This window comes from Streptomyces niphimycinicus, assembly GCF_018883605.1.
GTDB lineage: Bacteria > Actinomycetota > Actinomycetes > Streptomycetales > Streptomycetaceae > Streptomyces > Streptomyces niphimycinicus.
In genome coordinates this window covers 1-56,189 of the sequence record NZ_JAHLEM010000038.1, presented here as the reverse complement: position 1 = coordinate 56,189, position 56,189 = coordinate 1, and the positions used below count along the sequence as shown (strand labels likewise).

The window sequence follows — 56,189 nt, the reverse complement described above, 5'->3', positions numbered from 1 at the left end:
GGTGGCGGCGGCGGCCGGGCGGTCGATGCCGACCCGGGTCAGCTCCCGCTGTGCGTCGGCGATCCGCGCCGGGGTGTCGGCGAGCAGGGTGACCGGCTTGCCCCACGGGATCAGCCAGGCCAGATAGGTGGCCGGCTTGCCGGTGCCCTCGAAGTTGAACGATCCGGCCACATGGCCTTCGGCGAAGGCGACCCGGCTGCGCAGGTCCACGACCCACTCACCCGCCGCCAGCCGTTCGGCGATCTGTACGGCGTCGGCGGGCTCGGGCGGACTCAGGTCGACGGGCGCGGGGCCGGCGGCGTTGGCCGGGCCCATGTGCGTGTAGTAGGCGGGCACGTCTTCCAGCCCGGCCAGGACCCGCTTCACGAAGGTGTCCACATCCAGGGTGAAAGCGTCGTTGCCGGTACGTTCTTTGCCGATCGTGCTCGCATCGCCCTCGGCTTGGGAGGAGGAGCAGAAGCTGCCGAAGCCGTGCGTGGGCAGCACCGGCACCTCGTTGTCCAGCGATGCCGCCAGCCGGTGGACGGAGGCGTGCTGCGCGCGGGCCAGGTGCTCGGTCAGCCGAGGGTCCACCAGGTCCGGACGCCCCACGGTGCCGATCAGCAGCGAGCCGCCGGTGAAGACGGCCACCGCGCGTCCGTCCTCCTCCAGCGCGTAGGAGGTGTGGTGCGGGGTGTGGCCCGGGGTGGCTATGGCACGCAGCACCAGGTGCTCGTCCACCTCGGACGTGTCGCCGTCCGTGACGGGAGTGCGGGGGAAGGAGACGTTGGCGTCGGCCGGGACCAGGTAGCGGGCGCCGGTGAGGCGGGCCAGTTCCAGCCCGCCGGAGACGTAGTCGTTGTGCACGTGTGTCTCCGCCACGTAGGCGATGCGCACCCCTCGCCGGGCGGCGGTGGCGATCATCTGGTCGACGTCCCGCGGCGGATCGATCACGACCGCCGCTCTCGGACCGCCGGCCAGGTAACTACGGTTGCCCAGCCCCTCGAACTCCAGGGTGTCGACAAAAAACACGGTGTGACTCCTTTCCCGGTAGGGAATTTCCCGAAGGGTGCGAGGCGGGACGGGCTACCCGGCCGGCCTCATGCTGGGTGATGTGTGCGGCGGTTATCCGCCGGTTCTGCTTTCGTCAGTCCTCACGTACCGCGGCTTTGGCGCGATCGCCGTTGTTCGCCGCGTCCTCGCGGTCAGGGAGGGTGACCGGCAGCCCTGCCGCTTCCCATGCCTCAAGACCGCCCGCCACGCTGTAGACGGAGGACCGGCCTGCGCGGATCGCCTGCGCGCCACCTTGCACGCTGCGTGTGCCCGTGCGGCAGACGAAGGCGAGTGGGCCGGCAGGCAGATCTGACAGCGAGGCCGGCAATGTGCTCAGCGCGACATGGACGGCGCCGGCCGGATGACGCGCCGCCCATTCATCGTCTTCGCGGACATCGACCAGCGTGAGTTCCCCGTCCACGGCGCGGTGACGCGCCTCGACAGGAGACAGGTCAGCGGGCGTGTGTCCGTGTCCGGAGCTCAGGCCCTGCGTGGGCAGGACCGTCCGGATCGCCTCGTAGTTCGAGGCATGGACGACGGCTAGCTGCTGTCCCATCATCGGGCAGACGCTCATCGCCTCTTCCCAGTGAGCGGTGGATTCCCATTCCGCCACGTTGACGAGAGAGAATGTGCTCCCCGGAACGATCGTGCGGAACATGTACGTCCGAATGAAACCGGGCTGAGCGGCCATCACTTCCGCGGCGTCCTGCCATGCGGCGAGATAAGAGATCTCCTTCTCCTCTTCGATCTCGATCGGAATGATCACGACATGGCGATTTTCCATCTGCTGCTTCCTCGGGTATTTCGACTACCGGCGTGCTGCTGGAGCCAGAGGTGTTCCCGGCGAATGCGGGAACACGACCGAGTCCGAGCGGCACCGGCTATCGGTTGTGAGCCAGAACCTTCTGGACGCAGCCTGCGCGCATGTTTCCGGAGGCGGCGAATATCCTTGCTGAACTGGCAAACCAGGGCGCGTGCGCGGTCTACGAGGCCGGGCAGGTATGCAGTGTCTCCCGCGCCCGGGATGGTCGCCCCCGCGGTCTCGGGCCGCGCCAGACCGGCGTGCTCGAGGGAGGCGAACGCGTCATGGGAGCCGCCCGCCACCGGCTCCTGGTCGGTGGCGGGCGGCTCCCACGACGCTGCCCAGCTATCCCCCTGTTCCCCCTATCCCGCTACCCCGCGGCGCCGAGGCGCACCCGCACCGCGGTGGTGCCCAGGCGGGGGATGTCCACGAGGATGCCGTCGCCGTCGAGCGTGGCGGGGCCGTCGGGGTCGCCGAGATAGGTGGCGCGCTCGGCGCCCGCGACCGGGAAGCCGCACCTGAGGCGGACCGTGCGCGGCTCCGTGACGAAGGACTGGAGCCTCACCAGCAGGTCGACGCCGTCGTCACCCGGCACCGGGGCCACGTCGCGGACCGCGACGCGCGTGTCGTCCACGGAGAGCAGCGCGCGTTCGGCCGGGCGGTCCGTGTCGGGGGCACCATGCGCCGCCACGCCGATCAGCGGGTGGTCGACCTCGTAGGCGGTGCGCAGCGCCAGGGCGTCGGCGTCGATGCTCTCGCCGTCGCGGCGCACGCCCACCGCGTAGCGGAAGGTGGTGTGGAACGCCTGCTGGGACGGGAAGTTGGTGTCCCAGAGGTTGTTGTGCACCCAGGAGTAGACCGTGCCGGGCCGGCGCGGTGCGGTCGAGTCGGGGAAGGGCGCGTAGGGCAGGGCGATGGTCTCCGGCTCGACCAGCGGCGCGTCCCGGGTGATCCAGGCGACGGGGCCGCCGTCGTCCGCCAGGGAGACGAACGACCGCACGGCACGCATGTGCTGGGGCGCGCCGGGCACATGGGCGAGGCCGGTGCCGGTCAGGGCCCCGGTGATCTCGTAGTGCACCGTGGGCCGCGTCAGCGCGAAGGGGAACGCGAGGTAGGCGCTCTCCTTCGTCATGGTGGCGGGTTTGTCGAAGCGGTTGTCGATCACCAGGTGGGCGTCGTCACGGCCGAGGCTGAGCGTGGTGCGGGCCCGGCGGACGCCGTCGGCCGCGTACTCGTAGGTGAGGCGCCGGCCGAGGGCGTCGTCGACGCGTTCGAGAAGTACGGCGGGGCGGGCCAGGGTCCGGGAGCCGAGGAGTTCCAGCTCCTCGCTCACGGTGGTCTTGTTGGCCTGGTGGTTGTAGCCGCCCGCGGTGGTGTAGGTGTCGTAGGTGTAGCCGTTGAAGCCGACGACGGCGTCCTGGTCGACGAGTTCGCGGCCGGTGGCCTTTTCGACGAGGCTCGCCACACAGGCCGTGGTCAGGTCGACGCGGACGCGCAGATGGTCGTTCTCCAGGATCAGGTCGTCGGCGGTGGGCAGCGGGACGGCGCGGTTCCCGCGCTTCTCGCCCTCCTCGCCCTCCTCGCCCCCGTCCAGGCGCAGCGCGGCGGGGGAGGCCACCGCCTTGCCGCCGTCCGTGCCGGTCACCGTCACATCCAGCCGTACGAGGCCGAACGGCGGCACATCGGGCACCTGGATGTGCAGCCACCGCCCGGCGTCCCGGTGGACCGGGTTGGTCTGCGCCTCCTGGACCAGCGGCAGTTCCGCACCGGTGCGGCCGTCGGCCACCGACACCGTGCTGCTGAGCGGGACCCGGCTCTCGCGCAGGAACACCGTCACGACCGAGGTGCGGGCCGCCGCCGTGGTGTTGACGGCCCAGTACGTCACATCGGCGCCGGCCGCGGTGGGCAGCAGGGCGCCGAGTGCGGCCGAGGCGTGGTCGAGGAAGGTGTCTGCGTCGTTGTCGCCGTGCAGCGCGTACCCGTACTTCCAGTGCCACTGCTGCTCGCCCGACTCGCCGCCCGCGTCACCGTGGGTCCACGGGTCGGAGGCGCCCCAGGTGTGCTCGTTGAACAGGGACACCGACCGGTACACCTGGTCGGCGCCGCCGCGGGCGGCCGCGGCCAGGTCGGCGGTGGGCGCCGTGGGGGAGGCCAGGGCGGCCATGCCGTAGAGGGTGGTGGCGTCGGTGACGGTGGACTGGGCGCGGCGCACCATGGCCTGGGGCCGGGCGCCCGAGCCGACGCCCTCGACCCACCAGTCGCCCCAGTCGCCCTCGAAGGCGGGGATGGCGTCGCCGAGCCGGGCCTCGGCGTCGGTGAAGAAGTCGGTGTTGGTGGACAGCCGCAGCCTGGGGCTGTCCCATGTCTCGTTCCAGCGGCGCACGGTCTCGGCGAGGATCAGCCGCGGCGGCGCGTTGTCCCCGAAGTGGCCCTGCACCCTCAGATGCAGCACATCCCACGGATAGGGCTCGCGCTCGCCCGGCGCGGGGGACGGTGAGCCGAGGAGCTCGGGCGGTATCGGGTAGGGGTTGGTCGCCAGCGACGTCAGATAGGCGGGCAGCAGGTCGTCCACCATGGCGTAGGAGGTGTCGAAGCCCAGCACCGGCCCTTCCATATAGGCCAGGCCGTGGGGGCTGTCGGTCATCCACACCAGCACCTCCTTGCCGGACGGGGCGCGCCACCGGAACAGGCGCGGCAGCCGTGCCCCGCCGTTGGTGGTGGGCACCGAGCGCCCGGCCCAGTTGTGCGCCACCGACAGATAGCGCACACCCAGCGGGGACAGGGCGTCCGGCAGCCCGGCGACGGAGCCGGGCACATCGGTCTGCATGGCCGAGTGGAAATCGATCCCGTAGGTGTCCCTCACCCGGTGGGCCAGCCGCAGCAGCTCGTGCAGTTCGTCGGTGGAGCAGGTGTCGCTGTGGAGGTTGTACGGCATGGCGGTCAGCTCGATCTGGCCGGCCCGGACCCGCTCGACGAACTCCGCGACCCGCTCCGGCGGCCGGACGGCGGCCCACTGCTCGAACGACCACAGCGACTCCACGGCCCACCGGAACCTGGCGTCATCCGGCCAGCCGTCGGTGGTACGGGTCAGATCGAGGCAGGAGTCGAGGAAGGCGACGTGTTCGCCGAGGACGGTGCCCTGGGGATCGGTGTAGCCGATGTCCAGATGCGAGTGGTGGACCAGGTGGATCGTCCAGTCCCGCGGCGGTTCCAGCGCGAAGGCGAGCACCGCCGACACGTCGCCGTTGCGGGCCTGGATCCGTACGTCGCGGCGGTCGGTCTCCAGCGGGAGCATCAGGCGTGGCCCGCCGGGCGCGGGCAGCACCTCGACGGGCACCCGGCCACGGCCGGCGACCTCCACCTCGAAGGTCCAGTCGCCGGTGTCGGGCGTGTCACCGGAGACGAGGATGCGCACGCCGCGCCGGGCGCCGGTGTCATCGCGGCGTACGAGGTGTTCCGGCAGGGCCCGCAGTTCCATGCCGCCGGCCCGCGCGGTGGCGGCGACGGCCAGGCCGATCATGCTCGTCCGGGCCTTGTCGGTGGACCAGCGGCGGTCGCGTACGAGGGCGCGCGTCGTCATATGTCTTCTCTCCCAGGGTGGTTCGGTTCAGGCCGTGAGCCGCAGGCTGTTGACGAAGAAGCGCTGGAACACGAAGAAGAGGATCACGGTCGGCAGCGACGCCAGGAGCGCGCCGGCGAGCACGACGGGCGGCCCCACCGTGGAGTAGTTGCCGCCGAGGTCGGCCAGTGTGGCCGTCACCGGCCGCACATTCGGGCTGAGCGACAGGGTGATGCCGAACAGCAGATCGTTCCAGATCCAGGTGAACTGGAAGATGAACGCGGCCAGCAGCGCGTTCCTGGCCAGCGGCAGATGGATCCGCAGGAACATCGACGGCCAGTTCACGCCGTCGAGCTGGGCCGCCTCGGAGATCTCCCTTGGCACGGTGAGCATGAAGTTGCGGTTGATGAAGAACGCGAAGGGGATGGTCAGCGCCACGTAGATCAGCAGCATGCCGTACTGGGTGTCGTAGAGGCCGGTGGCGGCGTACCCGGTGAACAGCGGGGACAGAAACGTCTGGAGGGGCAGCACGGTGCCGGTGAAGATGAACCAGAACCAGAATCCGGGCCGCCGCACCGGCATCACGGTGACGGCGAACGAGGCGAGTGCCGCGATCAGCACCGCCACCGCCGCGCCGATCACCGCGTACAGCAGCGTGTTGAGCAGCCCCCGCCCGACGTCGGCGCTCTCGAACGCGGCCCGGATGTTGGCGAACAGCCCCGGGGAGGCGAACCACCACCGTGGCGATCCGGTGTACTGCTCGGCCGGGGTGAAGGCGTTGACGACGACCAGCCAGGTCGGCACCAGCCACAGCACGGAGACCAGGGTGACCAGGACGCCGCGCGCCGTTTTGCCGGTCATACGCCCTCCCCGGACCGCTGCCGCACCTGTTGCCGCAGGTAGAGCCAGGAGGCGGCGATGACGACGACGGTAAGGACGACGGAGACGGCCGCCCCGTAGCCGTACCGGTTGAGGGTGAAGGTCTGCCGGTACATCGTCAGCGCGAGCGTTTCGGAGGTCGTTCCGGGGCCGCCCTGGGTGAGCAGCCACACGATGTCGAAGGTCTTGAGGCTGTTGACGATGGACATGCCCACCACCACGACGGTCATCGGCCGCAGTTGCGGCACGATCACGCGCAGGAAGAGCTGGAGGCCCTGCGCGCCGTCGAGCCGGGCTGCCTCGATGGTCTCCGTGGGAATGGTCTGGAGCCCGATCAGGAACAGGATCAGCGAGGCCCCGGTCGCCTGCCACGTCGTCGCCAGGATCATGACGAAGGTGTTCATCGGCCAGTGCAGCAGCCACTCCTGCTGCCAGCCGCCGAGCCCCACCGCGGCCAGCGTCTGGTTGACCGCTCCGTCGCTCCTCAGCAGGAACGTCCACAGCAGCGCCGTGGCCGAGCCGGAGAGCGCGTACGGGATGATCACGGCGGTGCGGGCCACCGCGCCCCAGCGCATCGAGTGGGTCAGTACCGCGAGAAGCAGCCCCAGCAGCACGGGAAGGACCAGCGTGCCCACCACCCAGAGCAGGGTGTTCAGCAGTGACTGGCCGAAGTCGGGGTCGGTGAACAGCGCGGTGTAGTTGGACAGGCCGACGAAGCGGGCGGTGATGCCGTTGTCGTCGAAGAGGCTGCGCCATGCGGTGACCAGGAAGGGCACGACCAGGAGCAGCAGGACCGCGCCACGGCGGGGGCGAGGAACGCGCCCACCCAGGCGGTGGCGCGGAAGCGGGCGGAGGGCGGATCGGGCACAAGTGGCTTGGGCCGGTGTGGCCCCGTTCGGCTGGCTGCCTCGTCGGCAGTGGTCAGGACGTCCACACCTTCCACTCCTTGTCGGCTCGGTGCTGCATGTTCGTCAGGGTCCGCGTCGCCTTCGCGGGGGTGGGGTCGGTCATGAAGGCGCTCAGGTCCTGGACGTTCCCTTCGATCAGTACCGGGGGCGATGCCTCCCAGTAGCGGTTGGCCTGCGTCGGCCGCTCCCGCCGCACCTGGGCGGCGACCTGGCGCACCGTGCCCACGTCCGGCACCACGCGCGGGTCGGCGGAGGTGTCCCGGAGGAATCCCGTCCACGCCCTCTGGACCGCCGGGTCGAGCCAGGCGCGGGCCACGGCGCGGGCGGCGTCGCGCTTGTGAGCGTTGGCCGACACCGCCAGCACACCGCTCTCCACGAGCACCGAGCGGTTGCCGCCGGGCGGCGGAGGCAGCAGGAACGCGCCGAGGTCGGCGTCCTTGACCCCGGCGTCTCGGAACGCCCCGGTGTTCCAGGTGCCGTGGAGGCACATGGCGGTGCGGCCCTGCGCGAACTGGCCCGGCACGTCCTCGGGCAAGACGTCGGGCGAGGAGAACGCGCCCCGCCGGTACAGATCGCTCCACACGGCCATCGCGCGCCGGCACACCTCGTCGGTGTACGAGGCTTTGCCTGCCGTGAGGTCGAGGTAGAAGCGGTGGTCCAGCCCGTTGACGAGCTGCTGGAACCAGATCGACGACTCCCAGGTGGTCGCCCCACCGGAGGCGATCGGCGTGATGCCCTTGGCGTGGGCGGCGTCCACCACGTCGAGGAACTGCTGCCATGTCGTCGGCACCTCCACACCGAGCCGCTTGAATACGGACCGGCTGTGGAAGACCACGTAGTACGACTTGTAGAGCGGGACGCCGTACTGCCGTCCTTCGTGGCTGAAGGTCTCGCGCAACGCGGTGTCGTCGCTCCAGCCGCGCCGGGCCGCCTCGTCCCAGGCGTCGGTGACATCGGCGAGGATCCCGGCACGGACGACGTCACGCAGCCGGTAGCCGTTCCACCACTTGATGAGATCGGCCGTGGAGTCGGTCTGCGCCGACATCCGCACGATCTGCTGGTAGTTGCTGACGTTGGGAACCGCCCGCGGCGCGAGCCGGAAGCCGGACAGCGGCCGCAATTGGCTGCCCGCCGCCCGGAAACCCGGCGCCCAGGTGGGGTTGTCGTTGAACACCGAGACCACGTCGGCCGGTGCGGGCCGGCTCATCGAACCCCGTGCGCACGCACTGAGCGCGAGACCGGATACGGCTGCGAAGGAGGAGGCCAACACCCTGCGGCGGCTGGTCCCCTGTGGCATGTCGATCGACCCCATCTGAGACCCCCTCGTCACGGAATCACCGACCTGGTAAGTTATCGGTAACGTACAGGCGTGCAGGTGGTTTGACTAGACGCGCGTTAACGTATCTCACGGGATTGGTGACATGGGCGAGGCTCCGCAGGTCAAGGCGAAGGCACCGCAGAAGGCATCGCAGTACGATCCGACACCGTGCTATCCCGTCCTCGCCGACACGGTCGCCGTCGGCTGGACCGAAGCGGCCGGGACGCTCCCGAAGGGGACCCGGGTCCTCGCCGTGGACGGCCCCGCCGTACTGGACTGGGCCGCCGTCGCCGCCGGGCTGCGTGCGGCGTTCGACGATCGGCGCACCCCGGTGGAGTTCGCGGACGTCCGCACGGCGGTGCGCGACTGGGAGACGGTACGGCGGCTCACGGACTCCGAAGAGCTGCGGGACGACCCCGACTTCGCGCGCCTGGCCGGGGGCGAGCTGTCCGACCTGTTGGACCCGCGGGCCCTGGCGGGGCTCGCCGCCCCGGGGGAGATCGGTGCGGGTGAATCCGGCCCGGGGGAATCCGGGCCGGGTGAATCCGCCCCGGGGGAGGGCGGCGCGGGAGATTCAGGCCCGGCGGGAGGCGGCGCGCTGCGCGTCCTGCTCGGGCCCGGCGCCGCGCTCGCGGACGCCGACGTCCTGTGGTGGGCCGATCTGCCGAAGCGGTACGCGGAGGCGGCGGTCAAGCGCGGCCGGGGCCGCCACCTCGCGGCGCCCGAGGACGAGCCGCCGACCCTGCGGCGGCTGCTCTACATCGACTGGCCGCTGCTCGACCGCCATCGCGACCAGATGGCGGGGCGGATCGACCGCTGGATCGACGTTACCGATACCGCCGCCCCGGCATCGATCGGCGGGCAGGCGCTGCGCGAGACCTGCCGGTCGCTCGCCACCCGCCCCTTCCGTACCCGGCCGACCTTCAACTCCACGCCGTGGGGCGGCCACTGGGGACAGGAGACGCTCGGTCACAACCCGGACGCGGAGAACACCGCCCTCGGCTACGAGCTGATCGCGCCGGAGAGCGGTGTCCTGCTCGGCGACGACGCCTCCCGCTGTGTGGAGGTGCCGTTCCAGCTCGTGGTCGCGCTCTCCCCGGTGGATGTGCTCGGCCCCGCCGTGCACGAGATGTTCGGCACGTCGTTCCCCGTGCGCTTCGACTACCTCGACACCGTCGGCGGCGGCAACCTCTCCGTCCACTGCCACCCCAGGCCCGACGACATGCGTGATGTCTTCGGCTGGCCGTACACCCAGCACGAGACCTACTACCTGATGCACGCCGGGGACCACAGCAAGGTCTTCCTCGGACTGCGCGAGGGCGCCGATGTCGAGGCGTTCCACCACAGCGCGCACGCCGCCGACGCACACGGCACACCGTTCGACATCGAGCGGTATGTGCAGGTGTTTCCCGCCGAGGCCGGGCAGCTCTACCTGGTCCCGGCCGGTACGCCGCACGGCAGCGGCGAGGGCAATGTCGTCCTCGAAGTCAGCGCCACCCCCTACCTGTACTCCCTGCGGTTCTACGACTGGCTGCGGCGGGACGCGGCGGACCGGCAGCGCGCCGTGCACGTGGAGCACGCCTTCCGCAACCTCGACCCGGCGCGGTCGGGCGACGCGGTCGCCCGCGAACTGGTCCAGCGGCCCCGGCCGCTGCCCTCCGGCGACGGCTGGACGGAGGAGTTGCTCGGCGCGCTGCCGGCGATGTTCTTCCAGGTGCACCGGATCGCCGTCGAACCGGGCCGGACCGCCGAGCAGCGGACCGACGGCCGCTTCCATGTGCTGACCGTGGTGGACGGGCAGGGCGCGGTCATCACCACCGCCGCCGGGCACCGGCACTCCGTACACTATGCGGAGACTCTCGCAGTCCCGGCGTCCGCCACCTCCTACCGTGTGCACAATCAGGGGCCGGAGCCGGTCCGTCTGGTGAAGGCACAGGTGGTATGAGCGCACACTCGGGTTCCGAACCGGCCCTCACCATGCGGGACGTGGCCGCGCGGCTCGGCGTCAGCCCGATGACCGTCTCCCGCGCGCTGCGCGGTCAGCGCGGCATCGGCGAGGCCACCCGACAGCGGGTGCTCGCCGAGGTGGAGGCCCTCGGCTACCGCCCCAACAAGCGGGCCCGCGAGCTGCGTTCGGGGGGTCCGAACGAGCTCATCGGCCTGGTCGTGACCAATCTGGCGAACCCGTTCTACTCCCAACTCGCCGTGGGCCTCGAACAGATCTGTGTGGGCTACGGCGCACGGGTCATGCTCGGCAGCACCGGGGAGGACCCGGCCGCCGAACGCGGGGTGGTGGCCGACCTGGTGGACCGCGGCGTGGACGGCCTGGTCGTCGTCCCGGCCGGGCATGACCACAGCCACCTCGCCGGGACCCGGCTGCGCGACGTCCCGGTGGTGCTCGCCGCCAGTCCGCCGATGGGCATCGACGTGGACTGCGTCCTCGTCGACGACTTCGGCGGCACCCGGGACGCCTGCCGCCGGCTCATCGCCCGCGGCCACCGCCGCATCGGCTTCCTCGGTCTGCCACCGTCGCTGTGGACGGGTTCCGAGCGCTTCCGCGGCTATGCGGTGGCGCTGGAGGAGGCGGGCATCGCGCTCGACGAGCGGTACGTCAGCCGGCACCGGAGCGACAGCGCGCTCGCGGAGCAGGCGGCCCGCGCCATGCTCGCCCTGCCGGACCCGCCGACCGCGCTGCTCACCGCCAACAACCGGAACACGGTCGGCGCGCTGCGCGCCCTGCGGGACCGCGCGCGGGACCAGGAGCCGGTCGCCCTCGCGGGCTTCGACGACATCGAACTCGCCGACATGCTGCACCTGCCGCTCACCGTCGTCTCCTACGACCCGGTCGAGGTCGGCCGGGCCGCGGCGACGCTGCTCTTCGAGCGCCAGGCGAGCACCGCCCCGCAGCCGTCGCGGCGCGTGACGATCGCGACCACACTTGTCGACCATCCGGCGCCGCGGTAGGCGCCGATGACGGTTTCCGGAGGTCCCGTGCCGCCCAGCGTTATGCCGTCCAGAGTCGTGCCGCCTCCCCTCGTGCCCGTCCTCGAAGTGGGCGGTTCCCATGTCACCGGGGCGGCCGTCGACCTCGACCGGGCCCGGATCGCCGACGGCACCAGGCGCCGCCTGCCGCTCGCGCCCGACATCGGCCCCGAGGACTTCCTCGCCGCGCTCGCCGAGACCGCGGGCGGCGTGCTCTCGGCGACCGCCCCCGGCGCGCGTGCGGTCCGCGGCACCTGGGGCATCGCGGTCCCGGGGCCGTTCGACTACGCGCGCGGCATCGCCCGCTACCACGGCGTCGGCAAGTTCGCCTCGCTGGACGGCCTCGCCGTCGGCCAGCTCCTGACGCCCCGGCTGAACCCGCGCCCGGCCGGGCTGCGGTTCCTCAACGACGCCTCCGCCTTCGCGCTCGGCGCCCGGCACACGGTGCACACCGCAAGCGGGCGCCTCGTCGCGATCACACTCGGCACGGGGATCGGCTCCGCGTTCCTGGACCGGGGGAGGATCGTCGAGGACGACCCGCGCGTGCCGCCCGAGGGCCGCGTCGACCTGCTCACCGTGGACGGCCGTCCGCTGGAGGACACGGTCTCCCCCCGGGCCATGACCGCCCGCTACACGGACCGCACCGGCCGACCCGTCGACGGACTGCGGGAACTGACGGCCCTCGCCGTGGCCGACACCACCGCCCGCGACATCATCACCTCGGCCCTGCGCGCCCTCGGCGACACCCTCGCCCCCTGGCTGACCGCCTTCGAGGCCGACACGGTGGTCTTCGGCGGCTCCATCACGGCCGCATGGCCCCTGATAGGCCCACCCCTCCACGCCGGTCTGACCCACCACGACCCGCGGCTCGCACGACTCACCCTGTCGGTACGCGACGACGGCGAGGACCAGGCCCTCCTGGGCGCGGCGGTCTTCGCGGCCCGCCGCGCGTAGCGCCCGCCCACCCGACCCGCGCATGGACCCGCGGACCGGACCGGAGTATCAGGGGCGGGTCCGGCACAGTTCCCGGTCCACGAGTGTGCTCATGGCCTGCTGGGTGTCGTCGCCGCCGTCGCTGGTGACGTACACCACGGCGGTCCGGGTCCCGTCCCGGGTGGCGCCGCTCCAGGTGTGATAGCCGAGCAGTTCGCCCGGGTGGCCGAAGTAGCTGCCGCCACAGGACAACGGGATCTCGCCCAGACCGAGTCCGTACCTCACGCCCAGTTCGGGCGCGGGTGTGGTGGTCGTCATCTCGTGGAGCTGCGCCGGAGCCAGCAGACGGCCGCCGAGCAGCGCGGTGTAGAACCGGTTCAGGTCGTGTGTGGTGCTGATGATCGAGCCGGAGCCGGCGGCCATACTCGGATTGAGCGCCGTGACATCGATGCTGGTGTCGGTGGAGAACGCGGCGTAGCTGTGGGCGTGCGGCCCGGGGATGGCCGGGGAGGTGCCGGGCGTGCTGGTGTTCCTCAGGCCCAGCGGGCGGATGATCCGGTCGTCGACCTCCTGTGCCCAGCTCCGGCCGGTGACCTCATGGATGATCATCGCGGCGAGAAGGTAGTTGGTGTTGGAGTACGACCAGCCGTCGCCCGGCGGGAAGTTGGGCCGGTGGTTCATGGCCAGCGCCACCAACTCCTCGGGGGTGTAGGTGCGGAACCGCTCGGCCCGATAGCCCTCCGCGCTGTTCAACGCGGGTATCTCCGGCAGGACGTCATGGATGCCGCTGGTGTGCTGGAGCAGTTGCCGCACGGTGATCCGGCTGCCGTCGTTGTCGTTGCCCTGGACCACTCCCGGTAACCACTGTTCGACGGTGTCCTCCAGGGACATGCGCCCCTCGCCGACGAGTTGCAGCACGACGGTTGCGGTGAAGGTCTTGGTGGCGCTGCCGATCCGGAAACCGCCGTTCCGTGGCATCGGCCTCCCGGTGCCCACCTTGGCCGTCCCGGCGCGTGCGCTGTCATGTCTGTCCGGTGACGTCACCTCGGCGAGCACACCGACGGCCCCGGTGTCGTGGACCGCGTCCACCCGCTGCTGGAGCGGATCGGTCTGCCGCGGCTTCGCCGCCGCCGGTCCGGTCGAGGCGGCGAGGAGGACCGTGGCCGCCAGGCCGGTCAGGGCGAGCCGGCCCCGTCGGTGTCTTCCCAGCACCTGCATGGTGAGCCCTTTCCTCTTCGAGTTGCCCCGCTCGTTCGGGGGCCGCTCGGGCTGTGGCCCGCGGCTGTTTCGCCCCCGGAGCCGGTGGTCTGCGACCATCCCACCAGCGCAGCGGGGATCGGCCCATCCGGTCGTCCCCCTGACATGCCGATGCGCTGCCCCCAGGGCAGTGGCTGGGGTTACCCCCCCCGTGGTCATGATCGAGGCTTCCTCCAGAGGGCATCGGGGAAAGCCTTCGCTCGTCCGGACGACATGCCCCGCCGCGCGCGGGCGCGGCGTGCCACGCCACCCGGGTGCGTCCGCGCCGCGCGCCTGAGGTGACGCCCGGAGGTGGAGCATGCGAGTGGGGTTGCACGCGCTCGGGGTCGGGGTCGGTGCCGGTGCCCGTCCCGAGGTGATCCGTGCGGTGGCCACGGCCGCCGAGCCGGGCGGTTCGGCCTCGGGGTCGGGGCCGGCTGGTCGGCCGAGGAATTCGCGGCGCTCGGAGTCCCCTTCGCCGGGCGCGGGCGGCCACCTGGGTCGCGGAACTCGCCCGGACCTGGATCCGCCCGGCGGAATAGCCAGGGCCGAAAGGGTGCCGGAGTCAGGTCTGTGCCGGCCCTGGGATGCCCAGTTGGTCGGCCACGGCGGTGAGTGCCGTTCCCAGCGGGAGGGCGACCCGGGTGACGGCGTGCTGGTCGCCGCGGGTCGGGTCCAGGTTGACGATCAGCACCGGCTTCCCGGCCTTGGCCGCCTGGCGGACGAACCGGAGCCCGGACATCACCGTCAGTGAGGAGCCCAGGACCAGCAGTGAGGTGGCCTCGCGGACCAGCTCGCGGCAGTGCTCGACCCGCCGCGGCGGAACGGCTTCGCCGAAGAACACCACGTCCGGTTTGAGGATGCCGCCGCAGACCGTGCACGGCACCACGCGAAAGTCCCCGACCTGCTCGTCGGTGAGGTCGGCGTCACCGTCCGGGTTGATTCCGGCGGCCACCGGCGCGAAGCCCGCATTGGCCTCCTCCAGCCGCCGGGCCAGCTCGCGGCGCGGGCTGACGGCGCCGCAGCCGAGGCAGACGACCCGGTCCAGGCTCCCGTGGAGTTCCACGACGCCCTCGCTGCCGGCGGACTGGTGCAGGCCGTCGACGTTCTGGGTGATCACGCCCGAGAGCAGGCCGTGTCGCGCGAACGCGGCCACGGTCCGGTGCCCGGCGTTGGGACGGGCCCGGCCGAAGGTGCGCAAGCCGAGGTGGCTGCGGGCCCAGTAGCGGCGCCGGGCCCGGGCGCCACCGGTGAAGTCCTGGTAGGTCATCGGGGTATGCCGGCTCAGGCTCCCGCCCTCGCCCCGGTAGTCGGGGATGCCCGACTCCGTGGAGATGCCCGCCCCGCTGAGCACCAGCACCCCGCCGGTGCTCAGCGCGTCGGCGACCGGCGCCAGGTCCGTGGTGCCCGGCGGCAGGTCCTCGACGGGGGTCCAGCTCAAAGTGGGGCGCATGCGCATGCCGCCAGGGTACGGAACCGGCCGCCGCCACCCACTGCCGCCGTCGGTTCCCGGGCAACGCGGCGGAGCGCCTGGTGGCACACCGTATGACCGCCGCGATACCGAAAATGGCCGGATACCTCAGCCGCGTATGGTCACGCCGTGGCGCGTACGCAGTCGGCGCAGCTCCCACAGGGAGAGCCCGGTCACCGAGAGCGGGCCGCCGAACAGGGAGCAGAACTGGGCCCACATCGGCCCGTTCGGCATGCCGCCCCCGGTCACGTTGAGGATGGCGACGATCCAGACCATCACCACGGTGAGCACGGCCGGCAGCGCGGCGTGCACATAGGCGGTGTTGAAGGCGGAGCGGGCGACGTAGGCCGAGGCCACGAAGAAGAACGGCAGCCCCCACAGCACGAACGCGAGCGCGGGGACGGCGGCCACGAACAGCCACACCCCGTGCAGCCCGTGCAGCAGCGTGGTGCCCGAGATCACCCACACCGTGCCGACGAGGGCGGCCACGACCAGGAGGTACCAGCCGACGGTCTTGGCCGGGACGCCGAGCCGGGAGCGCAGCAGCCGCCGCCGCTCCGCGGGCGCGTAGCGGATGAAGGCGGTGATCACCAACGGTCCGGCGATGATGAGCAGGACAGGGGTCAGCAGGAGCTGGGCGACACCCTCGCTGGCCTGGTCCCCCAGGCCGTTGTCCGACCCGTACATGTAGTAGAGCGCGAGTGTGGCGAGGACGCCGAGCACCGTGCGGATGACCTGGAAGCGGGTGACCACGGGATCGTGGACACGCCCGCCGCCGTCCTGGTCGAACACCCTGCGCGCGGCCCGGTGCACCGAGCGGAGCAGGGGGACGATCAGGAAGAGGAAGGGCACCCGCCGGTACCAGTGCCGGTTCCTGGGCGCCGGGCGGTAGGGCCCGGGCGGCGGGGGCGGGGGGCCGTAGGGGTTCGGTGGCGGCCCGTACGGATCCGGCACGGGTGGCGGTCCGTACGGATCCGGTGTCGGCGTGGGCCCGTACGGATCCGGTGTCGGCCTCGGCCCGTACGGACCGGGTGCCGGTGGCGGCCCCCAGCGATTGCCTCCCTGCCCGGGGCCGTTCGGCGGACCCCATCCCCCCGTTGCCATCGCGATTCCTCCTCGCCCCTGCGGCCCATGCGTTCGACCGCTCATTTTTCGCCAGTGGCCGGGGAATTGTAAGGCACCCGGTTGAGGTCCTGGCGGGTCGCGCGGGGCAGGGGGTTCATAGCCTTGCCAGCGCCGTCAGCACGGTGGCGGCCAGCGCCGCACGGGTGACCATGCCCCTCAACCGAGGTGTTCTCCGAGCGGGCGTGCGCGCCCGAGCCCACCGCGCCGATACCGTCCAGGACCGGCGTGCCCTGGGCCACCACGAAGTTGCCGTCGCCGGCTCCGCCGACCGACGCCTCGGGCAGGTCGTGTCCGAGCAGCGCGGCGCACCGGCGGGCCAGGTCGGCGAGGGCGGCGACGCCTTCCGTACGTTCGAAGACCGGGCGGTTCCAGCCTCCGGTGACCGCCACGCGGGTCCGTGGGTCGACGGGACGCACCGCGGCGAGGGCCTCTCCCAGGCGCTTTTGTTCGGCGGCGGTGGCGACGCGGGCGTCGATGCGGCCGACGGCGTGCCCCGCTGTGACATTGCTGCGGGTGCCTCCCTCCACCACGCCCACGTTCAGCGAGGTGCCCGCGTCCGGGGCGCGCAGGTCCGTCAGACGCAGGATCTGGTGGGCGAGTTCGTCCACGGCGCCGGCTCCGGCCGTGGGGTCCAGACCGGCGTGGGCCTCGGTGCCGGTGACCGTGACGGTGAAGAGCCCGACGCCCTTGCGGGCTGTCTTGACCGCGCCGTCGGCGGCGGCCTCGAAGACCATGGCGAGGCGGCTGTCGCCGGCCTCGTCGACGATGGCGTCGCGGGAGGCGAGACTGCCGGTCTCCTCGTCGCCGTTGAGCATCACGGTGCAGGCCGGGCGGGGCAGATCGAGGGAGTCGAGGGCGCGCAGTGCCCAGACCGCCTGGACCAGGCCGGCCTTCATGTCGAAGACGCCGGGGCCGCTGATGTGGTCGCCGTCCCGCCGGAAGGGCCAGGTGTCGAGGGTGCCGGTCGGCCAGACGGTGTCGTAGTGGCCGAGGAGAAGGACGGGGCGGTGGTCCTCGGTGGTGGTGTCCCGGGCGGGGTAGCGGCGGACGAGGATGTCTCCGGCCTCCTCGCGCGCCAGGGTCTCCTCGGCGTCCGGTGTGCCGAGGCGCCGGTCGAGCCAGTCGCGCAGCCAGCCGAGGCAGGTGTCCAGGGCGGCCAGGTCGTCGCTCGCGCTGCCCTGGGAGGTGTAGTCGGCGAGGTCGGCGACCATGTCCTCGCGGTGGGCGTCGAGCCACTGCCGCACCGCTTCGGCCTGTTCGGAGTCGAGCGGGAGCGAGGGCGCGGGGGGCTGGGCCAGGCGGTCCAGTTCGTCCAGCCGTGACTCCGACATGTCCTGCGCGGCACCCTCCAGTTGGCGCAGACCGGTCACGACCGTGTGCAGCAGAGTGGTGGGCAGACCCTCGCGCGCCGCGTGGTGGAACACCTCGGTGTAGTGCGTGGGGGCTTCCACAGGCCGGTGGCGCACCGCGAGGTCGCGCCAGATACCGCTGCGGTCCTTGGTCTGAGTGCGCAGCCCTGCGGTGAGCCGGTCGAAGGCGGCGTTCCGGGCGGCTGGGTCCGTCCCTCGCCGGAAGGGATGCGGCTCGAAGGCGTCGAACGCTTCCAGGGTGACGCCGAGGCGATCGGATACGGCGAAGATCTCGCCGGAGAGCGCGGCCATGGCGGGGCGGTGCCGGTCGATGAGGTCGGCCATGGGGGCGTCCGCGAGGGCGGTGGCGGCGAGCATGGCGCCGAACCCGGCCTTGGCCCACAGATATCCCTCGACGTTGTCGCTGGCCACGGCCGGGCCCCAACTGTGCCGATGGGCCACAGATCCCGGACCCTCGGGCTGACCGGCGCGCCGTTCGGCTCGCCGATGACGAGGGCTCCGGCGCCGCCGTCCAGGACGACACCCGGTTCGATGACGTCGGCGAAGATGTTCACGAAGGCCGCGACGGTGCGGGCGGCCCCCAGACGCCGGGCGATCAGCGACTCGTTGAAGCCGTTCTGTAGGGAGACGACGTAGCCGTCCGGGGCCAGGCGGGGCGCGATCCAGTCCAGCGCGGTGCCGGTGGCCTGCGCCTTCACGGCCAGCAGTACGCGTTCGAGGGTGCCGGTGAACTCGTCCGGGGTGGTGGCGGTGACCGGCACGCTCTCGCGGGTGTCGCCGCGGGCGACGACGAGTCCGCGGGTACGGATGGCGTCCGCATGGGCGCGGTCGGTGTCCACGACGGTGACCGGGTGGCCGGCCCGGGCGAGGGCGAAGGCGAGGGTGCCGCCGATCGCTCCCGCGCCGACGACGGTGTATCCGGGCCTGACCGGGCGTCGAACTCGGCATCGTCACCGCCACGAGGACATAAGTACAAGACCGGAGGCCGGCGGCCCCCGCACCATCCCCGCATGAGTGAAGACAGCGTTGAGCTCTCGCACGGGATGCATGTGGTCCACGACGGTCCTCGGCAGGCACCGCCCCTGTTGCTCATCCACGGATCGGGGGCCTCGGGCGGCTTCTGGGGCCCGGTGGTTCCGGCGCTCGCTCGCCGCCATCACGTCATTCGGGTCGACCTGCCGGGCTGCGGCCAGTCCCCGCCCGCGGCGTCCTATGACGTGCCCGCGCAGGCGGGTCAGGTGGCGGCGCTGCTCGATGGCCTGGGCCTTCGTTCCGTGGCCGTGGCCGGGCACTCCAGTGGCGGCTATGTCGCCACCGCGCTTGCCGAACACCGCCCCGACCTGGTGAGATCGCTCGCGCTGATCAGCAGTGGCCCGAGTCTGGACGCCCTCCTGCCGCAGCCGCTCCTCCTTCGGGTGCTGTTGGCCCCGCCCCTCGGCCCGCTGCTGTGGCCGAGGCGTTCGGACGCGACGATCCGCAGGGGGATCAGCGCGACGTGTGCCCGCCCGGTGGAGGTGCCGGACGACGTGGTCGCCGACATACGGAGGATCACCTATCCCGCGCTCAGGACCGTGCTGCGCCGGAACGCCGCGTACATCACCGAACGGAGCGTGCCCGAGCGTCTCGCCGCCCTCGACGTCCCCGTACTGGTGGTCTTCGGCGCCGCCGATCCCCGCTGGGAGCCCTCGTCGGCGCACCAGTACGTGGCGGTCCCGGACGCGCGCGTCGAGCTGCTGCCCGGCGTCGGGCATGTGCCCATGTTGGAGGAGCCGGAGGCGACCGGCACCCTGCTGCTGGGCTTCGCGGCGACGGGCGTTGACACCCCGCCCATGACGCCCTGAGACCTAGACTGGTCGTGTGATGTCGGCGGGGACATTCGACTGGGCCGCGGTGGACGTCGCGGTCCCGCGCCCGTCCGGCCGGCTGCCGGGGGTCAGCATGGCCGGGTTCCGCCAACGTGTCCCCGCGGCGGTGGACATCGCCATGGTGGCGCACCCCTCCGTCACCCTGCTGCTCGACCTGAGCGAGGGCGAGGGCCTCGTCTACGGCGCACACGGCAGGCACGGGCGCGGCAGTGTCGCCGTCGGGCTCCACCCGGGCGAGCTGCGGGCGGGCGGCCGGGTGGGCGAGTGCCTCCAGATCCGGCTGGAGCCGGTCGCGGCGGCCGCGGTGCTCGGCCCGTCGGCCGAACTCAGCGGGACGGTGGCATCCCTCGACGATGTCTGGGGCCCCGACGCCGCGCGGGCCGAGGACAGGCTGCGTGCCGCCGCGTCGTGGGACGAGCGATTCGCCATCGCGGCGGACATCCTCGGTCGATGGCTGGGCACGCGCCCACCGGTCGACCCGGAGGTGGCCCACGCCTGGCGGCGTACGCTCACCGGCCGGGGGCGGGTGCGGGTCGAGCGCCTGGCGGAGGAGGTGGGCTGGAGCCGCAAGCGCCTGTCGGCCCGCTTCCGGTCCCAGCTCGGCATCACACCCAAACGCGCCGCCCGACTGGTGCGGTTCGACCACGCGGCCCACCTTCTCGCGGCGGGTCACGCCGCCGCCCGCGTCGCCATCGAGAGCGGCTACGCCGACCAGTCCCATCTCCACCGCGAGGTCAAGGCGTTCACCGGGCTCACCCCCACGGCCGTGGCCGCCGCGCCATGGCTCGCGATCGACGACGTGGCGTGGCCGGCTTCCGCGCCGACCCGGAGGCCATGCTCCGGCAGGAATCCGACATCGGTGTCGACCTTGCCGAGTCTCGGCCCACCCACCGGTCGCTGGTCGTAGGTCCCGCGCCGCATGCGCGCTGTGAGCCCGCTGGCTAGCGTCGACTCCCATGCAGAGGGGATACGTTCGTCGCCAGGCGGCGGAGCGAAGGCGCGACACACTGGACCGGCTCGTCACCGAGCGGGACGTATGGGTGTCGACGGGGCATCCTGAGCGCGGACCGCACCAGGTGCCACTGTGGTTCCTGTGGGATGGGCAGGCCGTTTGGATGTGCACCAGCGCCACTTCGGTCACGGCGCGGAACCTCCGCGAGGAGCCGCGCGTGCGCCTGGCACTGCCGGACACCTTTGATGTGGTGCTGCTCCAAGGCGAGGCGGAGTGCTTCCCGGATCGGGAGGTCCCCGGCGACGCGGCCGAGGCGTTCACCGCCAAGTTCGGGTGGGACCCTCGCGCGGAGGAGGGCCCCTTTCTCTACGTCCGCGTGGTGCCGAAGACGGTGCTCGCCTGGCGCGGCGAGCCGGAACTACGCGGGAGAGCCATCATGCGCGACGGGACGTGGCAGGAGTAGCCGCCGCCTCCGGGGAGGCAGCGCTCACCGCGATGGCGGCCGACTGCGCCCAGTGGTCAAGTACCGCCCCGTACCAGGCCGTTGACAAAGTCGATGGACAGTAGAAATCTGTCGTCAAGGCACTGCAAAAGATAGATGAAATTACTCAACTCTTGCACTGCGGCTGGCTCGGCCTCCTCACCGCGACATCGTCCGGGCCCGCTGAACACCGTCATCGTCCACCAGGCGCACCGCTCCCTCATGCCTGCGTGCTCCCTGCCCCGAGAAACCCTGCGCGTCGGTGGGCGGCGGGTGGCGGGGCCGGTCGCGGGCGCTCAGGGGAAGGGATCGAGAGGTCCTCATGAGTAGAAGACAGCACGGTCGGCGGTTGACCGCCGGGCTTGTGACGGCGGGTCTGCTCACGGTCGGGCTGCTGCCCGTGGCAGCCCATGCCGCAGAGGCAGCCCATGCCGCAGCGGGAGCGAACCTGGCCCTGCGCAAGCCGATCGAGGCGTCGTCGACCACCCAGAACTACCTCGCGGCCAACGCCAACGACGGCAGCACCGCCACCTACTGGGAGGCGGGCGGCCAGTCCTCGACGCTGACCGCGAAGCTCGGCGCCGACGCCGATCTGACCGGCGTCGTCGTCAAGCTGAACCCCGATCCCGTCTGGAGCACCCGGTCGCAGAGCATTCAGGTGCTGGGGCGACCGGTCGGCGGGTCCGGTTTCACCTCGCTGAAGGACCGGGCCGACTACACCTTCAGCCCGTCGCAGAACAAGAACACGGTGACCATCCCGGTCACGGGCCGATACGCGGACGTACGGCTCCAGTTCTCCGGAAACACCGGCGCCGGCGGGGGACAGGTCGCCGAGTTCGAGGTCGTCGGCACGGCCGCGCCCGCGCCCGATCTGACCGTCACCGATCTCTCCTGGTCGCCCCAGTCGCCCTCCGAGACGGACGCGGTCACCGTCGAGGCCACGGTCCGCAACGCCGGGACGGCCGCCGCGCCCGCGACCACGGTGAACGTCAGCATCGAGGGCGCGGACGCCGGCAGTGGCGCCGTCGACGCGCTCGCGCCGGGCGCCTCGCTGAAGGTGCCGGTCAAGGTCGGCAAGCGGCCCATGGGCAGCTACACCGTCTCCGCCGTCGTCGACCCCACCGACACGGTCCCCGAACTCGACAACACCAACAACAGCCGCAACGCCGCCACGAAGCTGGTCGTCGGCCAGGCCCCCGGGCCGGACCTGGAGGTCACCGGCATCACCACCAACCCCGCCAGCCCGGCCGTCGGCGCCAAGGTCACCTTCACCGTAGCGGTGCACAACAGGGGCACCAGCGCGGTGCCCGCCGGGTCGGTCACCCGGCTCACCGTCGGCGAGACCACGCTGAACGGCACGGCGGGCACCGTCCCGGCCGGTGGCACCGCCACCGTGGCCATCAGCGGCGACTGGACCGCCGCCAACGGGGGAGCGACGCTCACCGCGACGGCCGACGCCACCGGCACCGTCGCCGAGACCAACGAGGACAACAACACCTTCGCCCGCTCCCTCGTGGTCGGGCGCGGCGCCGCCGTGCCGTACACCGAGTACGAGGCGGAGGACGGCCACTACGACGGAACGCTGCTGAAGGCGGACGCCAAGCGCACCTTCGGGCACACCAACTTCGCCACCGAGTCCTCCGGCCGCTCATCGGTCCGGCTCGACACCACCGGCCAGTACGTGGAGTTCACCTCCACCACACCGGCCAACTCGATCGTCGTCCGCAACTCCATCCCGGACGCGGCGGCCGGTGGCGGCAAGGAGGCGACCATCAGCCTCTACGCGGACGGGAAGTTCGTCCGCAAACTCACCCTGTCCTCCAAGCACAGTTGGCTCTACGGCGCGACCGACGACCCGGAGGGCCTGACCAATCGGCCCGGCGGCGACGCCCGGCGGCTGTTCGACGAGTCCCACGCCCTGCTCACCGACTCCTACCCGGTGGGTACCAAGTTCCGGCTCCAGCGCGACACCGGTGACGACGCGGCCTTCTACATCATCGACCTGGTCGATCTGGAGCAGGTGGCGGCACCGGCCACCAAGCCCGCCGACTGCGTCTCGATCACCGACTACGGGGCCGTGCCGGGCGACGGCATCGACGACGCGGACGCCATCCAGCGCGCCGTCACGGCGGACCAGGAGGGCCGGATCCCCTGTGTGTGGATCCCCGCGGGCCAGTGGCGCCAGGAGAAGAAGATCCTGACCGACGACCCGCAGGATCACGGCCAGTACAACCAGATGGGCATCCGGGACGTCACCATCCGCGGTGCCGGGATGTGGCACTCCCAGCTCTACTCGCTCATCCCGCCCCAGGAAGCGGGCGGCATCAACCATCCCCATGAGGGCAACTTCGGCTTCGACATCGACGACAACACCAAGATCTCCGACATCGCCATCTTCGGCTCCGGCACCATCCGTGGCGGCGACGGCGGCGCCGAGGGCGGTGTCGGCCTCAATGGCCGCTTCGGCAAGAACACCAAGATCACCAACGTATGGCTCGAGCACGCCAACGTCGGCGCCTGGGTCGGCCGCGACTACTCCAACATCCCCGAGCTGTGGGGGCCCGGTGACGGCCTGGAGTTCAGCGGCGTACGGATCCGCAACACCTACGCCGACGGCGTCAACTTCACCAACGGCACCCGCAATTCGACCGTATACAACTCCTCCTTCCGCAACACCGGCGACGACTCACTCGCCGTCTGGGCCAACAAATACGTGAAGGACACCTCGACGGACATCGGCCACGACAACCACTTCCGCAACAACACCATCCAACTGCCCTGGCGGGCCAACGGCATCGCGGTCTACGGCGGCTACGGCAACACGGTCGAGAACAACCTGATCTCCGACACCATGAACTACCCGGGAATCATGCTGGCCACCGACCACGACCCGCTGCCCTTCTCGGGCCAGACGCTCATCGCCAACAACGGCCTGTACCGCACGGGCGGCGCGTTCTGGGGCGAGGCACAGGAGTTCGGCGCGATCACTCTGTTCGCCCAGGGGCAGGACATCCCGGGCGTCACGATCCGCGACACCGACATCCATGACTCCACCTACGACGGCATCCAGTTCAAGACGGGCGGCGGCACGATGCCCGGCGTCCGGATCGAGAACGTCACCATCGACAAATCCAACAACGGATCCGGGATCCTCGCGATGAGCGGGGCGCGCGGCAGCGCCACCCTGACGAACGTGACGATCACCAACTCGGCCGAGGGCGATGTGGCGAAGGAGCCCGGCTCGCAGTTCGTGATCAACGGCGCCGCGAACCGGTCCGCCGCATCCGTATCGCGCGACTGAGCGCCGCTCCACAGGACACACCGGCTCGAGCCCGTGACCGGCGAATCTTCCGGTCCGCCGGTCACGGGCTTGACCTTGACACGGTGATAACGTGTGTCCTGGGTGCAGGAGGTGGCCCCGATCAACACGTCAATCGGAACCCCGCAGAACACCCGCGTGGCCAACGCCCTGAGCGCCGACGACTCGTCGGTCCGGCTTCAGGCGGCCCTGACGGTCGGCTCGAACCCCGACCCCGGTTTCCTGGAGCCGCTCGTCGAGCGGTGCGCGGTCGAGCCGGACTTCTTCGTACGGGACATGCTGTCCTGGGCGCTGACCCGCCTCTCGCCGGAGATCACCCTGCCCCGGATCCGCCGGGAGCTCGACGCCGAGCGCACTCAGGCCCGCAGCCAGGCGCTGCACACGCTCTCCAAGATCGGCGACAAGTGCGCCTGGGCCTGGATCACCCGCGACATGCTGCGCGACGCCGACGACGAAGTCGCGCGGACCGCGTGGCGCGTCGCGGTCGTCCTCGTACCCGAGGACGAGAAGGAGGACCTGGCCGACGAACTGGTCGCGCAGCTCGGCCGCGGCGACCGCGATATGCGGCTGAGCCTGAGCCGGGCCCTGGTCGACCTCGGCGAGGTGACCGAGCCCGCCCTGGAGCGGGCCGCGGCGGACCCCGACCCGGCGGTGGCCACGCACGCCCGCGCCACCGAGCTGCTCCGGCAGAACCCGGAGACCGGTTTTGACGCGGCCATCGACGAGGCGAAGCGAGTGGTCACACTCGGCCCGGAGCGGGCCGCCGAGACCGCGGAGGCTGCTGACGCCGCGAAGGCTGCGGGGCCCGCGGGGTCCGCGAAGGCCGCGGAAGAGGTCACGGATTGCTGATCGGCGACGTGGCCCGTCACTCGGGGGTGAGTGCCCGGATGCTCCGGCACTACGACGCCCTCGGGCTGGTGCGCCCGACCGGTCGCACCCTCGGCGGCTACCGCGAGTACTCCGCCGAGGACGTCCGCAGGATCTTCCATGTGGAGAGCCTGCGGTCCCTCGGGCTCTCGCTCAAGCAGATCGGGCGCGCGCTGGACGACCCGGCCTTCACCCCGTCCGCCCTGGTCAGCGACCTCATCCAATGGACGGAAGACCGCTTGGCGCGGGAAGCGGAGCTGCTTGAGCGGCTGCGCGCGATCGATGCGTCGGCGCCCACCGGCTGGCAGGACGTCCTGCGCATCGTCGAGCTCATGCAGGGGCTCAACTCGACCAGCGCCGCGCGCAGGCAGCAGGCCGTCCTGGCGCGGCCGGGGGAGGTGCCGGTTCCCGCCGAACTGCTGGCCGGGGCGGTCCTGGCCGAATCCGACCCCAACGTCGCGGGTGCCCTGCGCTGGGCGCTCGCCCGGTCGGGCGGCGATGGCATGGCGACGCTGGCCGCCGGGGTGCACTCGGAGGACGTCGGCATCCGGCGGCGCGCGGTGCTGGCGATCGCCGCGATCTCCGAGGCCCCGGGTGCGACCGCGGTGCTCGCGGACGCGCTCGGGGACCCGGACCCGATGGTGCGCAGACAGGCCGCCCTGGCGTTGGGCAGGCGTGGCGTGACCGCGGCCGTGCCGACCCTGGTCGGCATGGTGGTCGAGGGCTCCAACGACGTCGACGCGGCAGAGGTTCTCGGCACCCTGTCCCAGGACCCCGGGTGCGCGGACCGCATCACGACCGCACTGGCCGACGAACTCGCCGCCCCCACCGCGGACTCCGCGACCCGGATCCGCCTGGCCCAGGCGCTGGTCGAGCTGTCGGGGACCGCCGTGGGGGAGGTCCTGCGCCAACTGACCCACGACGACGACCGCGCTGTCGCCCTCGTCGCCTCCTCCTTCGTCGGACTTCTCGAAGAGCGGGGGTGAGATCCTCTTCGAGCTGGAGGGGGAGGCGCCTCGGGTGCTCAAGGCCGGTGACGCCCTGTTCGAGCCCGGGGGAGACGTGATCCACTACCAGGGCGCCAACAACCTTCCGGACGCGCAGTGGACACCCGGCAGGACGCCCTACTCCGGTGCCTGGAAGCCGCCGATCTTCTGCTCCAGCAGTTCGGCCAGCCGCAGCGGGGTGCGGTCCTCGAACATCGGACCGATGAGCTGCACTCCCACCGGCAGACCCTCGGGGGACCGGCCCGCCGGTATGGCGGTGGCGGGCAGACCGGGCATGGTGGCCACACCGGCCCAGACAAGCTGGTCGAGGTACGGGTACTCGACGCCGTCGATATCGAGCCGGCGTTGCATCGAATCGGGGTCGTGGTCGTGCGGGAACGCGGGAGTGGGCGTGATGGGACACACCACGGCGTCGAACTCGGCGAAGAGCTGCCGCCAGCCGTGACGGTGGAGTTCGCGACGGCTGTTCGCCTCGACCCAGTCGCGGTGGCTGAACACCGTGGCGCGCAGCCGCGCCGCATGGAGGCTCTGGTCGTCCGCGCTCAGTGCGGCGGCGTCGGTCCGTAGCCGCTCGTACGCTTCGACGGGGAAACGTGCGACCAGGCTGGAGAACAGCAACTGCGTGTAGAGCATCGAGGCTTCGGTCAGCTCGGGCAGCAGCGGACTGTGCCGTTCGACGCGGGCACCGGCGTCGGCAAGCGCGTCGGCCACCCGGTTCACACCCGCCCGTACGGCGGCCCCGGTCGGAATGAGCGGATGCTCGTCGAGGATCAGGACCCGGAAGTCGCGGAGCCGCTCATGGCGCGCGGGCGGCAGGGCCACCTCGTGTGCCACACCGAGCGTCAGCGGGTCCGGTCCGGCCATGACGTCGAGCAGCAGTGTGAGGTCGCGGGCGGTGCGCGCCATCGGACCGACGACGGCGAGGTCATGGTCGGCCGGCAAGGCGGGCGCGGGCGGCGGGACCATACCGCGGCTCGCCGCCAGCCCGAGTGTCGGCTTATGTGCGTAGACGCCGCAGAAATGCGCGGGGGTGCGCAATGAACCGGCGATGTCGGAGCCGATGGACAGCGCGCCGAATCCGGCCGCCAGAGCCGCCGCCGATCCGCCGGAGGATCCACCCGGCGTACGACCGTGATCCCACGGGTTATTGGTGGTGCCGTAAATCTCGTTGAAGCTCTGCACATCTTGCAGACCCACGGGCACATTGGTCTTACCGAGCACCACCGCGCCCGCGGCCTTGAGCCGCGACACCTGCACCGCGTCCTCGGCCGGCATGAAGTCGCGGTGCGGCGGCATGCCCCAAGTCGTGGGCAGCCCGGCGACGTTGTAGGACTCCTTGACCGTCACCGGAATGCCGAGCAGCGGCCGGTCCTCACCACGGGCGCGCGCCTGGTCGGCACCGCGCGCGGCGGCCCGCGCCCGGTCGAAGTCCGGCACACAGATCGCGTTGATCGCCTTGTCGTCCCGCTCGATACGGGCGATCGCCTGGTCTGTCAGTTCCGCCGAGGTCACTTCACCGGCACGCAATGCGGCCGCGAGTCTTTCGGCCCGCTGAAAATTCCATTCCATAAATCCGACCGTAACGGCCTCTTGAACAGGCCATAAAACGCTTCTCAGCGCAACGGGATGGGCGGCTGACAACACGAGCGGCCGTCGTGGACCGCGGCCCACCCGTTGTCATCGTGGTAACAGCGGGTGGCTCGGTTCCGTCGGCGGAGATTCCCGGGAACCCGGCAGCGGAGCTGGACCAGGCGATTCAGCCGGTCGGGCCGGGGTCGTTGGGATGTGGCTGTACGGCGGTGACCACCGCGGTCATCCAGGACCACAGGGGCAGCGTCCCCAGCACCTTCGCGCGCAGATCCGCCTCGCTGTCGGCGCGCCACACACCGATACTGCGGAGCTCACCCACCGGGCGCCACAGCCGGACCAAGTGGCCCGCGGCGGCGAGCTCCTTGGCCCGGGCGGACTCGTCCGCGCGGCGTCGGCCGACCTCGGCGGGATCGGTGCCCTCGGGCACGGTGGTGGTGAGCTCGACCAGGAACTCCTTCATGGTCTTTTCCTCTCCGTGGGGTAGGGGGTCTCGGGGCGGTCGGTCGGAACCGTCCGCGAGGGCACCGTCGGGTGCGTACCGCGCCGGGCGACGGGTCTGCGTCCAGCGGACTGATCAGGCAGCGGCCTTGAGCGCGGTGGCCATCCGGACCGCGCGCTCGGCCTGGATACGGGCGGCCGTGCGCGTGGTGTCGTCGACGGGGTTGGCGCCCTGGGCGTCGACGTGGGAGGTGCCGTAGGGGTTGCCGTCGTTGAACTTGGCCGGGTCGGTGAAGCCGGGGCTGACGGTGATGCCGCCGAAGTGGTGGATGGAGTTGTAGAGGGCGAGGAGGGTGGACTCCTGACCGGCGTGGGCGGTGGCGCTGGAGACGAAGCCGCTGTAGACCTTGTCGGCCAGCTTGCCCTGGGCCCAGAGGCCGCCGAGCGTGTCGATGAACTGCTTGAGCTGCGCGGAGACGTTGCCGAAGCGGGTGGGGGTGCCGAAGAGGACGGCGTCGGCCCACTCGATGTCGTCGGGGGTGGCCTCGGGGATCTGGGCGGTGGCGGCGTGGTGGGCGGCCCAGGCGGGGTTGGAGTCGATGGCCGCCTGGGGAGCGAGCTCGGCGACCTTGAGCAGGCGTACCTCCGCGCCGGCCTTGACGCCCGCGTCGCGGAGCTCCTTGGCGATCTCGGCGATGGTGCCGGTGGACGAGTAGTACACGACGGCGAGCTTGACGGGGGTGGTCACAGTGACTCTCCACTTCAGGGGGATATACGGTGCATACGGCCGATAGTCGACCGACTGGCTAGAGATTAGTGGACCGGTCGTCTAGTTGCAAACCACCGGCATGGACCCACAGGGGACAGCCGACCCCCGGGCGTCCGGCGGGACGCCCGGGGGCCGTGGATTCTCGGTATAGACGATCGGTCGTACACTTACCGCCATGGGACGCACCAGTGATGCGAGGGAGAAGATCCTCGACGCCGCGCACTCGCTCATCGAACTGCGGGGCTACTCGGCGCTGGGCGTCGCCGAGATCTGCAAGGCGGCCGGTGTTCCCAAGGGGAGCTTCTACTACTTCTTCGAGTCGAAGGAAGCTCTTGCCCTGGCCGTCCTCGACGAGCACTGGCAGACGCAGCGCGACGACTGGGCCCGGGCCCTCCAGGACGGCGACGCGGAGCCGCTCTCCCGGCTGCGCCGGCTGTTCGAGCAGACCCAGGCCGGGCTGTGCGCGGGCCAGCAGAGCTGTGGAACGGTCTCCGGGTGCATGTTCGGCAACCTCACCCTGGAACTGAGCAATCAGACCGAGCCCATCCGCGCCCGCCTTCAGCAGATCTTCGACGCCCAGGTGGAGATGGTCGATACGGTCATCGCCGAAGCCCAGGAGCGCGGGGAGGTCACCGTCGGCGACACCGGAGACGCCGCCCGGTCGGTCGTCGCCCAGCTCGAGGGCCAGGTGCTGTTCGCCAAGCTCTACAACAACACCCGGCACCTCGAAGCCCTGTGGGACAACTGCCTGGCGCTGCTCTCCGCGCGCCCGACGGACATGGCGGCCATCAGCTCCTGACCAGTCCGGGAGCGACCGGCCGGGGCCGTCGGTCGGCGAAGAGCTTGGTGCCGGCGTAGTACCCCACCGCGCCCACGATGAGCCCGACGAGCCAGGACAGGTCGGCGCCGCCGAGGGACCGCACCAGCGGGCCGACATAGGCGCTGCTGTTGATGAACGGCAGTTCGGCGGCGATCGACACCAGGTAGACGAGCACCGCCCACCAGGTGAAGGTGCCGTACCGTCCGTTCTTCGTCAGCAGTTCGGGAATGTCGTAGTGGCCGTGGCGGACGAAGTAGTAGTCGGTGAGGTTGATCGCGGTCCACGGCACCAGCAGGTAGAGCACGAACAGGGTGATGTTCTGGAACGTGTCCAGCAGACTGCCGCTGGACAGGATGGCAAGCGCGCTGGCGAGGGCGGCGAAGCAGAGGACGAAGAGCGCCCGGGCGGTCGCGGTCGAGCGCACCCTGCCCTCCGCGGAGAGCGCGCTGAGCGCGGTCAGGAACGCACCGTAGGGACCCTCGGCACCCGCCGGGACCAGCCCGAGGAGCAGCGCAGCGACCACGAGCCCGGCGAACGAGGGGAAGCGGTCGGCCAGGAACCCGATCGCGTCGGAGTTCACCGCGTCGCTGTTCACCGTCGCCGCCATCGCCCCGATGACCATCGTGAGCGCGCCGCCCACGGCCGAACCGAGGTAGGTGTAGGAGAAGGTGACCCGGGTCGGAGTGTTCTCCGGCAGATAGCGGGAGTAGTCGGACACGTAGGGCGCCCAGGTGACCTGCCAGGCGACGCACACCGAGATCGCGGACACGACCACACCGAGGGAATGCGTGGTCGGGCCGGGCGGATGGCTGGGCAACTGGGGGAGAAGCCGTACGAACAGCGCGAGGAACGCCACCCCCGAGATCACCGCGACCACCCGGCTCGCCGCGTGGATCAGCCGGTATCCCACCAGGGGGATCAGCAGCAGCACCACATTGAACACCACGATGCCCAGGGGCTTGGGCAGATGAGCCCAGGTGGCGATCGCCTGCCCGGCGACGAGGCCGCCCTCGACGGCGAAGCCGAGGTACATCAGCACGACCATGACCGAGGGCAGCAGCGCGCCGTAGAAACCGAACTGGGCGCGGCTCTGCACCATCTGCGGCAGACCGAGTTGGGGCCCCTGTGCGGAGTGGTAGGCCATGAACAGCGCACCGACCAGGTTTCCCACCAGGATGCTGATGATCGACCAGGTCAGGCCGAGTCCCATCCCGACCGGCACCGCACCGATGATCAGGGTGTTGATCTGGACGTTGTTGGAGAACCACAGGGCCAGTTGGTGCCATGGCCTGCCGTGGCGTTCCGAGGCCGGGATGTGTTCGATCGTGCGCCGCTCCAGTGCGAACGACGGGGGCTGTTCCATCACATCTCCCGTGCGCCGTCGACGGCCTCGGCGATCGCGGCCAGCGCCGCGGCATGCTCGGCGCGGCCGTCCCGGGGGTGCGGGAGGCTGGAGAACTTCACGATGACGACGTTGCGGACCGGGTCGAGCCAGAGGTACTGGCCGAAGATGCCGATCCCGAAGAAGGTGCCCACCGAGTCGCCGGGCGCCCACCACTGGTTGCGGTATGTCCCGTGCGGATAGATCGATCCGAGATCGCGGTCGGGCAGCACCGCCGTCCGGCCGCCCCGGCGGGTGGCGCGGACCCACTCCTCGGGAATGACCTGGCGGCCCGCCACCGTGCCACCGTCGAGCACGCACCGGCCGAACCGGGCGAGATCGCGGGCGGTGGCGTGGATTCCGGCGCAGGCGTACGGGGCGCCCACCGGGTCCAGGGTGATCACGGCGTCGTGTTCGGCGCCGATCCGCGACCAGATCCGTTCGCCGAGCAGCTCCGGATAGGGCCTGCCCGCGGCGCGCTCCAGCACCCAGGCGAGTACGTCGGTGGTGGCCGAGCAGTACTGGAACCGGAGCCCGTGCGGGCCGTCGGGGGCCAGACCGGCCAGGAAGGCCCGCACACCGTTGGGGTCGCCGTCGTGGCGGGGCCGCCAGCCGGCCGCGCGGTCCCCGACCTGCACCTGTGATCGCGGGTCGTCGTAGTCCTGGCTGTAGTGCAGCGCCGCGGTCATGTCCAGTACGTCGCGCACGGTCGCCGTCCCGTACGCCGACGACGCGAGTTCCGGAACGTACGACCGCACCGGAGCCGACACCTCCAGCGCCCCCTCGGCCACCAGGCAGCCCGCGGCCATGCCGGCGATCGACTTGGAGATCGACATCAGCGCATGCCGACGGTCCGGCGCCGCCTCGCCGTAGTAGCGCTCGAACAGCAACTGATCGCCCCGGAGCACGACGATCGCGTCGGTGGCCGTGCGCGCCAGGAACTCGTCCACCGTCGAGGAACCGTCGGGGGCCGCTATCGGCACCTCGCCCAGTTGGGTCCCGGCCGGGGTGAACCCGCGGCAGGCGGCCTGGCCGCGCGGGATCACCGCGGTGTCCAAGAGCCGCTCGACATGGTTGAACGACCACCGGTTGACCGGCGGCTCCAGCCAGTTCTCCACCGTGGCCGGGATTTCCGGAGAGGTGTGGGCCGACGTGGCCCCCTTCCCGCCGGGGCTGGTCGGGCGCCTGCGCGAAGGCGCGGTGTCGGTCTGCTCGCTCACAGGCTCGCTCATGGCTGTGGCTCCTGGTCCGGAGGGGGCGTTCAGTGCGGAAGAACTCAGCGTCGCGAACTCGCAATCATGCTGTCCAATACCGATTGCTTCGCCGATCCCATGCCGGTTCGGCATAATGAAAGGGGTGGAACTCAAACGCATCCGCTACTTCCTCGAAGTGGTCCGTGCCGGCACCGTCACCGCGGCGGCGGAACGGCTGCACATCGCCCAGCCGGCGATCTCCCGGCAGTTGCGCTACCTGGAGACCGAACTGGGACTCGTCCTGTTCGACCGGATCGGGCCGCGACTCCGGCTGACCAGCGCGGGCCGGCAGTTCGTCGGGGTCGCCGAGGATCTCGTCCGCCGAGCCGACCGGATCGAATCGGCGGCGCGGCAGATGGCCCGCGGCGAGCTGTCCCACGTGGCCGTGGCCGCCGCCCAGACCACCATCACCGAGGTGCTCGCACCGTTCGTCGCGACGCTGGCCCCCGACGATCCGTTCATCTCGGTACGCGAGGTGCCCGCGGACCAGATCCACGGCACCGTGCGCGAATCCGCCGATCTCGGCCTCGCCGCGGGGCCGGCCGACGATCCGACGCTGACCTGGCGCCCACTGACCGACGTTCCGCTGCGGGCCTATGTCGCCCCCGGCCACCGCTGGGCGACCGAGGGCCGACACGCGATCACGATCACCGAGCTGGTCACCGAGAACCTGCTGCTGCTGACCCGGGAGCACCCGGCGCGCGTGACCCTGGACCGGGCGGTGTCCCAGGCGGGTCTGACCTATGAGCGGGTGGCCGAAAGCGGCAACGCCCTGATGTGCGAGGCGCTCGCGGCGAGCGGTTTCGGCGTCGGTGTCATCACCGACCTGCCCCGGTTCGGCGGCCACCCGCTGCTGATCGACACCGGCGCACGGACGACGCTGCGGCTGTCACTGCACGCCTGCTGGTCGCCGCACCACTACGCGGCGGGCGCGCTGGCCGCCGTCGTCGACCGCCTCGCCGAGTTCGCCGCGACATACGTTCACGACACCGCATGGCGAACCGGGCCGGGGTCGCCGGGCGGGCCGAGCTGATCAGTTGTGCTTTCGTGGGGGGCAGGTGGCCCGCGGGGCAGGGGGGGCAGGTGGCCCGCGGGGCCTCAGCGGGGGATGAAGCGGTCGATCAGGAGGGCGAGCCGCTGGGGGACCTGGTCGGCGGGCATGCGTCCGGCGCGGGTGAGGGTGACCAGTCCGTGCAGCGCGGCCCAGAACGTCTCGACCAGCAACCCCGGTGCATCGGAGCCCGCGTGGTCCTGGAGCGGGTCCAGCAGGGCCTGGTACGCCTCGCGCAGCGGGGCGGGCGTGGCCTCGTCGGCGAAGGGCAGGCCGTTGTCGAGGCTGAACATCGCGTCGTACAGGGCGTGGTTGCGCTCGGCGAAGTCGGTGTAGGCGTGGGCCAGGGCGGTCACCGCCTCCCGGTCGGCGGGCCCGTCCGGCACCGCGGCGCGCAACGCGGTCTTCAGCTCGGCGAATCCCTCCAGCGCGACCGCTCCCACGATCTCGTTCCTGCTCCGGAAGTGGCTGTAGAGCACGGGCTGGCTGTACTCGATCCGCTCGGCGAGCCGGCGCGTGGTGACCGCGTCCCAGCCGTGGGTCTCGGCGAGTTCGCGGGCCGTTGAGACGATCAACTGGTGGCGGTTGGCCCGCTCGCGTGCCTTGCGTTCGTGTACTGACATGATCCGATCCTAGCATCGCTAGACAATCGTGCGTCGACAGGTCTATCGTCGCATCGGATTCTAGCGGTGCTAGGAATCAGCGCCGGGAAATCTCTGGAGGGGACATGCAGGACGTACTGTCAGTCGTCACGCTCGTCGTGGTCGGAGTGATGGTGGGCGTGGAGTTCGCGGTGGCGGTGTTCGTCAACCCGATCCTCGACCGGCTCCCGAACGACGGCGGACTCGACGCCCGCAGCGACGGAGCGCGCGTCCTGGGCAGGGTCATGCCGTTCTGGTACCTCGGCTCGGTCGTCCTCGGCGCGGTGTGGGCCGCGGTGACCTGGGGTGACGCGGGCGCTTCGGTCGTCACCGCGGGCACGCTCCTGCTCGTGCTGAGCGTGGTGATGTCGATCACCCTGCTCGTGCCGATCAACTCCCGCGTCGCGACCTGGTCGCGCGAGGGCGTGCCCGCTGACTGGAGGCGGCAGGTGGGACGGTGGGACCGGTTTCACCATGTGCGCGTGGGCGTCATCGTGCTCGCCTTCACGCTGTTCGCCGTCGCCCTCGTCCGGGGCGTATGACCAAGGTGCTGTGTCAGGTCCGGAGGTAGGACGCGCCATTGAGGTCGAGCACGGCTCCGGAGGACCACGCGGCCTCCGGAGAGGCCAGGTACAGCACGGCGGCGGCGACCTCCTCGGGCGTCCCGACCCGCCCGAACGGGCTCTCGCCCCGTAGCTCGTCCCCGGTGGGACCGGCCATCTTGGGGGCCTGCCGTTCGGTCGCGACGAAGCCGGGGGCCACGGACGCCACCGAGATCGCGTGCGGCGCCAGCGTCACGGCCATCGACTGCCCGAAAGCGTGCAGCGCGGCCTTGCTCGCGCCGTACGCGGGGAAGTCGGGCTCGCCCCGGAAGGCGCCGCGGGAACCGATGTTGACGATGCTTCCGGTCGCGCCGCGGTCGATGAGATGCCGGGCGACGCAGTAGGTCATGTTCGACGCGCCGAGCAGATTGACGTCGGTCATGCGGTGCCAGATCCGCTGCCAGTCCGCGTAGGACACATCGGCCACGGAGTGCCGGTTCTCGGCGGACGGCGCGATGGCCGCGTTGTTGACCAGTACATCGACCCCGTCCAGCGCCCGCACGGCCCCCTCCACGATGTCCTGCGCCGCCTGTGGATCACCGAGATCGCCGCCGAGCAGACAATGGCCGGAGCCGGGCAAGCCTCGCAAGGTGTCCTCGGCATCCGCGCGGCCCGTCGCGTAGTGCACCCCCACCCGGTCGCCGCGCTCGGCGAACGCCTGGGCCACGGCCCGGCCGATGCCTCGCGACGCCCCTGTGACCAGCACCCGCCTCATCGCGCGAGCCCCTTCGACTCGTCTCGGAACGCCTTGCGGACGGGTATGGCCAGATGCACGGCAGGACGCACGGACATGGGACGGCTCCTCGGCTCGGATGGCTTCAGACCTTGCAGCACCGCATCAGCGAATGTCAACATTCGACATGCCCAGCGCACCGCTCCCCAAGGCCAGCCGCCGCGGACTGGCACAACAGGCCGCCGACCTCATCCGCGAGGCGATCTTCGCCGGCCACTTCCCGCCCGGATCGCCGCTGCGCGAGGTCGAACTCGCCGCCTCATTGGGGGTCAGCCGCGGATCGGTACGCGAAGGACTCGCGTTCCTCGAACGCGAAGGGCTGGTCCGGAGCGCCTGGCACCGGGGCACCACCGTCATCGACGTCACCGAGCGGGACGTCGAGGAGGTCTACGCCGTACGCGCCGCGCTCGACCGCCTCGCGGCGACGAGCGCGCAGGGCAACGCGACCGCCGATCAGTTGACCGAACTGGACACCCTGGTCCAGGCGATGGCGGAAGAGATCGGCGGCGAGGCGTCCGGCGCGCGGCTGCTCGCGCTCGACATCGCCTTCCACGACCTGATCTACGCGGCCGCGGACAACCGCAGACTCGACGCGGCATGGCACGCTGTACGCTCACAGATCTATCTCTTCCAGCTCCGCCGCATCGCCCTCGGCTACGAGCACTACCGGGCCCGGGTGGTGGCCGAGCACCACGAACTGGCGACGCTCCTGCGCTCCGGTGACCGCGAGACCCTGGCCCGGCGCGCCGAAGAACACGTCGACTCCGCCCGCCGCGGTCTCCTCACCGGACCGCACCCCTGACCGGCCCGGATCGCGATCCGCCGGGCGGGGGCGGGGGAGACTCCTTCTCCTTCTCCTTCTAGGACGCGGTCTCGGGTGCGATCAGTGAGCGGGCCACCGTGAGCGCCGCCGCGTGGCGTTCCGCTTGTCGGCCGCCCAGTTCGCGGCCGCGTGCCGCGGCCATGACCACACCGGACAGGGCCAGCCGTCCGCGCATCATGCCCTCGGGGCCTTCGCCGGTGGCCAGTGCGCGGATCAGGTCGCCCAGCCGCTGCTGAAGTGTGCGCGCGGCGGTCAGGCCCCGCAGGGCGTGCTCGTTGACCTGGGCACACACCAGCGAGGCACCGTGCTCGCCGCGGACCAGGGCGTCGAACTCCTCGACGGCTCGGATGCGGGTCGAGCGGGTGCGCGAGGCCGCCGGCGGGGTGGACATCCTCGTCGACAACGCCGGCGCCGGCAGCGCCCCGGAGGACACGCTGACCCGGCCGCCGGCAACCTGGCAGTCGGACCTCGAGAGCAATCTGCTGTCCGCGGTCCGGCTGGACCAGGAACTGGTCCCGGACATGGTGGAGCGCGGCTCGGGGGTCGTGGTGCATGTCTCGTCCATCGCGAGCCATCTGCCGCAGCCGGGCCAGGCCGCCTACGCGGCGGCCAAGGCCGCGCTGAACAGCTACAGCCGCTCGCTCGCGGCCGAGGTCGGCCCGGCCGGGGTGCGGGTGGTGTGCGTCCTGCCGGGCTTCATCGCCACCCCGGGGGCGGTCGCGCACCATCAGAAGATCGCCGACAGCCAGGGGGTTTCCCTGGAGGAGGCGCAGCGCGGCCTCGCGGCGCGGTTGAACGTGCCGATGAACCGCCCCGGAACCCCTGAGGACGCCGCCGAGTTGGTCGCGTTCCTGGCGTCGGAGCGGGCGCGCTGGCTCACCGGATCGCAGTTCCGTGTCGACGGAGGCATCCTCGCCCAGGTGTAGCCCGACCGGCGCCATGGCGGCTCCCCGCGCACTCCAGACATGCTGCTACGACACGGCCACGCCGACGGCGTCAGCCCCGGTCGGGGCTGCCCGTGGCGTCGGGGCTGCGGTACGCCGTCGGCGGTTGGCCGAGGAGCTTCTTGAACGCGGCCGTGAAGGCGGCGGGGTTGTCGTAGCCGAGCTGGGCCGCGATGCGGGTGACGGGCATGCCCGCGGTGAGGTGCTGAAGGGAGTGCAGGACGCAGGCGCGTTGCCGCCATTGCGAGAAGCTCAGGCCGGTGCCGCGCTGGAACAGGCGGGCCAGGGTGCGTTCGCTGATGCTGAGGTCAGCGCACCAACGGGCGGGCGGATCATGGATATCCGGCTTCCGCAGGAACGCCTCGCACAGGCCGCGCAGCCGCGGATCGGAGGGCAGCGGCACATCGAGCGGCAGCGGGGTGAGGTTCTTGAGCTCGTGGAGGATGAGGGCCGCCACCGCCGCGTCGCGGCTGTGCTCCGGGTAGCGCGGCTCCATCTCCACGGCCTCCAGGATCAGCGCCCGCAGCAGCATGGAGACGTCGACGGCCTGACAGCGGGCGGGAAACCACGGCACGGCCGCGGGCTCGATGTAGAGACTGCGGGTGCTGACGCCCGTCATCGTGACCTGATGCCCGGTCGCGGGCGGGATCAGCACGGCGCGGGCGGTGGGTATCGTCCAGCTTCCGTCCGCCGTCTCGACCCGCATCACACCGGTGGCCGCGTACAGCACCTGGGCGCGGCGGTGCTCATGCCAGACGAGCAGATGGCCCTGGGGGTAGTCGGTGCCGATGGCCAGCACGGCACGATCGAGGTCGTCCACCTCCGCGACCCGGATGTTGCGCATATCGCGAGGCTACGCGGGACCGCGCGCCCCTGTCTGCTGCGCGTAGGAATATGGCAATCCGTCGATTGCCCGCCACACCTGGTGGTCTCTAGCGTCGGACCAGTGCTGACCTCGTTCTCCACTCTCCTCCTCCTCGGATGCCTGACCGGCATCACGACGGTGCTCTTCGGCTTCGGCGGCGGTTTCATCACGGTCCCCGTCGTCTACGGCGTTCTGACCGTGACGGCGTCGCCGGGCAGGGACGCGGACGCCATGCACATCGCCGTGGCGACCTCGGCGGCGGTCATGGTCGTCAATGCCGCCGCGGCGGCGCTGGCCCAGTGGCGGCAGGGCCGACTGCGCCGCGCGTATGTCTGGCCGCTGGCGGCGTTCATCGCGGTCGGCGCCGTCGTCGGATCCTTCGCGGCCACCTTGATCGGCGGCACGGCGCTGCGCCTGCTGTTCGCCGCCTACCTGCTGGTGACCATCGCCGACAGCCTGCTGCGGAAGGGCTTCCTCTCCGTGGCGCATCAGACGCGCCCGGAACCCCTGGGGCGGCGCACCACCACCCTCGGCGGCATCGGTATCGGTCTGGTGGCCGCGGGCCTGGGGGTGGGCGGCAGCGTCATGACGGTTCCGCTTCTGCGCCGCAGAGGTCTCCCCATGGCCGAGGCGACCGCCATGGCCAACCCCCTCAGCGTCCCCGTCGCCCTGGCCGGAACCCTCGTCTACGCCCTCGCCCCCGCCACCTCCGCAGGCCCGGGACAGCTCGGCTACGTCGATCTCACCGCGGGCGCGGCCCTGCTCCTCGGATCACTGCCCACCATCGCCGTGGCGCGGCGCGTCACCGGCCGGGTCCCGGACCGGGTCCACTCCGTCGCCTACATCGTCCTGCTCCTGATCGTGCTGGTCGTGATGGTGTCGATGGGAGTCTGACGCGTTAGACGCGCCGGTCTTCCGGACAGACCTCGTCGGTGCGAAAGCGCGGCGGCTCAGCCCGCGTTCCGCGCGCCGAAACGCAGGCCGTCGAAGAGGATCGCCGTGATCTGCGCGGCTTCGTCCTGCCAGCCCTCCGTGGTGTGCATTCCGCAGATGCCTCCCAGCGCGCGCAGCAGTGTGCGTCCGCTGACGCCGCCACGGATGGTGCCGGCCGCCGTACCCGCTTCGAGCAACTGCTGCCCCGGCCCGTCGTCCTCGTCCACACCGGATCCCTGACCGACGGTTCGGGCAGCGGCCTGAACAGCCGGTCAGGGGTGTTGTCGGCCACGCCGATCCGTCGTGCCCTCAGCGCGTGTCGTTTCCCGGGTCCTTGTCACAGACCGTGTTTCGCGCGGGCAGTTCGCCGGTTCGCAGGTAGTCGTTGACCTGGCGGTAGACGCATCGGTTCGGGTAGACGGTGTAGACGCCGTGCACCTGTGCCCGCAGGGTGATCAGCCGGGAGTTCGGCATCTTCCGGTGGAGTCCCTGCCCGTTGCCGTAACTGGTGCGCGGGTCGCCGGTGGCCTGGACGATCAGGCCCGGTGCGTCGTTGCCACCGGTCACGGGCGGCTCCAGCGGTGCGTTGGGCCAGAGCGCACACGGGTGCACGCCGTTGAAGAGCGGTCCGTACAGCGGTGCCGTCGCCCGGCTGCGTTCGACGTTGCGCCGGTACCAGGACAGGTCCCGTGGTGCGGCGCGGTCCCCGCACAACAGGGCGAGCTGGAGGGAGTTCTGGATGTCCGAGGTGTCGTCCGGGGGGCCGAGCGCGGCGCGCAGCTCCTCGGTCGGCTCTACGGTGCGGCCCCGGGCCGCGTCATGGAGCACGCGGATGGTCTTCGCCGCGCGGGCGAACTCCCGGTCGTCGGCCATCACATCCGCCAGTACGGCCGGCACCTGCCGGCCGTCCGCGGTGTACGGGCCCACTCGCAGGGGTGTGCGGGCCGCCTGCCGGGCGATCCCCTCGACGGTCGCCCGGACCTTCGCCGGAGTGTCGCCGAACCCGTAGACGGTGTGGCGGCGGGCGGCCCACGCCGCCCAGGTGTCGAGGAACGCCTCGTTCGCCGCGGTCGCGTCGCGGAACGCCCGGACGTTCCACCGGGCCGGGTCGATCGCGCTGTCCAGCAGCAGCCGGTCGGTACGGCCCGGGAACATCGCCGCGTAGGCCGCACCGAGGTAGGTGCCGTACGAGATCCCGAAGTACGAGGTCTTCCGCTCTCCCAGCACCGCCCGGAGCACATCCATGTCCCGGGCGGTGTTACGGGTGGTGAAGTGCCGCAGATACGACATGCCCTTCCCGTACACCCGCCGGCAGCTCTTCACCAGGTCCGCTTCGTACCGGGCCTGGGCCCGGAACCCGGTGTCGTCGTATCCGGCCGAGCGCAGCCAGTGGCCGGAGGTGCCGCAGCGCAGCGGGCTGCTGCGGCCCACGCCGCGTGGGTCCATGCCGATCAGGTCGTAGCGGGCGGCCAACTGCCTGCCCATGGCGGGCTCGTCGTACAGCGGCATGTCGAGGGTGTTACCGCCGGGACCACCGGAGTTGTGCATCATCACCCCGATGCGGTGCGCGGTGTCGGTGGCCTTGATGCGGGAGAAGCCGATGGTCAGGGTGGCCCCCTGAGGGTTCCGGTAGTCCAGCGGCACGCGGATGGTGGCGCAGCGGGCACCGGCCGCGTCCAGCTCCTTGTGGTGGCATGCCGTCCAGTGGGGGCGCTGTTCGACGAAGGGGCGAAGTGAGCCGGGCCCATCCGCCGCGGTCGTCGCCTGGTTCACGCTCCGTGTGGCGGTGGCCTGGGCGAGGGCGGGGCTCCCGGTGAAGGCCAGCGCCGTGGCCAGCGTGGTGATGGCGGCGGTGCGCGTGATGCGTGGGTTCATGACGGAGAGCCGCCCTTCGTGGCGGCGTTCCTGAGTGTCCTGTGAGGCTTCGTCATGGCTCAGCACACTTCCGTTTCCCTGACGGTCCCGACAATCCGGCCCGCCCCAGGGAGGCCCCGGGGGATAGCCCCCGGGGGGAGTGCGCCGGGCCCGGCGACCAGGAACCCCGTCGCAGGGCGCCGGGCGCCGCCGTGCCAGGCGAAGCGCGTCTCGTCGAAGTGTTCACGGACGAGCGCCAGGGCGTCGGACGAGGCTCACCCTCATTCGAGTTCTTGGCGCACGGTGGCGGCGATGCGGGTGAGTGCGGCGCTGAGGTGGCGGCGTTGAGCGGCGCTGAGCGGATCGAAGACGAGCCGCTTCACCTGCGCGACGTGTTCCGGCGCGCTCGCGACGACCTTCTGCCGGCCGGTTTCGGTCAGTGTGGCGAGGGTGTATCGGCCGTCGGTGGGGTCGGGTCGGCGGGCGACCCAGTCGCGGGCCTCGAAGCGGTCCATCACCTTCGACAGGCGGGGCTGCGTGCTGTCGCAGTCCCGGGCCAGGTCGCTGAGTCGCATCGTGGCCTCGTCGGTCATGGACAGCCGGGCCAGAACGCCGTACTCGAAGTTGGAGATGCCCGCATCGCGTTGTAGCTGACGGTCGAGGGCCGCCGGGAGTGCGATGACGACGGTGAGCAGGGCCTGCCACAGCTCTTGCTGGTCGTCGTCGAGCCAGGGTGACGAAGTGTCCATGCCCCACATCCTACTTGCCTGGGCAACTCAGATGACTTGCCCAGGCAACTCAATCGGGGTTACGTTTGACTTGCCTGGGCAAGTCAATGGGCGCTCTCTCTCGCCCAACACCGACACACCGATACATCGACACACACAAAGGGAAGTGCCATGAAGGCAGTGCGCTACCACGACTTCGGCAGCAGCGAGGTCCTGCGCTACGAGGAGGTCGAGCGTCCGGTCCCCGACACCGGGCAGGTGCTGGTGCGGGTGGCGGCCACGTCGTTCAACCCGGTCGACGACCACATCCGCGCCGGAGCCCTGAACGCGATGCTCCCCATCGCTCTCCCGCATGTGCCCGGGATCGACCTGGCGGGCACCGTCGCCGAACTCGGGCCGGAGGTGACAGGCGTGGCGGTCGGCGACCGGATCGTGGCCATGCTGCCCCTCGATGCCGTGGGCGCGGCCGCGGAATATGTGCTCGCCCCGGTCGAGGCCCTGGCCGCGGCGCCCCGGTCGATCGACCTGGCCGACGCCGCGGCGCTGCCCCTTACTGGCTTGTCGGCCTGGCAGGTGTTGTTCGAGCTCGCCGAACTGAAGCCCGGGCAGACCGTTCTGGTCAACGGCGCAGGGGGTGCGGTGGGCAGTCTCGCGGTGCAGCTCGCCGTGGAAGCGGGAGCGCAGGTGACCGCATCGGCCAGTCCGCGGCACGCCGAGCGCCTTCAGGGCTACGGCGCCCGGGTCGTCGGCCGCCTCGATCTCGCCGCGGGCCCCGCCACGGTGGGTGGCCCCTTCGAGGTTGTGCTGAACCATGTGCGCGGCACCGGGGAAGAGGCCGCGCAACTGTCGCACTACGTCGCCGACGGCGGCGTAGCGGCCAGCACGGCGGGCCCGATTCCGGAGGACCCCGCCCGCTCGGTACGCGCGGCCGGCCTGTGGGTCCGCGGCGACGCCGCCCGGTTGACCGAGCTGGTGGCCAGGGTCGATGACGGTCGGCTCCGCATCCACATCGCCGACCGCCGCCCGGTGGCCGAGTCGCGCGCCGTGCATGAGGACTCCGCCGCCGGGCGACTGCCCGGCAAGACCGTCCTGATCGCCCCCTGATCGCCGCCTGATCGCACACCGGCCGGGACGCCCGCCGTTCGCTCTCCGGCCGACCGGCCGACCGGCTGGCGTCCCGGCCCTCATATCGACCGAATCTGGACGGCTCCCAGCCCCTGCACCAACGTCCAGGCCGACTGACACATGCCTGCCGGAGCCTCAGCCGGCGGCCACGGTGCGATCCAGGAGGGAGAGCAGACGGTCCCAGTGGCGCTTCAGCCCGGCGGCGCTGAAAGCGTCGGTGTCGGACATGGTGAAACCGTGCAGGGTGTCGGGGTAGATCTCGCAGGTGTGGCCGACACCCGCGGCATCCAGGGCCTGGTAGAGCTCGCTGATGACCTCGGGCGACAAGTCGCCTTCGGCGAGGCCGAGATGGACTTCGGCGGTGAGCTGGGGCACGAGGCGGTGCGGGCTGTCGGGCGCGTCGGTGACCACGAAACCGGGATGGAATCCGGCGACGGCGGCCACCTGGTCCGGGTGGGCCGCCGCGGTGCGCAGCGCCAAGAGGGTGCCGATGCAGTAGCCGGTCACGGCGACCGGTCCGGCGCTGACCTCGGGCTGGGCGGTGAGGAAGGTGAGGTAGGCGTCGGCGTCGCGCAGGACGCGTTCGGTGGTGATGTGTGCCTCGAGCAAGGGCATCAGTTGGCCGATGACCGCGGGCCGGGTCTCCTCATCGATGTGCTCGGGAAGTTCGATCACCGGTGCCGGGCCGTGCCGGTAGTAGAAGTTGGGGACGAGCACGTAGTACCCGTGCCCGGCCAGCTCGTGGGCCATCTCCTCCAGTACGGGCCGCACTCCGAAGGCGTCCGGGTACATCAGCACCCCCGGGTGCCGCCCGCCCCGGTCGGGGTAGGCGGCGAAAGCGTCGGCCTGGCCGTCGACGGTGGGAATTCGCAGCGTCTTGGTGGGCATGAACTCTCCTGTCGTGGTTGATGTGTGGAACCTGTGATCAACACGATGGAGGCGGAGCCCGCGCGGCAACGCACGATCCTCGATCGAAGAGCGGGCCCGCACCGGCCCGTACGGCGCTCAGCGGAGCACCGGGTCACCAATCCGTGTGTGGCGCGATGCCGTCCCGGGATTCATGCGCACAACGTAGTCCACGGAACGAAGCCGACGCCAGCGCCCCCAGTCCACCGTTCGGGCCGTCGACGATGTCGAAGAGCCGACGGCTGAGGATGACGGCGCCCGAGCGGGCGGTGGCCTCGCGCGGGATCCGGCGGTCGATCACTCTGAGATCCTGGAAACCGCAACCGCAACCGCAACCGCAACCGCATCGTCGCTCGGGAGACACCAGCACATGAATACGCCACTATCGCCACTATCGCCGCCTGGAGCCGAGCGGACTGACGGGTCAGCCGTCCGGATCGGCGCTCTCGTTCCGCTGACTCGGCCCGGCTGGGCCGAGGCAGGCCAACACCTCCTCGCTGGAATGGAGTTGGCCGTGCGCGAAGTCAATGACGGTGGCGGAATCGCCGCAAGACCACTCGAGCTGGTGGTCCGGGACACCGCGGCTGATCCACAGAGGGCCGCGGCGGCCGTCGACGAATTGGCCGGCCTGGGCGTGGCCGCCGTGGCGGGGGAGTATCACAGCGTCGTCGCTCGCACCGCTGCCGCCAGGGCCGACGCCCTCGGTCTGCCGTTCCTCTGCTCGTCGGCGGTACTCGACGCGCTCACCGAACAGCCGACGGAATGGGTCGCGCGCCTCGCCCCGGCGCAGTCCCACGGCTGGCAGATCTACGCGGACTTCCTTCTCGGCGCGGGCCACAGCCGCATCGCCGTAGCGGCCCAGCCGAGTGTCTACTGGGCATCCGGGACCCGCATTCTGCGGGACCACCTCGCGCCACGCGGCGGCACCGTCATCGAACTCGATATGCGTGCGCTCACCCCCACGGCGGTGTGCGACGAACTCGTCGGCCAGCGCGCGACGGCCCTCCTCCTTCTGGTCGGACACCCGGACCCGGCCGTGTCGATCGTCAAGGCTGTCCGCCGCGACCGGCGCCTCGCCCAGGTGATGATGGGTGCTCCGGCCGGGCAACCGGAGTTCGCCGAATGGGCGAGGTCGCTGGGTGACGACGGCGCCGCGATCCCGTTCTTGCGCTATCTGCCCGAGCGTCTCGGCCCACTCGGTGTACGGGTCGAGACGGCCCTGCGCGAGCGGCTGGCCGAAGCGCCCTCCTTCGTCGCCTTCGAGGGCTACGACACGATCGCCGTCCTCGCCCAGATGCTGCGTTCTCACGGTGTGGACCGGGCGCGCATGGCCGAAGCGTGGCCGCGCGTCGCGGTCGAAGGCACCCGCGGGCAGATCCAGTTCTCCCGTGCGCCGGGCATCAGCGTGTGGCAATGGGCTTGGGCACCCGTCCAGGTGGTTGATCGGGATCCGGCGGACCCCGATCGCCTTCGGGTCCTCCACACCGGCTGAGCGGCCGCCCGGGCTGCGGGGCGGCCCGCGGAGCCGAAGTCGCCTGCCGCACCGGCCAGTTGGTGGAGCGCGGCGTGGGTTCGCGGCGAGTGGACAGCGGCAATGGCCATGGGGTACGGGTGGCCCATGCCTCCCACGTTGAGTTCAGCGAAAACCCGCGTCGCGCTCCGCCAATCGGCGCGTATCTCCCTTGATTTGCTTCTGATCCTCCTCATGGCCACGGTGGTCCTTTGGGGCCTGGGCCAGATGTGGTCGGTGGTCTGGCCATTCGTCGTCGGCCTGCTCCTGACGACACTGACCTGGCCCCTGGCCCGCTTTCTGCGTGGGCACGGGTGGCCGCCCGCGCCGGCCGCCTCGATCGTGACCGTGTTGTTCCTCCTGGTCATCACGGGCATCGTGGCGCTGATCGCGGTACCGGTGGCGTCCCAGTCCGGCGAACTGACCGACCGTGTGACCGAAGGCATCCAGCAGGTGCGTGAATGGGCCGCCGGGCCACCGCTGAACATCAGCGATGCCCAGATCACCAAGGCCACCGGCACCGCGGCCGACCGGCTTCAGAACAGCGCCGGCAGCTTGGTCAGCACTCTCGTCTCGGGGGTGAGCACCGTGATCGATGGTGTGGTCACCGCCGTCCTCGCGCTCTTCCTGATGTTCTTCTTCCTCAAGGACGGTCCGCGGTTCCTGCCGTGGCTCGCCCGCCAACTGCCCGGTCGGCTCGCCACCGACATCCCCGTGGTGGCCGCGCGCGGTTGGGACACTCTGGGTGCCTTCGTGCGTTCCCAGGCGTTGGTCGGCCTGCTCGACGCCGTTCTCATCGGACTCGGTCTGTGGGCTTTGGGAGTACCGCTGGTGCTGCCGCTGGCGGTCCTGACCTTCATCTGCGCGTTCGTGCCCATTGTGGGGGCCTTGTTCGCGGGTGCGGTCGCGGTGCTCATCGCGTTGGTGTCCAACGGCTCGACGGACGCGCTGATCGCGCTGGCGATCATCGTCGTGGTGCAGCAGTTGGAGGGCAATGTGTTCCAGCCCATGATCCAAAGCCGTGGGCTCGGTCTGCACGCGGCAGTCATCCTGCTGGCGGTGACGTTGGGCAGCAGCCTGGCCGGGATCGTGGGCAGTCTGCTCGCCGTACCGGTGGCCGCGCTGATCGCGGTGGTGTGGAACTACCTGCGCGAGCAGCTCGGTCACGCGCCGGAGGAGCTGGAGAGCACCGAGCAACACGCGGGTGGCGCTGTCGTGTCGTAACCCCTCGGTGTCGGCGCCGACGGTCCGGCGCCGACGGTCGGCGCCGACACCGAAAGCGCGGCGGGTGCGGTCGGGCAAGCCCTTCCGCTCACGGGGCCGCGATGGCTCAGTGGCCGCGGAACGCCTCCTCCAGCCACCAGGCCCCGTGGTCGCCGATCACCTTGGCATCGATGAGGAGTGGCGCGGATCGCGGTCCGGCGCCCCACAGGTACATGGTCGGGTAGCCCATGAAGTTTCCGGACGGCGGTGCGGTAACCCTCCCGTTGCCGTCCGGGCGTATCGAGCACCTGCCGCGCCATGAGTTCCACATCGCCGGTGACGCCGAGGTGCACCTCCCGGTGCACACCGAGCGCCGAGGTGTCGTCGTCGACCTGTACGACGGTCGTGTCCGGGCCGATCAGCCGACCGTGCCGCGTCGTCCACATGTTCAGCGCGCAGCCCCAGCCCACGATCAGGTCCGCCTCCTGGATCAGCTCTGCCGCAAGGGGGGGACGAGAAGCCGCCGGACACATCGAGCGACCACGGGTCGTCATGGAACAGTCCGCGGGCGACGGCCGACGTGGCCAGCAGCGCGCCGTGGCGCTCGGCGAGCGCCACGAGGGCATCTCGGGCGCCGGGCGCGCGCGATCCCCGCCCGGCCACGAAGACCGGACGGCGTGACCGATCGAGCACCCGCGCCAACGCCGCCACGTCGCCCGGCACCGGCTCGACCGCGGTACGTTCGGGCGGCGGCGCGGCCAGGGCCGGTGCGTCGTCGGGTGCGTCCAGGGCCTGCACGTCCAGTGGGAGGTTGAGCAGTACGGTGCGCCGTTCGTGCAGGGCGCGTCGCATCGCGGTGCGTGCCTGCTCGACCGCTTCCTCCGCCGACCTCACACGCGCCGTGACGCCAACGCGTCATTGCGTCACCGCAGGTCGTAGAGGCCCGGCGGGGTACGCAGGTGTGCGGGGACTCTACCCGAGTGATCGTCACTGGCGTATCAGGTGACGCGGAACCAGCTCCCGATTCGTCATGTCGTCCCAAGAAGAAGGTGGCCGCCCCGGATTTCCGGGGCGGCCTGGGCTCTCGATGGTGTGGGGGCTACTTCTGGGTTATGGGTGTCCGGGCGGATTCGGGGGTGGCGGCGGCCGGTGACTGGGAGCCGCTTGCGCCGCCGAGCCACTTCAGGCCGTCGAGGAGGAAGCGGTTCTCTGTCTCGCTCGCGAAGGTGGACGACAGGGGGGTGTTGGTGTCGTAGTCCATCGCGTTGTGGCCGAAGTTCGCGTACAGCATCTTGTACTTGCTGTTCGTCCACAGGATCGGGTAATAGCCGCTGTACCAGGTCTGGTTGGGGTCGGTGCCGAGCGGGAAGCTGCTCGGGTCGACGGAGGCCAGGATCTTGATGTCCGGGTTCTGCCGCAGGTCGTTGGACCAGCTATACCACTCGCTGACCGACGAGGTGAAGGTGGCGGGCAGGGACTTGGTGGACGGGTGGGTGCGGTCCTCCACCTTCAGGGTGGCGGTGGTCGGTCCCCAGGTGTTGGACTTGAAGTTGCCGCTGCCGAGGAACTCATGGTGATACCAGGGCCAGCTCTGCGCCTCGGTGGTGAAGGCCGCCACATGGAACCCCATCCAGGCGCCGCCCGCGCGCATATAGCGCTCGAACCCGGCGCGTTGGGCGGAGGTCTGCGGCAGGTCGTCGAGGAACAGCACCACCTTGTAGTCGTCGACCCCGCCGTCGGCGAGCAGGTTCCAGTTGTTGCTCGCGGTGTAGGTGAAGCCGTTCTGTGCCGCCTGCTGGGGGAACCACTCGTTCGCTTCATGGACGAAGTTGATGTGGGCGGCGTCCCAGGTTCCGTTGTACAAGGCCAGGACCTTGAACGGGGCGGCCGCGCCGCGCGCCGTCGCGTGGACGGGGGCGATCGCCAGGCCCAGCAGCGTGGCCAACAGCACCAGCAGCCGGATGGCCACGGATGCCGTCCTGGGTGATCGGATGTCTCTGCTCTCCTGCATATGCGCTCCTCGCTGTGCGGATGTTGCCGCTGTCACGGGTGGGGGATCTGGACACCGACGGCCAACGCCGACACGGCTGCGGAGCGGGTTGTCCACCATCGCAGAGGCACGGCTTTTCGCTGACGGGCGATGGGTGAAATTAAAGGTCTGAACCAGACACGTCAAGAGATGAAGCAAGAAGAGCACCACGGCGAGGTTCGCCTGAAGAAGTCGAACGCGCCCTATGCCGCTCCGTTGACCTTCTGTCGCCCGCCCGCCCGGGATCCGCGCTCAGCGCCCCAGGATCCGCTCGACGTCGGCCATCTGCCCCGCGGTGAGCGGCCCCTTCGCGAGCGCGCCCGCGTTCTCCTCGGCCTGGACGACCGTACGGAAGCCGGGGATCGGGATCGTCCGTGGGCTACGGGCCCAGATCCAGGCGAGGGCGCCCTGGGCGAGGGTGCGGCCGTCGCTGGTGAGGATGGACCGCAGGGCGTCGACGCGCTGGAGCCAGGCCGGGTCCGCGCCCGTGTTCGGGATGAAGCCCGGCAGCCAGGCGGGAGGTGCGTTGCGGATGTCCGCGGTGTCCAGGGCGCGTCCGGCGGTGTGTTTGCCGGTGAGCAGTCCCATGGCGAGGGGGCTGCGGTTGATGCTGGCGAGGTCGGACTCGGCGCAGAGGGCGAGGAGTTCGGGCGCGTCCTGAAGGATGTTCAGGCGGTGCTGGACGGCCGCGCAGTGCGGGCCCTGGGCGAAGACGGCGGCCCGGGCGGGGTCGTCCGTGCTCCATGCGTACGCGCGGATCTGCCCCTCGTGCACCAACTCCTCGCAAACGTCGCGGAGTTGGGCGGCGCGCTCGGGGTCGGCGTCGGAGATGTGGAGTTGGTACAGGTCGATGTGGTCGGTGTTCAGGCGCCGCAGTGAGGCGGTCAGGGCGCGGCGCAGGTGTTCCGGGGAGTCGTCCTGCCCCTCCCGGGTCCGGGTTCGCTCGTTGAAGACATTGCCCCATTTCGTCGCGATGACGACGTCGGTGCGGTGCTTGCCGAGGGCGCGGCCGAGGAGGCGTTCGCTGTGGCCGGTGCCGTACGCGTCGGCGGTGTCGAAGAAGGTGACGCCGAGGTCGAGTGCGCGCTGAATCGCCCGTACGGACTCCTCGTCGTCGACCTTGCCCCAGCCCAGGGGCTGTCCGTCGGGGGACTGCCATTCACCGCCGATGGCCCAGCAGCCGAAGCCGAGAGCGCTTACCTCGATGCCGCTGCGGCCCAGTGTTCTGTTGTGCGCCGTGGTCTCCATGCCCGCCGACAGTAGGAGTTGGAGCGCGCACGAAGGCAAGCCCTGACGAGATTGCCTTCGCGTGCGCCGCCGTGCGCGCCGTGGGTCAGATGACTCCCTGTGCCATCATCGCGTCCGCCACATGGCGGAAGCCCGCCGTGTTCGCCCCGAGCACATAGTCCTCGGCGTCACCCCCGTAGATCTCGGCGGAGGCGCGGCACTGGGCGTGGACCTGCCGCATGATGCCGGCGAGCTGGTCCTCCGTGCGTTCGAAGGTCCAGCGGTCGCGGGAGGCGTTCTGCTGCATCTCCAGTGCGGAGGTGGCGACCCCGCCCGCGTTGGCCGCCTTGCCCGGGCCGAAGAGGACCCGCGCGCCACGGAACACCTCGACCGCCTCGGGTGTGCACGGCATGTTCGCGCCCTCGGCCACGGCGAGCACACCGTTCTTCACCAGCGCGCCGGCGTCCTGCTGGTGCAGCTCGTTCTGGGTCGCGCACGGCAGGGCGATCTCGCACGGCACGTCGAACACCGAGCCCCGGTCGGAGAATCGCGCGGTCGGCTTCGCCTCGGCGTAGGCGGAGAGCCGGGCGCGGCGCACCTCCTTGATCTCCTTGAGCAGGGCCAGGTCGATGCCGTTCTCGTCGACCAGGTAGCCGGAGGAGTCGGAGCAGGCCACCACGAGGCCGCCCAGGGCGTGGACCTTCTCGATGGCGTAGACGGCGACGTTTCCCGATCCGGAGACCACGACCCGGCGTCCGTCGAAGTCCTGACCGCGGGTGGCGAGCATCTCCTGGGCGAAGAAGACGGTGCCGTAGCCGGTGGCCTCGGTACGGGCGTGTGAACCGCCCCAGCCGACCGGCTTGCCGGTCAGCACCCCGGCCTCGAAGCGATTGGTGATCCGCTTGTACTGCCCGAAGAGGTAGCCGATCTCACGGCCGCCCACCCCGATGTCCCCGGCGGGCACATCGGTGTGCTCGCCCAGATGGCGGTACAGCTCGGTCATGAAGGACTGGCAGAACCGCATGACCTCGGCTTCCGAGCGGCCCTTGGGGTCGAAGTCCGACCCGCCCTTGCCACCGCCGATCGACAGTCCGGTCAGCGCGTTCTTGAAGATCTGCTCGAAGCCGAGGAACTTCACGATGCCCAGATTGACGCTCGGGTGGAACCGCAGGCCGCCCTTGTACGGTCCCAGCGCGCTGTTGAACTCCACCCGGAAACCGCGGTTGACCTGCACTGTTCCCTGGTCGTCCACCCATGGGACCCGGAACATGAGCTGTCGTTCCGGTTCACACAGCCGCTCCACGATCCGGGCGTCCGCGTACTCCGGGTGCGCCTTGAGCACGGGGCCTATGGCGTGCAGGACTTCGTGGGCCGCCTGGTGGAACTCAGCTTCCCCGGGGTTCCGGCGGCGGAGGGTGTCGTAGACGGCTTCGATCTGGGCACTGACGTCCATGTGGTGTCTCTCTGTCCAGGTGTGGGCGGGCCGGGTGTGGATCCGTGGGTCGTGCGGTTGCCGCGCCCAGATTAGGGGCTAGGGGCTGGACCAGCCGATGAGGGCGCCGCGCGGGGCGGCCACGAGGCGGGTGGCCGCCTCGTCCTCGGTACGTCCGCTCTTGATGAGGTCGCGGATGTCCCGCGGATCGAACAGCGCGTTCCACAGATAGCGGGCCTCGTCCCCGAGATCCCCTGGACCGAGTTCCTCGGTGGTCTGCCGCAGCGGTTCGGTGAGCGCCTCCGCCTGCGGGGTGAGATAGCCGGTGCCCTCACTCAGCCGTTCCAGATAGCCACGGTGCGATCGCATCTGCGCCATCGCACCCCGCCGTGTTCCAGCACCAGGGAAACCCAGTAGCGCGACACCGCTTCGAGCCGCACCATGCCTCGTGTGGTCTGCCGGCTGCTGAAATCCCGAAGCTCGGAGCCCACAGAACGCGCCCTCGGGCGAGCTGAGCGTGCGGCCCGGGATCGCGGCGAGTTCCGTACGCATGATGTCGCGCCGCTGCTCATACGCCTCGCGCCGCGGATGCCGGCGGCGCCGAGGGCGTCGCGCAGCGCGGTGCCGTTTGCGAGGACGGACGGGTGGTCGCCGTGCAGCAGCACGTCGGCGTCGTGGCCGAGCGGGACCGCCTTGCCGTTGACCGAGCGCACGGTGCCCTCGCGCACCACCTGCGCCGAGCGCTGCCCGATCAGCTCGGGGTCGTGGATGAGGCCGCCTTCGTGCGAGCGGGGGACGGGCATGCCGTCGTCGCCGTAGCCGCGGTGGGCGAGGAACACATAGCCGACCTCGAGCCCGCGCTTGCGTGATTCCTCGGCGAGCAGCCCCCGTTGGCAGATGACGATGTAGTCGGTGTGGTACGCGGTGCGATCGATTCGGCCGACGCCCTGTACGGCATCCCCGACCTGGACCCGGCCGCCCTGGCGCGGGCGGTCCGGGCCAACCCGGGCCTGCGCCGGGTGCACACGATGGCCGCGGGCGGCGGCGCCCCTCGCGGGAGCCAAGGACCTGCCCCGGCTGCGGCGCCGGCAGGACGACCGGGAGTGGAGCGGCCGCTGGACGATGGGGCAGGTGAACCAGCAGACGGTGCTGGTGCTGGGCCTCGGCGGGATCGGCCGGGTCGTCGCCGAGACCCTCCACGCGCTGGGCGCCACGGTCATCGGCACGAGCAGGAGGGATGTCACCGTCACCGGCATCTCCACCGTGGTGCACCCCGACCCCATCACCGAAGTGGCTCCCACCGTGGACGCCGTCGTGAACACCCTCCCCGGCACCGAGGCCACCGAGCACCTCCTCGGCGAACGGTTCTTCGGCGCCCTTCGGCCCGGCGCCACTCTCGTCAACGTCGGCCGCGGAAGCGTCATCGACGAGGCCGCGCTGATCGGCGCGCTCGACTCCGGCCGGGTCGGCTTCGCCGCGCTGGACGTCTTCGAGACCGAACCGCTGCCCGCGCACAGTCCGCTCTGGGACCACGACCGGATGCTGGTGAGCCCGCACACCGCCGCCCTCGACGCGGCGGAGGATCGCCGTATCGCCGAACTCTTCGCCGCCAACGCCACCCGGCTCCTCGACGGGCACGACCTGCTCAACCGTGTGAACACCGTCGAGTTCTACTGACCGGGACGGCGGCGTACTCGAAGAGGTGGTCGCGGAGGTCAGAGCGCGTAGCGGCTCACGGCCTCCGGGTGGATGACGAGACGGACCCAGTCCTCGGCCAGGATCGCGGCGAGGTCGTCGGCGCGGGCCGGGTCGTCATCGAGGTCCCAGTAGCGCGCGGCCAGCCGGGCGGCCAGGTCGTGTGCGCCGTCGGTTTCCACCGTGGTGTGACCGGCCACCGACAGCCAGCGCTCGCGTTCACCCACGGGGGCGGCGACGACGATCGAGGCGCGGGGGTCGCGGCGCAGGCGCCGCACCTTGAGCGTGTCCGGGCCCGTGAACAGTTGGATCGTGCCCTCGGCGGTGGCCTCGAACCACACCGGCCGGGGCTGCGGCGGAAGCGGCCCACCGGCCACGGACAGGAATCCGTACAGGGGGCGCCGGAGGAACTCGAGGTCCTGGGGGGTCAGCGAAGTGGCGTCGGTGCTCATTACGGCCCTTCCGATGGGTGAGGGGGAATGGGTTCGAGGTCGTTGAACGAGGCGTCGGCTCGTTCGGAACACGTGATGTTTCGGAACACGTGATGTTTCGGAACACGTGATGCTTCGGAACACGTGATGCAAGGGGCGATGGCCGGGCGGTCATCGCCCCCAGGTCCCCGCCGCCGCGGCCCGTACGACGTAGTCCTCGAAGGTCCGGGGCGCCCGTCCCAGGACGGTGGCGAGGTCATCCGTCGTCCCGGCCAGCAGCCCGCGCTCCATCATCACGAACATCTCGGCGACGTGGTGGGCATCCTCCTCGCCCACGCCCTCCCCGACCAGCGCCGCGGTGTACTCGGCGGGGGAGACCTGCCGGTAGGCGATGGGCCGCCCGGATGCCCGGGAGATCAGCCGGGTGGCCTCCCCGAAGGTCAGCGCACGGGGTCCGGTCAGCTCGTAGATCCGTCCGGCGTGCCGGTCGGTCTCGGTCAGCACCGCGGCCGCGGCGTCGGCCACGTCCTCCGCGTCGATGAACGGCTCGGGAACCTTGCCGGCCGGGAGCGCCAGCTCCCCGGCGACCAGCGGGGCGTGGAAGACGTCCTCGTCGAAGTTCTGGGCGAAGTTCGACGGCCGCAGGACGGTCCACTCCAGCGCCGAGCCGCGTACGGCATCCTCGGCCGAGCGCATGTCGAGGCCGAACGTGGAGTCCCCCCAGGTGTCGGAGCCGCGCCCGGAGAGCAGGACCAGCCGCCGCACTCCGGCGGCCTCGGCCCGGGCCACGAACTCGTGCACCGGTCCCGGCACACGCGGGGCCACCACATAGGCGACGGCGATACCCCGCAGGGCCGCGTCCCAGCCGCCGGGGTCGGACCAGTCGAACCGGGTCCGGCTCGATCGGGAGGCGGCCCGCACCGGTGTGCCGCGCAGCCGCAACCGGGCGAGGATCCGCCGCCCCGTCTTGCCGGTCGCGCCGAGGACGAGAGTGGTGTCGTTGCTCATAAGGCCGATTGAACACGGCCGACTCGGACGAACCCATAGGCGAAAAGCCGGATCACCTGTGCATGCGTCTAAAATCGCTGAGGTGGACGCCTTCAGTGATCTGATCCGCGGGGTGCGGGCCCATGGCTCGTTGTTCGGCAGCTCGACCCTGTCCCCGCCCTGGGCCCTGCACTTCGTGGACGGCGCGCCACTGACCCTGTGCACCGTCCTCACCGGGGCGGGCTGGATCGTGCCGGAGCACGGTCCGCCCGAGCCGCTGCGTGCCCGCGAGACGGTCGTCGTGCGCGGCCCCGCGACGTTCACCTTCGTCGATGAGGTCGGCACCGGGGCCGAACCGATCGCCTGCGGCGAGCACTGCGCGACGCCCGAGCAGGGCGGCACCCGGCACCGGCGCGGCTGGCACGACCCGGGCGGGGACACCGGTGACGGCCCCGGCGGGGACACCGGTGACGGCCCCGGCGGGCACGCCGCTGACGGCCCCGGCGCCACGACCCTGATCGTCGGCGCCTATCCCGTGCGCGGCGAGATCAGCCGCCGACTGCTGGACGCGCTGCCCGTCGTGCTGCGCGTGGACGCGGGGAGCACGGCCGACCCCGTCCTTGACCACCTCGCCGCCGAGGTCGCCGTCGACACACCCGGCCAGCAGGTCGTCCTCGACCGGCTGCTGGACTGGATGCTGGTCTGCACACTGCGCGAGTGGTTCGACCGGCCCGGCGGCCGGCCCCCGGCCTGGTGGGCCGCCCAGCGGGACCCGGTGGTCGGCGACGCGCTGCGCCTGCTGCACGCCGAACCGGCGGCACCATGGACGGTCGCCGCCCTGGCCGAGCACACCGGGGTGTCGCGTTCGACACTCGCCAAGCGGTTCGCCGACCTGGTCGGCGAACCCCCGCTGACCTACCTCACCCGCTGGCGCATGACACTCGCGGCAGACCTCCTGGTCGAGCGGAAGGCCGCGACCATCGCGGACATCGCCCGCACCGTGGGCTACTCCGACCCGTTCGGATTCAGCGCGGCCTTCAAACGTGTCCGAGGCGCCAACCCCAGCGACTTCCGGCGCACCACGACCGCGTCATAGCGCCGCGACGTCCAGCACCAGCTTGCCCGTGGTCGCCCCCGCCTCGATCCGGCGGTGCGCTTCGGCGACTCGCTCCAGTGGCAGAGCCTCGACCTGTACCCGCAGCTCTCCCTTGGCCGCGGCCGCCACCGCACGGCGCAGCGCCCGGCCCGTCTCGTCGGGGTGGGCGGCGGCGAAGGCGGCCAGATTGAAGCCGGAGACCGTCTTGTTGGTGAACCACAGTTCATTGGCCGGGACGCCGACGTCCTCGGCGCCCGAGGCATTGCCCATGATCACCAGGCGGCCCATGGAGGCCAGCCGGTCCAGGCTCGCTCGGCGGGTGGGGCCGCCGACCATGTCGACGACGATGTCGAACTGACCGGCGTCGGCGAGCCGGTCACGGAGGATCACCTCGTCATAGCCGAAGCCCTTGGCGGTGTCGATCTTGGCGGCGCTCCCGACCGTGCCGACCACGCGGCCCGCGCCCAGCAGCCGGGCGGCCTGGCCGAGCTGGCTCCCTACGCCGCCGGCGGCGGCGGCGTGCACCAGGACGCTCTCACCGGGAGCGATGCGGGCCACCCGGTCGAGCACCAGAAGGGCGGTGGTGCTGTTGGACGGCAGAGCCGCGGCCGTGCCCATGCCGATATCCAGGCCGTCCAGCGGGGCGACCAGGTCCGCCGCGGTGACCGCCACCTCGGCGTAGCCGCCGGAATCGACGATCGTCAAGGCGGCCACCGGCCGGCCGGGCCACAGATCCTCGACGCCCTCGCCAACGGCACGGACATATCCGGCGACCTCGATGCCCGGTACGAAGGGCAGCGGCACATCGACCACACCGCGCCGGTAGAGGACCTCGGCGAAGTTCGCACCCGCGTAGGCCACGTCGATGGCCACCTGTCCCGGCCCCGGGACCGGGATCGGCACCGTGTCTGCGCGGAGCACCCCGGCGTCGCCGAACTCGGGGATGGTCACTGCCTTCATCGGGAACCTCCGAGGAAACCCCCGCCTTCAGGCGGGGGAGGAATCGGACTCCTGCGG

Annotated in this window: 48 protein-coding genes and 6 pseudogenes (1 of these 54 running past the window's edge); 20 read left to right on the top strand and 34 right to left on the bottom strand. The window is 71.1% G+C overall.

Annotated features, from left to right (window positions below):
* From KN815_RS04860 to KN815_RS04835, 6 genes are all read right to left on the bottom strand, one after another.
* A protein-coding gene (locus tag KN815_RS04860) for an MBL fold metallo-hydrolase (RefSeq protein WP_216340487.1) crosses the window boundary here: on the bottom strand, positions 1–1,011 show its 5' portion. Its footprint begins 354 nt before the window's first position; only the first 1,011 of its 1,365 coding nucleotides appear in the window; its start codon is at positions 1,009–1,011; the stop codon falls past the left edge of the window.
* Positions 1,012–1,126: 115 nt separating this feature from the next.
* Positions 1,127–1,816: a rhodanese-like domain-containing protein gene (locus KN815_RS04855; protein ID WP_216340486.1), complete on the bottom strand. Its 690-nt coding sequence runs from the start codon at positions 1,814–1,816 to the stop codon at positions 1,127–1,129.
* Between the two features lie 388 nt (positions 1,817–2,204).
* Positions 2,205–5,414: a glycoside hydrolase family 38 N-terminal domain-containing protein gene (locus KN815_RS04850; protein ID WP_216340485.1), complete on the bottom strand. Its 3,210-nt coding sequence runs from the start codon at positions 5,412–5,414 to the stop codon at positions 2,205–2,207.
* A 27-nt stretch (positions 5,415–5,441) separates the two neighbouring features.
* Positions 5,442–6,254 (bottom strand): carbohydrate ABC transporter permease, encoded by an 813-nt coding sequence (locus KN815_RS04845; RefSeq protein WP_216340484.1) that lies wholly within the window; start codon positions 6,252–6,254, stop codon positions 5,442–5,444.
* On the bottom strand, positions 6,251–7,048 hold the full coding sequence (locus tag KN815_RS04840) for a carbohydrate ABC transporter permease (protein ID WP_253208764.1): 798 nt from the start codon (positions 7,046–7,048) through the stop codon (positions 6,251–6,253). Before KN815_RS04840 ends, KN815_RS04845 begins: the two co-directional genes overlap by 4 nt.
* 145 nt (positions 7,049–7,193) lie before the next feature.
* Positions 7,194–8,387, bottom strand: coding sequence for an ABC transporter substrate-binding protein (locus tag KN815_RS04835; RefSeq protein WP_216340483.1), 1,194 nt, complete (start codon positions 8,385–8,387; stop codon positions 7,194–7,196).
* A gap of 214 nt (positions 8,388–8,601) precedes the next feature.
* Between KN815_RS04835 and KN815_RS04830 the strand changes: the two genes are divergently transcribed.
* The 3 genes from KN815_RS04830 to KN815_RS04820 all read left to right on the top strand — a co-directional run bounded on the left by KN815_RS04830 (position 8,602) and on the right by KN815_RS04820 (position 12,434).
* On the top strand, positions 8,602–10,443 hold the full coding sequence (locus KN815_RS04830) for a class I mannose-6-phosphate isomerase (protein WP_216340482.1): 1,842 nt from the start codon (positions 8,602–8,604) through the stop codon (positions 10,441–10,443).
* Complete coding sequence (locus KN815_RS04825) at positions 10,440–11,462, top strand: LacI family DNA-binding transcriptional regulator (RefSeq protein ID WP_216340481.1); 1,023 nt, start codon at positions 10,440–10,442, stop codon at positions 11,460–11,462. The genes KN815_RS04830 and KN815_RS04825 overlap by 4 nt, the downstream gene beginning before the upstream one ends.
* Positions 11,463–11,534: 72 nt before the next feature.
* Positions 11,535–12,434, top strand: coding sequence for an ROK family protein (locus KN815_RS04820; RefSeq protein WP_216340480.1), 900 nt, complete (start codon positions 11,535–11,537; stop codon positions 12,432–12,434).
* A 48-nt stretch (positions 12,435–12,482) separates the two neighbouring features.
* Here KN815_RS04820 and KN815_RS04815 read toward each other — a convergent pair whose 3' ends face one another.
* The 4 genes and pseudogenes from KN815_RS04815 to KN815_RS04800 form a co-directional block, all read right to left on the bottom strand.
* Complete coding sequence (locus KN815_RS04815; protein ID WP_216340479.1) at positions 12,483–13,631, bottom strand: serine hydrolase domain-containing protein; 1,149 nt, start codon at positions 13,629–13,631, stop codon at positions 12,483–12,485.
* Positions 13,632–14,214: 583 nt separating this feature from the next.
* Positions 14,215–15,108, bottom strand: a complete 894-nt coding sequence (locus tag KN815_RS04810) for an NAD-dependent protein deacetylase (RefSeq protein WP_216340478.1) — start codon at positions 15,106–15,108, stop codon at positions 14,215–14,217.
* A gap of 120 nt (positions 15,109–15,228) precedes the next feature.
* The gene (locus KN815_RS04805) at positions 15,229–16,074 is read right to left on the bottom strand and encodes a hypothetical protein (RefSeq protein WP_253208763.1); all 846 of its coding nucleotides are present in this window, start codon (positions 16,072–16,074) and stop codon (positions 15,229–15,231) included.
* A gap of 265 nt (positions 16,075–16,339) precedes the next feature.
* Positions 16,340–18,508 (bottom strand): annotated as a pseudogene (locus tag KN815_RS04800) (M20/M25/M40 family metallo-hydrolase).
* 117 nt (positions 18,509–18,625) lie between these two features.
* Between KN815_RS04800 and KN815_RS04795 the strand changes: the two are divergent.
* From KN815_RS04795 to KN815_RS04770, 6 genes are all read left to right on the top strand, one after another.
* Entirely contained in the window at positions 18,626–19,456 is an 831-nt protein-coding gene (locus KN815_RS04795; RefSeq protein WP_253208761.1) for an alpha/beta fold hydrolase, read from the top strand.
* Positions 19,457–19,475: 19 nt separating this feature from the next.
* Entirely contained in the window at positions 19,476–20,387 is a 912-nt protein-coding gene (locus tag KN815_RS04790; protein WP_216340476.1) for a helix-turn-helix domain-containing protein, read from the top strand.
* Between the two features lie 49 nt (positions 20,388–20,436).
* A complete protein-coding gene (locus KN815_RS04785; protein ID WP_216340475.1) occupies positions 20,437–20,895 on the top strand; it encodes a pyridoxamine 5'-phosphate oxidase family protein in 459 nt (152 codons plus the stop codon).
* Positions 20,896–21,235: 340 nt separating this feature from the next.
* Positions 21,236–24,214 carry a CARDB domain-containing protein gene (locus KN815_RS04780; RefSeq protein WP_216340474.1) on the top strand — a complete coding sequence of 993 codons (2,979 nt, stop codon included), beginning with the start codon at positions 21,236–21,238 and terminating at the stop codon, positions 24,212–24,214.
* 102 nt (positions 24,215–24,316) lie between these two features.
* The gene (locus KN815_RS04775) at positions 24,317–25,081 is read left to right on the top strand and encodes a HEAT repeat domain-containing protein (protein ID WP_253208767.1); all 765 of its coding nucleotides are present in this window, start codon (positions 24,317–24,319) and stop codon (positions 25,079–25,081) included.
* On the top strand, positions 25,075–26,085 hold the full coding sequence (locus KN815_RS04770) for a MerR family transcriptional regulator (protein WP_216340472.1): 1,011 nt from the start codon (positions 25,075–25,077) through the stop codon (positions 26,083–26,085). Before KN815_RS04775 ends, KN815_RS04770 begins: the two co-directional genes overlap by 7 nt.
* 138 nt (positions 26,086–26,223) lie before the next feature.
* Here KN815_RS04770 and KN815_RS04765 read toward each other — a convergent pair whose 3' ends face one another.
* From KN815_RS04765 to wrbA, 3 genes are all read right to left on the bottom strand, one after another.
* A complete protein-coding gene (locus KN815_RS04765) occupies positions 26,224–27,675 on the bottom strand; it encodes an amidase (protein ID WP_216340471.1) in 1,452 nt (483 codons plus the stop codon).
* A gap of 187 nt (positions 27,676–27,862) precedes the next feature.
* Positions 27,863–28,156, bottom strand: coding sequence for a muconolactone Delta-isomerase family protein (locus KN815_RS04760; protein WP_216340470.1), 294 nt, complete (start codon positions 28,154–28,156; stop codon positions 27,863–27,865).
* Positions 28,157–28,270: 114 nt separating this feature from the next.
* Positions 28,271–28,882: an NAD(P)H:quinone oxidoreductase gene (gene wrbA / locus KN815_RS04755; protein WP_216340469.1), complete on the bottom strand. Its 612-nt coding sequence runs from the start codon at positions 28,880–28,882 to the stop codon at positions 28,271–28,273.
* A 196-nt stretch (positions 28,883–29,078) separates the two neighbouring features.
* Here wrbA and KN815_RS04750 point away from each other — a divergent pair, with 196 nt between their 5' ends.
* Positions 29,079–29,702 (top strand): TetR/AcrR family transcriptional regulator, encoded by a 624-nt coding sequence (locus KN815_RS04750; RefSeq protein WP_216340468.1) that lies wholly within the window; start codon positions 29,079–29,081, stop codon positions 29,700–29,702.
* Here the strand turns inward: KN815_RS04750 and KN815_RS04745 are convergent.
* Positions 29,692–31,086, bottom strand: a complete 1,395-nt coding sequence (locus tag KN815_RS04745; RefSeq protein WP_216340467.1) for a purine-cytosine permease family protein — start codon at positions 31,084–31,086, stop codon at positions 29,692–29,694. The two genes, KN815_RS04750 and KN815_RS04745, sit on opposite strands and share 11 nt — an antisense overlap.
* Positions 31,086–32,336 carry a serine hydrolase domain-containing protein gene (locus tag KN815_RS04740; RefSeq protein WP_216340466.1) on the bottom strand — a complete coding sequence of 417 codons (1,251 nt, stop codon included), beginning with the start codon at positions 32,334–32,336 and terminating at the stop codon, positions 31,086–31,088. Before KN815_RS04740 ends, KN815_RS04745 begins: the two co-directional genes overlap by 1 nt.
* Before the next feature lie 124 nt (positions 32,337–32,460).
* Between KN815_RS04740 and KN815_RS04735 the strand changes: the two genes are divergently transcribed.
* Positions 32,461–33,390, top strand: a complete 930-nt coding sequence (locus tag KN815_RS04735) for a LysR family transcriptional regulator (RefSeq protein ID WP_216340465.1) — start codon at positions 32,461–32,463, stop codon at positions 33,388–33,390.
* A gap of 65 nt (positions 33,391–33,455) precedes the next feature.
* Here KN815_RS04735 and KN815_RS04730 read toward each other — a convergent pair whose 3' ends face one another.
* Positions 33,456–34,031, bottom strand: coding sequence for a TetR/AcrR family transcriptional regulator (locus KN815_RS04730; RefSeq protein WP_216340464.1), 576 nt, complete (start codon positions 34,029–34,031; stop codon positions 33,456–33,458).
* A 104-nt stretch (positions 34,032–34,135) separates the two neighbouring features.
* Here KN815_RS04730 and KN815_RS04725 point away from each other — a divergent pair, with 104 nt between their 5' ends.
* Positions 34,136–34,591 (top strand): anthrone oxygenase family protein, encoded by a 456-nt coding sequence (locus tag KN815_RS04725; RefSeq protein ID WP_216340463.1) that lies wholly within the window; start codon positions 34,136–34,138, stop codon positions 34,589–34,591.
* Positions 34,592–34,604: 13 nt separating this feature from the next.
* Here the strand turns inward: KN815_RS04725 and KN815_RS04720 are convergent, their stop codons facing one another.
* Positions 34,605–35,366 (bottom strand): SDR family NAD(P)-dependent oxidoreductase, encoded by a 762-nt coding sequence (locus KN815_RS04720; protein ID WP_216340462.1) that lies wholly within the window; start codon positions 35,364–35,366, stop codon positions 34,605–34,607.
* A 130-nt stretch (positions 35,367–35,496) separates the two neighbouring features.
* On the opposite strand from KN815_RS04720, the gene KN815_RS04715 reads away from it, so the two are divergent.
* A complete protein-coding gene (locus KN815_RS04715; RefSeq protein ID WP_253208760.1) occupies positions 35,497–36,186 on the top strand; it encodes a GntR family transcriptional regulator in 690 nt (229 codons plus the stop codon).
* A 58-nt stretch (positions 36,187–36,244) separates the two neighbouring features.
* Here KN815_RS04715 and KN815_RS04710 read toward each other — a convergent pair whose 3' ends face one another.
* Positions 36,245–36,598 (bottom strand): hypothetical protein, encoded by a 354-nt coding sequence (locus KN815_RS04710; RefSeq protein WP_216340461.1) that lies wholly within the window; start codon positions 36,596–36,598, stop codon positions 36,245–36,247.
* Here KN815_RS04710 and KN815_RS04705 point away from each other — a divergent pair.
* Positions 36,567–37,133 (top strand): annotated as a pseudogene (locus KN815_RS04705) (SDR family oxidoreductase); the annotation flags it as partial. The gene KN815_RS04710 and the pseudogene KN815_RS04705 overlap by 32 nt on opposite strands.
* 70 nt (positions 37,134–37,203) lie before the next feature.
* Here KN815_RS04705 and KN815_RS04700 read toward each other — a convergent pair.
* Positions 37,204–37,995, bottom strand: coding sequence for an AraC family transcriptional regulator (locus KN815_RS04700; protein ID WP_216340460.1), 792 nt, complete (start codon positions 37,993–37,995; stop codon positions 37,204–37,206).
* Between the two features lie 102 nt (positions 37,996–38,097).
* On the opposite strand from KN815_RS04700, the gene KN815_RS04695 reads away from it, so the two are divergent.
* Positions 38,098–38,910: a sulfite exporter TauE/SafE family protein gene (locus KN815_RS04695; RefSeq protein WP_216340459.1), complete on the top strand. Its 813-nt coding sequence runs from the start codon at positions 38,098–38,100 to the stop codon at positions 38,908–38,910.
* A gap of 56 nt (positions 38,911–38,966) precedes the next feature.
* Here the strand turns inward: KN815_RS04695 and KN815_RS04690 are convergent.
* The 3 genes and pseudogenes from KN815_RS04690 to KN815_RS04680 form a co-directional block, all read right to left on the bottom strand.
* A pseudogene (locus tag KN815_RS04690) lies at positions 38,967–39,146 on the bottom strand (SbtR family transcriptional regulator); the annotation flags it as partial.
* Between the two features lie 112 nt (positions 39,147–39,258).
* Entirely contained in the window at positions 39,259–40,824 is a 1,566-nt protein-coding gene (locus tag KN815_RS04685; RefSeq protein ID WP_216340458.1) for an alpha/beta hydrolase, read from the bottom strand.
* A gap of 260 nt (positions 40,825–41,084) precedes the next feature.
* Positions 41,085–41,552 (bottom strand): MarR family winged helix-turn-helix transcriptional regulator, encoded by a 468-nt coding sequence (locus KN815_RS04680; protein WP_216340457.1) that lies wholly within the window; start codon positions 41,550–41,552, stop codon positions 41,085–41,087.
* Between the two features lie 150 nt (positions 41,553–41,702).
* Here KN815_RS04680 and KN815_RS04675 point away from each other — a divergent pair, with 150 nt between their 5' ends.
* Complete coding sequence (locus tag KN815_RS04675) at positions 41,703–42,635, top strand: NADP-dependent oxidoreductase (RefSeq protein WP_216340456.1); 933 nt, start codon at positions 41,703–41,705, stop codon at positions 42,633–42,635.
* 156 nt (positions 42,636–42,791) lie between these two features.
* Here KN815_RS04675 and KN815_RS04670 read toward each other — a convergent pair whose 3' ends face one another.
* Complete coding sequence (locus tag KN815_RS04670) at positions 42,792–43,544, bottom strand: dienelactone hydrolase family protein (RefSeq protein WP_216340455.1); 753 nt, start codon at positions 43,542–43,544, stop codon at positions 42,792–42,794.
* 223 nt (positions 43,545–43,767) lie between these two features.
* Positions 43,768–43,857: pseudogene (locus KN815_RS50005) on the bottom strand (dihydrofolate reductase family protein); the annotation flags it as partial.
* 75 nt (positions 43,858–43,932) lie between these two features.
* On the opposite strand from KN815_RS50005, the gene KN815_RS04665 reads away from it, so the two are divergent.
* Both KN815_RS04665 and KN815_RS04660 read left to right on the top strand, forming a co-directional pair.
* Positions 43,933–45,054 carry an ABC transporter substrate-binding protein gene (locus KN815_RS04665; protein WP_216340454.1) on the top strand — a complete coding sequence of 374 codons (1,122 nt, stop codon included), beginning with the start codon at positions 43,933–43,935 and terminating at the stop codon, positions 45,052–45,054.
* Positions 45,055–45,180: 126 nt separating this feature from the next.
* Positions 45,181–46,296, top strand: coding sequence for an AI-2E family transporter (locus tag KN815_RS04660; protein ID WP_216340453.1), 1,116 nt, complete (start codon positions 45,181–45,183; stop codon positions 46,294–46,296).
* Between the two features lie 106 nt (positions 46,297–46,402).
* On the opposite strand, the gene KN815_RS51470 is transcribed toward KN815_RS04660, so the two are convergent.
* From KN815_RS51470 to KN815_RS49995, 7 genes and pseudogenes are all read right to left on the bottom strand, one after another.
* Positions 46,403–46,525, bottom strand: a complete 123-nt coding sequence (locus KN815_RS51470; RefSeq protein WP_301184547.1) for a hypothetical protein — start codon at positions 46,523–46,525, stop codon at positions 46,403–46,405.
* A 317-nt stretch (positions 46,526–46,842) separates the two neighbouring features.
* Positions 46,843–47,127: pseudogene (locus KN815_RS50000) on the bottom strand (thiamine pyrophosphate-binding protein); the annotation flags it as partial.
* Between the two features lie 271 nt (positions 47,128–47,398).
* Positions 47,399–48,286 (bottom strand): annotated as a pseudogene (locus tag KN815_RS04650) (ThuA domain-containing protein); the annotation flags it as partial.
* Between the two features lie 270 nt (positions 48,287–48,556).
* The gene (locus KN815_RS04645; protein WP_216340451.1) at positions 48,557–49,552 is read right to left on the bottom strand and encodes an aldo/keto reductase; all 996 of its coding nucleotides are present in this window, start codon (positions 49,550–49,552) and stop codon (positions 48,557–48,559) included.
* Between the two features lie 85 nt (positions 49,553–49,637).
* Positions 49,638–50,984 (bottom strand): NADP-specific glutamate dehydrogenase, encoded by a 1,347-nt coding sequence (gene gdhA / locus KN815_RS04640; RefSeq protein WP_216340450.1) that lies wholly within the window; start codon positions 50,982–50,984, stop codon positions 49,638–49,640.
* A 78-nt stretch (positions 50,985–51,062) separates the two neighbouring features.
* Positions 51,063–51,332 carry a hypothetical protein gene (locus tag KN815_RS04635; protein WP_253208759.1) on the bottom strand — a complete coding sequence of 90 codons (270 nt, stop codon included), beginning with the start codon at positions 51,330–51,332 and terminating at the stop codon, positions 51,063–51,065.
* The gene (locus KN815_RS49995; protein WP_253208758.1) at positions 51,299–52,027 is read right to left on the bottom strand and encodes a LamB/YcsF family protein; all 729 of its coding nucleotides are present in this window, start codon (positions 52,025–52,027) and stop codon (positions 51,299–51,301) included. The genes KN815_RS04635 and KN815_RS49995 overlap by 34 nt, the downstream gene beginning before the upstream one ends.
* A gap of 4 nt (positions 52,028–52,031) precedes the next feature.
* Between KN815_RS49995 and KN815_RS04625 the strand changes: the two genes are divergently transcribed.
* Positions 52,032–52,640, top strand: coding sequence for a D-2-hydroxyacid dehydrogenase (locus KN815_RS04625; RefSeq protein ID WP_253208766.1), 609 nt, complete (start codon positions 52,032–52,034; stop codon positions 52,638–52,640).
* Between the two features lie 38 nt (positions 52,641–52,678).
* Here the strand turns inward: KN815_RS04625 and KN815_RS04620 are convergent, their stop codons facing one another.
* Both KN815_RS04620 and KN815_RS04615 read right to left on the bottom strand, forming a co-directional pair.
* The gene (locus KN815_RS04620) at positions 52,679–53,110 is read right to left on the bottom strand and encodes a pyridoxamine 5'-phosphate oxidase family protein (RefSeq protein WP_216340449.1); all 432 of its coding nucleotides are present in this window, start codon (positions 53,108–53,110) and stop codon (positions 52,679–52,681) included.
* 150 nt (positions 53,111–53,260) lie between these two features.
* Positions 53,261–54,097, bottom strand: a complete 837-nt coding sequence (locus tag KN815_RS04615) for an NAD(P)H-binding protein (RefSeq protein WP_216340448.1) — start codon at positions 54,095–54,097, stop codon at positions 53,261–53,263.
* Positions 54,098–54,179: 82 nt separating this feature from the next.
* Here KN815_RS04615 and KN815_RS04610 point away from each other — a divergent pair, with 82 nt between their 5' ends.
* Positions 54,180–55,172 (top strand): AraC family transcriptional regulator, encoded by a 993-nt coding sequence (locus KN815_RS04610; RefSeq protein ID WP_216340447.1) that lies wholly within the window; start codon positions 54,180–54,182, stop codon positions 55,170–55,172.
* On the opposite strand, the gene KN815_RS04605 is transcribed toward KN815_RS04610, so the two are convergent.
* Complete coding sequence (locus KN815_RS04605; RefSeq protein WP_216340445.1) at positions 55,167–56,132, bottom strand: quinone oxidoreductase family protein; 966 nt, start codon at positions 56,130–56,132, stop codon at positions 55,167–55,169. The genes KN815_RS04610 and KN815_RS04605 overlap by 6 nt on opposite strands.
* Positions 56,133–56,189: the final 57 nt, after the last annotated feature.

Excerpts from the sequence above, each read along its gene's own strand:
- KN815_RS04810 (WP_216340478.1), bottom strand. The coding sequence starts at position 15,108 with ATGCGCATGCGCCCCACTTTGAGCTGGACCCCCGTCGAGGACCTGCCG.
- KN815_RS04765 (WP_216340471.1), bottom strand. The coding sequence starts at position 27,675 with ATGGAATGGAATTTTCAGCGGGCCGAAAGACTCGCGGCCGCATTGCGT.
- KN815_RS04830 (WP_216340482.1), top strand. The coding sequence starts at position 8,602 with ATGGGCGAGGCTCCGCAGGTCAAGGCGAAGGCACCGCAGAAGGCATCG.
- KN815_RS04615 (WP_216340448.1), bottom strand. The coding sequence starts at position 54,097 with ATGAGCAACGACACCACTCTCGTCCTCGGCGCGACCGGCAAGACGGGG.
- KN815_RS04780 (WP_216340474.1), top strand. The coding sequence starts at position 21,236 with ATGAGTAGAAGACAGCACGGTCGGCGGTTGACCGCCGGGCTTGTGACG.
- gdhA (WP_216340450.1), bottom strand. The coding sequence starts at position 50,984 with ATGGACGTCAGTGCCCAGATCGAAGCCGTCTACGACACCCTCCGCCGC.
- KN815_RS04790 (WP_216340476.1), top strand. The coding sequence starts at position 19,476 with ATGTCGGCGGGGACATTCGACTGGGCCGCGGTGGACGTCGCGGTCCCG.
- KN815_RS04660 (WP_216340453.1), top strand. The coding sequence starts at position 45,181 with ATGCCTCCCACGTTGAGTTCAGCGAAAACCCGCGTCGCGCTCCGCCAA.
- KN815_RS04745 (WP_216340467.1), bottom strand. The coding sequence starts at position 31,086 with ATGGAACAGCCCCCGTCGTTCGCACTGGAGCGGCGCACGATCGAACAC.
- KN815_RS04835 (WP_216340483.1), bottom strand. The coding sequence starts at position 8,387 with ATGAGCCGGCCCGCACCGGCCGACGTGGTCTCGGTGTTCAACGACAAC.
- KN815_RS04850 (WP_216340485.1), bottom strand. The coding sequence starts at position 5,414 with ATGACGACGCGCGCCCTCGTACGCGACCGCCGCTGGTCCACCGACAAG.
- KN815_RS04645 (WP_216340451.1), bottom strand. The coding sequence starts at position 49,552 with ATGGAGACCACGGCGCACAACAGAACACTGGGCCGCAGCGGCATCGAG.
- KN815_RS04785 (WP_216340475.1), top strand. The coding sequence starts at position 20,437 with ATGCAGAGGGGATACGTTCGTCGCCAGGCGGCGGAGCGAAGGCGCGAC.
- KN815_RS04720 (WP_216340462.1), bottom strand. The coding sequence starts at position 35,366 with ATGAGGCGGGTGCTGGTCACAGGGGCGTCGCGAGGCATCGGCCGGGCC.
- KN815_RS04665 (WP_216340454.1), top strand. The coding sequence starts at position 43,933 with ATGAATACGCCACTATCGCCACTATCGCCGCCTGGAGCCGAGCGGACT.
- KN815_RS04750 (WP_216340468.1), top strand. The coding sequence starts at position 29,079 with ATGGGACGCACCAGTGATGCGAGGGAGAAGATCCTCGACGCCGCGCAC.
- KN815_RS04845 (WP_216340484.1), bottom strand. The coding sequence starts at position 6,254 with ATGACCGGCAAAACGGCGCGCGGCGTCCTGGTCACCCTGGTCTCCGTG.
- KN815_RS04815 (WP_216340479.1), bottom strand. The coding sequence starts at position 13,631 with ATGCAGGTGCTGGGAAGACACCGACGGGGCCGGCTCGCCCTGACCGGC.
- KN815_RS04855 (WP_216340486.1), bottom strand. The coding sequence starts at position 1,816 with ATGGAAAATCGCCATGTCGTGATCATTCCGATCGAGATCGAAGAGGAG.
- KN815_RS04620 (WP_216340449.1), bottom strand. The coding sequence starts at position 53,110 with ATGAGCACCGACGCCACTTCGCTGACCCCCCAGGACCTCGAGTTCCTC.
- KN815_RS04725 (WP_216340463.1), top strand. The coding sequence starts at position 34,136 with ATGCAGGACGTACTGTCAGTCGTCACGCTCGTCGTGGTCGGAGTGATG.
- KN815_RS04605 (WP_216340445.1), bottom strand. The coding sequence starts at position 56,132 with ATGAAGGCAGTGACCATCCCCGAGTTCGGCGACGCCGGGGTGCTCCGC.
- KN815_RS04710 (WP_216340461.1), bottom strand. The coding sequence starts at position 36,598 with ATGTCCACCCCGCCGGCGGCCTCGCGCACCCGCTCGACCCGCATCCGA.
- KN815_RS04715 (WP_253208760.1), top strand. The coding sequence starts at position 35,497 with ATGTCAACATTCGACATGCCCAGCGCACCGCTCCCCAAGGCCAGCCGC.
- KN815_RS04825 (WP_216340481.1), top strand. The coding sequence starts at position 10,440 with ATGAGCGCACACTCGGGTTCCGAACCGGCCCTCACCATGCGGGACGTG.
- KN815_RS04635 (WP_253208759.1), bottom strand. The coding sequence starts at position 51,332 with ATGCGATCGCACCGTGGCTATCTGGAACGGCTGAGTGAGGGCACCGGC.
- KN815_RS04700 (WP_216340460.1), bottom strand. The coding sequence starts at position 37,995 with ATGCGCAACATCCGGGTCGCGGAGGTGGACGACCTCGATCGTGCCGTG.
- KN815_RS04730 (WP_216340464.1), bottom strand. The coding sequence starts at position 34,031 with ATGTCAGTACACGAACGCAAGGCACGCGAGCGGGCCAACCGCCACCAG.
- KN815_RS04685 (WP_216340458.1), bottom strand. The coding sequence starts at position 40,824 with ATGAACCCACGCATCACGCGCACCGCCGCCATCACCACGCTGGCCACG.
- KN815_RS04795 (WP_253208761.1), top strand. The coding sequence starts at position 18,626 with ATGAGTGAAGACAGCGTTGAGCTCTCGCACGGGATGCATGTGGTCCAC.
- KN815_RS04675 (WP_216340456.1), top strand. The coding sequence starts at position 41,703 with ATGAAGGCAGTGCGCTACCACGACTTCGGCAGCAGCGAGGTCCTGCGC.
- KN815_RS04740 (WP_216340466.1), bottom strand. The coding sequence starts at position 32,336 with ATGAGCGAGCCTGTGAGCGAGCAGACCGACACCGCGCCTTCGCGCAGG.
- KN815_RS04760 (WP_216340470.1), bottom strand. The coding sequence starts at position 28,156 with ATGAAGGAGTTCCTGGTCGAGCTCACCACCACCGTGCCCGAGGGCACC.
- KN815_RS51470 (WP_301184547.1), bottom strand. The coding sequence starts at position 46,525 with ATGGGCTACCCGACCATGTACCTGTGGGGCGCCGGACCGCGATCCGCG.
- KN815_RS04680 (WP_216340457.1), bottom strand. The coding sequence starts at position 41,552 with ATGGACACTTCGTCACCCTGGCTCGACGACGACCAGCAAGAGCTGTGG.
- KN815_RS04670 (WP_216340455.1), bottom strand. The coding sequence starts at position 43,544 with ATGCCCACCAAGACGCTGCGAATTCCCACCGTCGACGGCCAGGCCGAC.